The following is a 57,671-nucleotide window of genomic DNA, read 5'->3' on the forward strand; positions in this document are numbered from 1 at the left end:
GCCGTCACGAACGGCGTTCCGGTGCCTGCGTTCGCAAGCGCGCTCGCTTATTTCGACAGCTACCGCACGGAGCGTCTGCCGGCCAATCTGCTTCAAGCGCAGCGCGATTATTTCGGCGCCCATACGTTCAAGCGCGTCGACAAGGAAGGCACGTTCCACTTCAACTGGATGGAAAACAACGTTACGGTATAATTTCGCTTTTCGTATAAACTAAAGCGGCGTTCTACGGAATAAAGCTGTCTCTTAGGTCGAATCATGACCTGATGAGACAGCTTTTTTTGTTCTTTTTGTCATTAATGCCGAAATGCGACCCACACCTCATGCGGATAGGGTGGGAAGGATATCCAAATCGGCGTGCGAAATATAGATCGTTGAAAGCGATAATCACATTGGAATGGAGTGATGGCATGTACAGGCTGCTTGTCGTGGACGACGAAAGATGGGTTCGGCAAGGTCTATGCTTGACGATTGATTGGGCGGCGGAAGGAATAACGCTCATCGGGGAAGCGGAGGACGGCGAGGAGGCGCTGGCGAGGATCGAGGCCGAATCGCCGGATTTGATCATTACCGATATTAAGATGCCGAGGATGGACGGGCTCGATTTGATGGAGGCGGTGAAAAACAGGCCAAATAAGACGTACGTCATCATCATCAGCGGATACAACGATTTTGAATATGCGCAAAAGGCGTTGAAATACGGCGCATACGACTACGTGCTGAAGCCGATCGAAGAAACGGCGCTGCTCGAGGTCGTGCGCAGATGCGTAATCGATCTGGACCGCGAGAAGGCGCGCCGCCGCCAGTTGACGGAGATGTCGGGACGCATCCGCGCAAGCTTGCCGCTCGCCCGGCAGCATTTTCTGGAGATGCTGCTGGGCGGCTACGCCAAGGAGCCGACAAGTGGGCTGGAAGCGAGATGGCATGACCTGAGCTTGACGCTGAAGCCGGATCAATTGATCGTGGCAGCGGTCAAAATTCACGATTGGGGACCAAAATCGGCGGGGGAACAGGATAGGTCCTGGCTTCGCTACGCCCTGGGCAACATCGCGGAAGAAACGATGAACAAGAGACGAGCCGTCGCCTGCATGCTTGACCACCATGCCGATGCGGATCTGGTCGTTATTTTCTCGGCCGATCCGCCCGCTCAACGCCCGGGCAAGGAGCGCGAGCCCGGAATCGCAAGCGAGCTGATGGAGGCGATCGGTGCGGCGAAGCGGTATTTAGGCATCGTCGCCAGCGCCGGCTTCAGCGGGACGGGCAATTTGTCGACGCTGCCGCAGCGATTCCTCGATGCGCTGAGCGCCTGCTATCGCGCTTTCCGCGAAGGCTTCGGCAAAGCGTACGAAGCGGCGAGCCTCCCCGCTGGGACGGGCGAAGCCAACGTCACGATCGTGCCGGACGGCTCGTGGGAAACGAAGCTGTGCCATGCGATGAAGCTCGGGGACACCGGAGCCGTCGCCGAATGGATCGAGCAATTGACGCATCAATTGCAAGCTGCCGGCGATCAGCATTCTCCGCTTCAAATCGCGCGCGGGCTCAGGCAGCTGCTCCATAGCGTAGGAAAGAAATGGGAGGCGGCCCATCCGTACCGTACGGCGCCGGGAATCGATCGGTACAACGATGCCGTACTCGGCAAGGATATTCCGTTCGCGGAGCTTGGCCAGCGGCTGCGGGACGTTCTGCAGCAGTGCGCCGCCGAAGCGCAAGGCTCCGGCCATCGAGCCAGAATCGTCGAGCTCGGCATGCAATTCACCCACCTGCACTATATGGAAGGCATTACGATGAACGACACGGCCGAGCATCTGTACCTCAACCCTTCTTATTTCAGCAAAGTGTTCCATGAGGCGACGGGGGAGACATACAGTAAATACGTGATCCGGCTGCGCATGAACAAGGCGAAGCAGCTGCTCAAGACGTCCAGGCTCAAAGTGTATGAAATCGCCGAGAAGGTCGGGTACGCGGATTTCCGTCATTTCTCCAAAACGTTCAAGGAAATCGAAGGAATGACGCCTGCCCAGTACCGCGATCTTGGCGTCTGAAGCGATATCGGAGGCTCATTCGAAAGGAGGCAAGAAACCGGATGATTACGTCGAAATGGCGGTTCGTCGGCGTCAAAATGTTCGTCGTTTATTTTGTCAGCATGACGGTTTCCATCATGATCATGGGGTATCTCTCGTATCATAAGGCGCAGGAAATTATCCAGCTGAACGCAGGCAGGGTCGCCCTCCAAACGGTCCAGCAGGCGAACAAGCGGCTCGAGATGATTCTGGAGGAATACGAGAACCGGTCCTTCTACATTTTCACCTACAAGGATTTGCAGGACGGGATACTCGGCGGATTCAGGGACAATTACGAAAGAACGAAGAACACCGAACAAATCAACAAGTTTCTGTCCAGCTTCGCGAATATCAAGAACGATACGGCCAACGTCTTCGTATTCGGGGAACGTACGGCCTCCTACCACTATTCGCTCACGAGCAGCCCGACGTTCACGATGATGTCCCCGGCCGAGGAAGGCCAGCGCGGGCAAGCGTGGTATAAACAAATCAAAGAAGCGGACGGAAAGCCGGTCTGGTTCGGCATAAGGCCGTCCTTCATGCCGGGCAAGCACGCTTCCGGCGAGAAACGGCCCGTGTTCTGTTACGGGCGGGCGCTCAAGGATATTTGGGGCAACGGCGAGATGATCGGCGTCCTGCTGGTGGAGATCGATCCGGGCGAAATCCAGCAAATTTTGTCGGAGGTGGATTTTCAGGCGCAGGGGAGGTCGATTATCGTTGACCGCTACAACAACGTCGTGGCGGAAGCCGGCGAAGGTAGCATCGCGCATGTCTTCCCGCTGCGACTATCCGGCACCGAGCTTAACGGGATTCGAAACGCAAGGCTGTACGGCGAGAAGACGGTCGTCGTCTATGAACGAATGGCGATCGCCGGCTGGAAGCTGATCGGCATGGCGCCCGCGCGGGAATTGGTAAAGGATTCCGACGAAATCCGGGTGTATACGTTCTATGTTGCCGTATGCTTCACGATCGTGGCCGTTGTGCTGGCTTTGGTTATCGCCCGGCAAATGCACCGCCCGGTCCAGATGCTGCTGCAATCGATGCGAAGGGCGAAGGAAGGCGATTTCGAAACGCAGATCGCGAGCCGGCGCAAGGACGAATTCGGCATTTTGTTCGACAGCTTCAACCTGATGGTTACGAGGATCAAAAGCCTGATCAACGAGCTGTACGTCCAGAGGCTTCTGAAAAAGGAAAACCAATTGAAGATGCTGGCTTCCCAGATCAATGCCCATTTTATATACAACACGCTCGATTCGATCCATTGGATTTCCCGCATCTACAAGGTTGACGATATAAGCACGATGATCTTCGGCCTGTCCAATTATTTGAGGATCAGCTTAAGCGAGGGAAGGGATACGGTTACGGTAAGAGAGGCGGCCCTGCTGGTCGAGAGCTATCTCTCGGTCCAGAAGGTTCGTTATCAAGACAAATTCGAAGCGAGCATGGAGGTGGATGACGAGCTGCTGGACAAGCAAGTATTGAAATTCGTCTATCAGCCGCTTGTCGAAAACGCGATTTACCACGGCATCGAGAACAAGAAGGGGAAGGGGCGGCTTGCGATCCGGTGGGCGAGGAAGGGCGATCTCCTCTCCTTCGAGGTCGAGGACGACGGCGTCGGCATAGCGCCCGAGAGGCTGAGGCAAATCAAGGAAGCGCTGGAGAACGACGATTTTACGGAAGAGGAGCATTTCGCGCTCAAAAACATCAATAGCCAGATCAAGCTTGCGTACGGCGAGCAGTACGGCTTGGAGCTGGAAAGCGGCCCCGGCGGAGGAACGAAGGTCACCTTGGTATTTCCTTTCGCATAAGCGGCTTTGCGCGAACGAACCAAAAAAACACACGAAAAACAAAAGTAATCTCCTTACGCCCTATTCATGTAAACGTATACAATTTACCTAGCTCGAGATAAACGCCGCATTACTCATTCGATGAACAGGGAGGCTAAAGCATGAAAAAAAACGCGAGTCTGTCTTGGAAGGGAACGGAACGGGCCAGGAAACGGACGACGATGTTTCTCGTCCTCGCCTTAACGGTCGTCTTCGTCCTGGCGGGTTGCAGCAGCAAGGGTGCCACGACCGGGAGCGAGGGGACCAATGAAACGGACGGCTCCGCGTCCGGACCGAACGATCAGGTGACGATCGATTTCTGGTTCCCGTGGGGCGGAGACTATCAGAAGGAATTCAAACAGTACGTCGTCGATGAATTCGAGAAAAAATTTCCGAATATCAAAGTGAAGATGACGTTCGTGGAAGCGTCCGGACAGACGCAGTCGTCGGATAAGCTGCTGACCGCGATCGCAGGAGGCAATCCGCCGGACGTCGCCTTGTTCGACCGCTTCCTGATCGGCTCTTGGGCCGCCAAAGACTCCTTGACCGACTTGACGCCGTACGTTGAGAGCGGCGGGGTGTCGCCGGACGATTATTACAAAAGCGTCTGGGACGAAGCCGTATATAAGGACAAAGTGTACGCCCTTCCTTGGGGCACCGATAACCGGGCGATGTATTACAACAAAACGCTCATGAAAAAAGCGGGCCTCGACCCGAATAACCCACCGAAAACGATGGCCGAATTGGATCAAATGGCGGAAGCGATGTTCGTCAAGGGCAAGAACGGCAAATACGACGAGATCGGTCTCATCCCGTGGATGAACCAAGGCTATTTATATACGCAGGCATGGAACTGGGGCGGCGCTTGGGAGAAGGACGGCGAGCTGACGCCTAACAACCCGCAGAACGTCAAGGCGCTGGATTGGATGGCCGGCTACGCGAAAAAATACGATATCGAGAACTTGACGAGCTTCTCGACCGCCATCGGCCAGACGGGTATGAACGCATTCTGGACGGGGAAAGTCGGCTTCGTGTTCGACGGCAACTGGGTATTGAACGATCTCAGCAAATATAAGCCCGAATTCGAATGGGGCGTGGCGCCGATGCCGGCGGCCGAAGGCTACCCGTCGATTACGTGGGCCGGCGGCTGGTCGTACGTCATTCCGAAGGGCGCCAAGCATGCGGACGAAGCGTGGGAGTTCGTCAAATTCGTCGCCCACAAGGAAGGCACGCTGCTGTGGAGCAAGCGCCCGACCGCGGGCAACGACATTACGGTGCTGCCTTCGGTTAACGAGGAGCTGAAGCTGGCGGACAATCCGAACCTGAAAATTTTCCTCGACATGATGCCGAGCGCCTTCACGAGACCGGTTACGCCGGTAGGCTCGTTCCTCTGGAACGAAACGATGCGCGTGCAGGATTTGGCCATTAACGGCAAGGGCGAAGCCCAGCAGCTGCTGGACGAGGTCAAGAAGAACGTGGATGCCGAGCTCGCCAAGCTCGGGCAATAGCAAGCTCTTTTCTAGCCGGCTTGCGGAGGGGAGAGGGGAGGAATCGTCCTCTCTCCAACCCCATCAATGGAGGAGGAGATTGCCTTGCTTCAGGCAAAGAAATCGAAGTTCGAACGGAAAATGCTATTGTACGGCGTACTTTTTACCGCGCCTTGGATACTCGGGCTATTGTTGTTCCATGCCTATCCGCTCATCATGTCGATCTATTACAGCTTTACCACCTACAGCATCCTGGACCCCGGGCAGTGGGTCGGGCTCGAGAATTATCAAACGTTGTTCAAGGACGATATTTTTTGGATAAGCATTTACAACACGCTTTTTTTTACGTTCTTTTTCGTCCCGATCAGCTTGATGTTCGGCATCGGGCTGGCTCTGATCCTGAATGTAAAAATCCGGGGCCAAGGCTTCTACCGGACGATGTTCTTCATGCCGAGCCTCGTGCCGCCGATCGCGACGACGATCATTTGGCTGTGGCTGCTTAACCCGCAGTTCGGGCTTGTCAACCATTGGCTGGAGCAAATCGGCATTCCGGGTCCGGCTTGGCTCGGCAGCGAGCATTGGTCGAAGCCTTCGCTCATCCTGATGAGCCTGTGGGGCGTCGGACAATCCATCGTCATTTATTTGGCGGGCCTGCAGGATATTCCCCAGGATTATTACGATGCGGCGGAAGTCGACGGCGCCAGCCTGCTCCGGCGGCTCCGGCACATTACGCTGCCGCTGCTGACGCCGGTCATCTTCTTCAATCTGATCATGGGAACGATCGGGGCGCTGCAAAACTTCGTGCTTCCTTACACGTTGTCGAACGGTCAAGGAACGCCTGCCAACTCGATGATGTTCTACGTCATGTATTTGTATACGAACGGGTTCGGTTATTTGAAAATGGGCTATGCGTCCGCCATGGCCTGGATTCTTTTCCTGATCGTCGTGCTGCTGACCGCATTGATTTTCATTTCGCAGAAACGATGGGTCTATTATCAAGGGAAAGATTAGGAGGCGTAACCGATGAAATCGCTGCAATCCGTAAAGCGTATCCAGCATGCGTGCGCGCACGCTTTTCTGATCGGGGCCGGTCTGTTCTTCCTGCTGCCGTTCGTATGGATGCTGTCCACCTCGCTCAAGCCGGATAACGAATTGTTCCTGTGGCCGCCGAAATGGATTCCGGGTATGCTGATGTGGAGCAACTATCCCGATTCGGTCAATTACGTGCCATTCTTCCAGTATCTAGGCAATACGCTGACGATCTCCTTATTGGCGACGCTCGGGGTGCTGGCGGCTTGTCCGCTCGTGGCGTACGGCATCGCGCGCATTCCGTGGAAGGGGGCGAAGCCGCTCTTCGCGCTGACGCTGGCCGTCATGATGGTTCCGTACCAGGTGACGATGATCCCGATCTTCATTCTGTTCAAAAATTTCGGCTGGGTCGGGACGTCCATCCCGCTGTGGCTGCCGGCCTTCTTCGGGGCGCCGTTCTATATTTTCCTGCTGCGCCAGTTCTTCATGGGGCTGCCGAAGGAATTGGAGGACGCGGCGCGGATCGACGGGGCGTCGGAGCTGCGCATCTACTGGGGAATTATGCTGCCGCTGTGCAAGCCCGCTCTGCTGACGATCGCGCTGTTCCAGTTCATGGGCAGCTGGACGGACTATCAAGGACCATTGATCTATTTGTCCGACGAGAGCAAATATACGATCATGCTGGGGCTTCAGGCGTTCAAAACCCAGCACGGGGCCGAGTGGCAAATGCTGATGGCCGCTTCTGTCCTCGTCACTTTTCCGATCATCGTGCTGTACTTTCTCGTTCAAAAATCGTTCATTCAAGGCATTACGTTCTCGGGGATCAAGTAAATTTACGCGACGGCTCCTAACGTTTACGAGCGAAAAAAGCCTAACCCCTGTCAAACGGCAGGCGTTAGGCTTTTCCGATTGTCACTATTGCGAATTAATATTTGTTCAACAGGGAGCGCACGCCATGGACGATTAAGGCAGCGGAGAATACGGTCACGGTCAGGATGCCTACCGCGTCAAATAGAGGCTCAAGGCTAGGAAGCACTTTCGAAACCGGGACGTAAATGAGGCCAAAACCGCCAATGACGCCGCCTAGATAGTTCGCAAACTTAGTCATCTCGTGTCACCTCCTTCGGCGATAATAATATAGTTTATGCATGAAAGATTAGTAGGGTTATAGACAAATGAACGCGCAAAAAAGAAAAGCATCGGGTTGAAATTCGGATACGGGTATGTTACGATACGAACTAAATCAAGGATTGGGGTTGAAAGGGATAATGTAAGATTTCTTGCTTACCGTATCGAACGATAAAACATCACGAGCAAGCGAATCGGTTCGCTCGTTTTATTGTTTGCGCAAGCAAGAAAGTTACTTTATTCTTTTCCACTCAAACGGATATAACCAAATCGGACTCTGACCGCGGAGCTCGGTTTGTTATCGTATTTATTTGAGCTACAAGAAAGTAACTTTCTTGCGGCTCTTTTTTATTTCCAAGCGGGAGGGATGCTTTATGTCATTAATTAATGTGACGAACCTGACGTTCGCATACGACGGCAGCTACAATAACATATTCGAGGACGTCAGCTTTCAGATCGATACGGATTGGAAGCTCGGCTTCACGGGGCGCAACGGGAGAGGGAAAACGACGTTCCTGAACTTGCTGCTCGGCAAATACGAATATAGCGGAACGATATCGGCGAAAGTCGGCTTCGACTATTTTCCGTTCCAAGTAACGGACAAAGAAAAATTAACGTACGAGATCATCGAAGAAGTCTATCCGGATTACGAGCATTGGCAATTGGTGCGGGAGCTAACCTTGCTCAAGGTTTCGGAGGATGCGCTGTACCGGCCGTTCGTGTCCTTGTCGAACGGGGAACAGACGAAGGTGCTGCTGGCAACGCTGTTCCTGAAGGAAAACAACTTTCTGCTAATCGACGAACCGACAAACCATCTGGATCTGCACGCTCGAAAGCTAGTCAGCGATTATTTGCGGAACAAAAGCGGGTTCATCCTGGTATCCCACGACCGGTCGTTTCTCGATAACTGCGTCGATCACATCCTGGCGATCAATAAGACCACTATCGAAATTCAGCAGGGCAACTTCTCCGCCTGGTGGGAGAACAAGAAGAGGCAGGACGACTTCGAGCTGGCCGAGAACGAGAAGCTGCGAAAGGACATGAGACGATTGTCGGAAGCGGCCAAACGAACGAGCGGCTGGTCCGATGAAGTGGAGAAGTCGAAAAACGGAACGAGGAATTCCGGTTCCAAAGTCGACAAAGGATATGTCGGCCACAAGGCCGCCAAAATGATGAAACGCTCGAAATCGATCGAGCAGAGGCAGCTGGCCGCCGCCGACGAGAGGGGGAAGCTTCTGAAGAACGTCGAAACGGCCGACAGCCTGAAGATCTCGCAGACGGCCTATCATAAGAGCAGGCTGGTCGAGCTTGATCGCGTATCGATCTTCTACGGCGAGAAGGAGGCATGCCGCGACGTCAGCTTTACGATCGAGCGGGGCGAGCGGATCGCGCTCTCCGGCCGCAACGGCTCCGGCAAATCGAGCATACTGAAGCTGATTTGCGGCGAAGACTTGGCCTATACGGGCAATTTCAGAATCGGCAGCCAGCTTCGAATATCGTACGTTTCGCAGGACACCTCGCATTTGCAAGGCAACCTGACGGACTACGCCAGAGCGAACGGGATCGACGAGAGCCTGTTTAAATCGATATTGAGAAAGCTTGATTTTGCCAGAGTCCAATTCGAAAAGGATATTTCGTCCTTCAGCGGCGGCCAGAAGAAGAAGGTGCTGATCGCCAAAAGCTTGTGCGAGAACGTTCATCTGCATGTTTGGGACGAACCGCTCAACTTTATCGACGTCATTTCGCGCATGCAAATCGAAGAGCTTCTGCTGGAGCATGAGCCGACGATTCTCTTCGTGGAGCACGACAGCGAATTTTGCGACAATATCGCGACGAAGATCATCGAGCTGTAACGCAAGCGCGCAAGCGATGAGAACGACTGGCGGTACAGGGTATTTCTCCCTCTCTCGATACCGCGGAAACAAGCAAGGCTATCGCCTTCCGGGTCAAGTGTACAGGTCATTCCGCCTTTCCGTGAATACAATATGATGTATTCAAAAACAGGAAGGGGAAATTGAACTTGAAACGCAATTACTATAATAACATGGGCAATGTAGGCGGCAGCATGGCCAATATGGGACACATGGGGAATGTAGCCGGCATGGCCAACATGGGGCCGATGGGGAATGTAGCCGGCATGGCCAACATGGGGCCGATGGGCAACGTGGCCGGCGCGTCCGACGCCGAGTTTTGCCCCGATTGTCCGACGCAGACGGTCTTCGATCCGCCGGTTACGCTGTTCGAGGACGTCTATCATCCACAGCTCGTCAACGTCGTTCAAAACATCGAAACGGTGAAGAAGCACCATTGCTGCCCCGTCTACAAGCATCATTACACGCACTCGGAGAAAAACGTCATGGTTTCGAGCGTGAATCGCAGAAAGCGGGCCAAAACTTCTTCCCGCAAGCGTTCGAAAAAATAGGCTATACATGAAATCCTTTGCAACAAGGAGCAGATTGCCGCTGGGACGGCAGCTGCTCTTTTTTTTATGAAGCTGTTCGTTCTAAAGTTCTCTCCCAAAGGACCCTATATTCAGCAATCTTGCCACTTAGCTTAATGACAACAAGGAGCAGCTGCCGCGGCAAACTGCTCCTTCCATCGTTCAACTAACTGAATAAAAACATCAAGTTCTGCCCAAGAACGGCTCCCCTTACCTGCAAGTCCTAGCTCAGCTCTTTATCCGATCCGGTGGTAATAACTCCAGGACGCTTTCTTTTACGTAACCACTTCATCAAAAGAATTCCGATTCCGTTTACGAGTAATAGACCGAATAAGGTGTTACCAAGAGGCGCCCACCCGTTTTCCCCAGTAAATAACAGAGAAATGGCGACTTTGCCTATCATGGTAATATTGATAATAATCAAGCCTATTTTTAAAGAATGCTTCCAGAACGCCATGCCGATAGAAAAGACGAATACCATCATAAACGCAAGTGTCAGGATCGCTGTACCGGGATTGCTCAGAAGCTTTTTTTCAAATTCCAAAACTGCCTGCATCTGCGGATCAATCGTTTCCGGGGCTGGAAACCAGACCATGCTGCTCATCATGAGCACAAAGGTGATCACGACGCCCTTCCAACTGCGCTTATATGCAAAGTAGGCCAAGATAACGAGGAAGAGAGGGCGAATATACCAGCTTAACGGATTTAAATGCCGTTCAAAAGCCCAATCCAAAACATTTATTTCCATGACTATCACTCCTCATTTGATCTTAGAATTGACGTTAGACTGCTGGCGACAGCGCGATACATGACATCTTTAATTTGCGGATAGAAGGTTTCGTCAAAGTCTTGCCGGTGCACTTCAATCAACATGGCGGCCCGAAGCACACCGACAATAACCTCAGGAGCCATATCCGTCATCTGACCTGCTTGTTGCTGCTCGCTGACATATTTCATGAGCGGCATAACGTTTCGCTGAAGCTTCCTTCCGATAAATTCGGAGGTCACTCTGCGGCGAACCAATTCCATCTCCTCGGGATGAGCGATGAGCCTTTTCGTGAGCGGATTGGAGGACAACTCATGTCCCATTTGCCGTAAATAAGCGATGATGGCATTATAAGTGCCTGAAGCTTGCTCGACGGCGGTCCATACCCGTTCTTCCATTTCAATGGATTCCAGCTCCAACAGATCCAGATACAAGGTCTCCTTGGAATCGAAGAAGGAATAGAAGGTACTCTTCGCGATTCCCGCTGCCTGTGTCAATTGCTCCAGAGACGTTTTTTTCAGGCCTTGGGTTGTGAACAGCTGCTTTCCTGCCTGGACTAACAGATCATGAAGCTGATCTTTTTCTGAGGTTGAGAATTGAGGCACTAGATGAATACACCACCTTTATACACATAAAAACAATTTGTTTATTTGTTTTTATGATACGCCAAAGATGTTACAGCGTCAATGGGGAATTAGAACATTTTTGATTTTACGTCATTCTGCTGGCGAGTCTCTTTTTGTGGACGAAAGCGGAGAGGACGCGAGATTCGGCACCGTATTTTTTAAACCATTAGCCTGATCCCGGAAACGGAAAACAGCGACAGCCATGGACGGGAAGAAGTCCTGGTCTGTCGCTGTTTTATTGGACAGGATAACGCTGGTTTAATCGATATGCTTTGTTTATCTCATCAAATAATGACGAAGTTTATTCAATAGTTTCGCATCGACCTCGAAATCATAGTCGGTCTCCAAGCTTTCGATTAATCTTTCGGCTAATGCCAATGCATGGGCATAGGCGCGCGCCAATTCCTCCTTTTGCAGCCTGGCGGTTATTAAACAATAATCGCGATAGTTTTCCGCATTCAGATCGTTTTCTAAATTTTTCGTGTAATTCAGCCACCGATCCGCCTTCCGCTCCTTCACGCGCAGCAATTGCAAACTATGCTTTTGCACTTGGGTCAGTACATCTAAAGAGCGAGCCATTTCTCCTCTTCTTAACACGTTAACGCCCATTAACCAAGCATTCACGAAATTATTGAAAGCAAAATTCACGTTCTCGGACGTCATTCGCTCCGGTCCGCGGCCGCCTAAAAAATCCAGACGAGGCTTCAGCATTCCCGTCGTGTCGTAAATAAACATGGATTCCGTATCGGGAAATACGCCGGTAGGCTTGAAGGTCTTGATTACATCGATTTCGGATGCAGGCAAAAAATGGAACTCGCCTCGAATCAAATTAGAAAAAACGACAACCTCGGTGCCATACTCATTTCGAAACATCAAATCGTAAGAAGCGATTTCGGCGATCCAACGTCTTGAGCGAAAGGCTTCAAATTCATTGTCCTTAATAAATAGATAAAACTCGACGTCGGCGTATTGATCTCCCTCGCCCTTAGTGAAAGAACCATACATCATGCATGAAGCCACATCGGAATCATGTTCGCACTTCTCTTTGACCGACTGGATCAATTGTTCCTGTAATAACATTCGAAAAACCCCTTTATCTGAATAATCGCTTGGATTCAGGGCGCTCTTCAACGACCGGATAACAGGCGCAGCACATAACCATGCTCCTTTCATGAACCTGTAGGCATAATAACAGATCGATTGGCCGTTTACAATAATCCTTCCTTCACTTTTTTTGCCGGCGTTCCGCCTTGGCCCTTCGGATTCGAAGTTCGTTCAAGTAGCGGGTCTCTATTCCGATTTGCGTACGCCATACATAAAAAAAGACAACCGTGCGGAAGTTTTGCCATACCCGCGTCCAACTCCGAAATCTATAATAGGCTAACACCGTCATGAATGAGGAGGGAATGTCAGTGATACGCATGACCTATCAATTCGCTTCATCGCGCCATAAATGGAAGTTTATGCGCAAATATTGGCCGCTTTACGCGTTGTCGCTTCCGGGCATTATTTATTTCGTTATTTTCCGCTATGTCCCGCTGTTCGGATCGGTCATCGCGTTCCAGAACTACAATATTTTCAAGGGAATCGGAGGCAGCGCTTGGGTAGGTCTCGACCACTTCAAGCGCATGTTCGAATACGCGGAATTCGTTCCGATCTTGAAAAATACGATACTGATCGGCCTCTACGATCTATGCTTCGCGTTCCCCGTGCCGATCGTGCTCGCGCTATTGCTGAACGAGCTGCGCATTATGGCTTACAAGCGCATCGTGCAGACGGTCGTCTACATGCCGCATTTTCTGTCGTGGGTTATCGTCGGGGGGATCGTGGTCGGCGTTCTTTCGCCGTCGACCGGCATCGTCAACCATGTCCTGTCGCTGCTTGGCGTCGATCCGATTTATTTTCTCGGGGAGAACGGCTACATCCGGTCCATATTGGTCGGATCGGGCATCTGGAAGGACAGCGGCTGGGGGACGATCATTTATTTGGCCGCGATCGCGGGCATCAACCCCGATTTGTACGAAGCGGCACAGATGGACGGCGCGAGCCGGCTTAGGCAAGTAAGCTCGATTACGATACCTAGCATTTTGCCGACGATCGTTATTCTATTTCTGCTGCAGATCGGAAACTTTCTGGATTTCGGTTTTGAAAGGGTTTTCGTATTTCTTAATCCGCTCAACAGCGAGAACGGGGAAATTATCGACACGTACGTATACCGGGCGGGGCTTGTCGACCGTCAGTACAGCTATACGACGGCCATCGGTTTGTTCAAATCGGTCGTCGGCCTAGCGCTTATCGTGATCGGCAATAAATTAAGCAAAAAAGCGACGGGCGAAGGGTTGTACTAGCGCTAATGGAGAAACGGGGTGTAAATCGCTATGATCATGACTAGAGGGCAGAGATGGTTTAACGTGTGCAATATCGTTTTTCTCGGCGTTATCGGACTTAGCATGGTGCTGCCGCTGATCCATATCGTCGCGCAATCGTTCAGCGATGCGGTCGCCATCAACGCGGGCGATGTCAGCTTGTGGCCCGTCGGGTTCACTCTCGCAAGCTATAAGCTCATTTTGAGCGATCCTTCCATATGGGCCGGATTTCGAAACAGCGTATTTTTTACCGCAGCCGGAACGCTGATCAACCTGCTCATGACATCGATGCTCGCTTACCCGCTGTCGCGGGCGGAGTATTTGTACCGGAAAGCCGTGCTTGTTTTCGTATTATTCACGCTGGTCTTCAGCGCGCCGCTCATTCCGAACTACTTGCTGGTGAAGCAGCTGGGCTTGCTGGATACGCCTTGGGCGCTATTGCTTCCGATGGCGATAAGCGCCTATAATTTGTTCATTATGCGCTCGTTTTTCGTCAACATTCCGAATGAATTGATCGACTCGGCCAAAATCGACGGCTGCGGAGAGTTTCGGACGTTCTGGAAAATCGTGCTGCCGCTGTCGAAGCCCGCGCTGGCGACGATGGGCATTATTTATGCGGTCGCGCATTGGAACCGGTATTCGGAAGCGGTATTTTATTTAAGCGACCGGACGTGGATTCCGCTTCAGGTCCGCTTGCGGGAAATCGTGTTCACGGATCAATACGGTCAATCGGACGTGACGTCCGAGCTGCTTACCCTGGTGTCGCCGGAGGGGGTCAAAATGGCGGTGATCGTCGTCGCGACGCTCCCGATCATGCTGGTCTACCCGTTCCTGCAGAAGCATTTTATCCAGGGCATGCTGGTCGGTTCGGTTAAATCTTAGAAAAATACAAGCAAGCTTAAATTACGACATACAGCAAATGGATGATCGTCCTTATAATAGCATTAACATCTAGTAAACGCTTACAAAACAACTTAATGGGGAAGCGGGGTTGTCGGATGAAGAAGGTTTGGGGGATGGGATTGTCATTGGTGCTCGCGGCAGGCTTGATGACGGGATGCGCGGGCAGTAATCCGGAGGAGCAAAAGCCGGCGAACGAGCAGAATAGCGGCGAAGGAAACGGGAAGGCAAACAACGGAGGAACGCCAGCGGAGGAAGCCGCGAAGGAGCCGACGAAATTTTCGTTTCTGCTCCCGACGACGGTAAGCTCGGGCTATCATACCCGGATTCCGGATTTGAATAAGGATAAATGGGTGCTGAAGCTGGAGGCATTGACGAATACCGATCTGGACGTCAAAGTTATGGAGGACGCGAAATACGGCGTCATGTTCGCGAGCAATGACATTCCGGACGTCGTCGGCAGCATCGGCGGGCCGGGAAGCAAATCGATGTCGGGCTCGGTAGAGAGCGGCGTATTTATGCCGCTGGACGATTTGCTCAAGGAACATGCGCCGAACCTGATGAGCGCTGTTCCGAAGGCGGCATGGGAGACGGTATCGTACGAAGGCCAAATATACGGCATTCCGGAGTTTCTGAAGAGCCCTTCGCGACGCGCCACGTACATTCGTACCGATCTGCTGGAGAAGACGGGCCTGAAACCGCCGACGACCGTCGATGAATTTCTCGAAGTGCTGCGCGCCTTCAAGAAGCTCGGCGTAGAGACTCCCTATCAAATGCGCGAAAACTTCAAATATGCGGACATCGTTCTCGGAGCGTACGACGTCCTTCCGTACAAAGACCAGTTCGAGCTGGTCGACGGCCAGGTCGTGCCGAAGTTTTTCGATGCCGAGAACATGCAGAAGGCGCTTCAGGTGTACAAAACGATGTATGACGAAGGGCTTATTCCGAAGGAATTCGCCACCATTTCCTCGACCGACTTCACGAAGAGCATCGAAGCCGGCAAGCCGGGCATGTGGTCGCAGAACGCGTCGGGCTTGCCGGGCTACCGTACGACCGTGAAGGCTGCCGTCCCGGAAGCGGCGGTTGACATCATTCCTTCCCCGAAGGGCCCGGAAGGCAAGGGCGGCTACTTCTTGTATTCGCCCGTCGTGCGTACCTTCTATATTAACAGCAACGTCGACAAGGACAGAGCGATCGAAATCGTGAAGTTTTTCGATTGGATGATTTCCGAGGAAGCGGAACGGTTCTTCTCGGTCGGTATCGAGGGAGATACGTACACGCTCGATGCCGGCGGCGCGATCTCGTATAAATTCCCGGCGACCAAGGAAGAGCAGGAGGAAGAAAGCTGGCGGAGCGGCACGATGTGGGCCGTTCACGATGCGACGTACAACCGGCTCAGATTGGCTTTGAACGAGGACGGCAAGGCGACGCTCGAAGCCTTCGACAACGTTCTGTCCCAGGAAGGCTTGCCGGGCATCGGCTTCTATCCGGAGCTGAACGCCTTCAGCAAATATCCGGACCTGGCCGCGCCGCAGCCGGATGTTGGCCCTAAGCTGATCATCGATCATATGGTCAAAATGATTTACGGCAAAGAGCCGATTTCCGATTGGCCGAAGGTCATCGAAGAGTACAAAGCGAAAGGCGGCGACGAGATCATTAAGGAAGCGACGGAGCGCTGGAACGACAAGTCGGGGGCCGTCATGATCGAACACGAGAATTGAACGGATCCGTCAAGAGGCTGTTTCGCAAGGGTTGCCGCCTTTGCGGAACGGCCGCTTTATTATCCATTCGTACGGCAAGTCCATTGATGAAACCGCTCTCGCGCGGTAAGATGGAGGATAAGCGGTCAGCGAAACACAATACGAAAGTCGGGAGGACGGTCCATGCATCTATTAGTGGTCGACGACGAGCCGGTCATTCGCAAAGGCATATCCAGAATGGCGGAGCAGTATGTGCCGGCTTTCGATAAGGTGACATTAGCCGAGAACGGGCAAGCCGCGCTTGAGCGGATCCGGGCCATGGAGCCCGACATCGTGCTTACCGACATCCGAATGCCGAGGATGGACGGTCTGGAGCTTTGCCGGATTTTGCAAGAGGAATATCCGCATATTAAGACGGTCGTCATTTCGGGCTATAGCGATTTCGGCTATGCGCAGAAGTGCGTCGATTACGGCGTAAAGCATTATTTGTTGAAACCGGTTACAAAGCTGGATGTGCATGAAGTACTCGCCCGCTTGGCAAGCAAGAAGCCGGCCGGCTATATGGCGCCTTCCCGATTCGTGGAGTGGATCGATCGGATGGAGCAGCATATTTGGTCGCTTCAAACCGACGAGCTGGCGACAATGAGCGGCGATTGGCGCGAATACTGTCTCTCGGCCAATCTATCGCTGGCGCAATTGAAGGAGCTGCTTCACGATTGCGGCGAAATGCTGCTGAAGCGGTTTCAGGCCCGAAACTTTGCGCCGCGGCCGAACCGCTATTATTTGGGAGCCGGAAGCGTAAAGGAGGCGGTCGACGCTTTCGAACAAGAGCTTTGCGGCATTCGCGACGAATTGGCTTCGATGCGCGGCGGCAATTTCCGGGATCCGATGGAAGAGGCCAAAGCTTATATCGACGGCAGGCTGTCGGAGGAAATCACGCTGGAGCAAGTGGCTTCGATGGTCGGCCTTACGCCGACGTACTTCAGCTCGCTGTTCAAAAAGATGACGAACGAGACGTTCGTCAAATACCGGATTCAAAAGCGGATCGACCGCTCGAAGGAGCTGCTCGCCGTGCCGCATTACCGCATTATCGATATCGCTTCGGAGGTCGGCTACGACGATTATCCGCATTTTACGAAAACGTTCAAGAAGCTCGTCGGCGTGACGCCGTCCGAATTTCGGGCAGCGCTGGGAATCAAATGAAATTCCGCAGCCTTTACGCGAAGCTGACGTTTCAATTCCTCGTCATCATCGGTCTGACGCTGAGCGGCGTGGGCATCTCCTACACGACCTCGTCGCGGGAGCTGGACGAATTGGCGGAGAAGCAGATGGAGCAGGTCGTCCGCAATGCCGTGCATCATACGGATCTTTATTTGAAGGATTACGAGAGGTCCATGGTGTCGCTGCTGACCTTGCGTTACGTGATGGAGTTTATGGATCTTCCGGCCGACCGGGAAGCCTACGATTATTACTACTACCGGAAGATGATTCGCGAGGTTGTAGCCGACCCTCTATTCATCCGCAACCCGAAGATCGCCGACATCTATATGATCAGCGATGAAGGGAACGCGGTCTACTATTACAATGAAACGGACGAGCAGTCTTTCACCAAAGAGGACATCCGTAAGCATCGGGACTTTTTGATGAGCAATACGAGTCCTCAAGGCCATTTGAGCATTTTGAAAAACAGCATTATTCCGGGCGAGCAAAATCAAATGGTCACGCTGGTCCGCCGCATCAGGGGATACAGTTCCTCCGAATTAAGCGGCCTGCTCGCGATCGAGCTTCGCTCGGCCGATTTGTCCGCCTTGTGGAAAGGCGTCGATTTGGGCAAATTCGGCTACCTGTTCATAGCCGATGCAAACGGGAATATCGTCTATCATCCGGACGAGGCCAAGGTAGGATCCGAGCTTTCGGCACCGGTAAGGGACAAGCTGGAGAAAGCCGGAAACGGCGCTTTCTTCGACGACGGCGACGGCGAGAATCGGATGTATATGGCAAGCACGTCGGATTATTCGCGCTGGAAGCTGATCGTATCGATGCCGGTTGACGAAGTCCGGAAGCCGGTTACGAACATCCGCAACGCGACGCTGACCGTCGGGCTTTTTACGCTGCTTATTGCCATCTTGCTCGCTTACCGTTTCAGCAGGTCGATCAATAGGCCGATCCAGACGCTCAAATCGGCGATGCGCCTGACGGAGAGAGGCAATTGGCAGCCGATTCCGCTGCCGAAGCACCGGGACGAGATGGCCGAGCTGATGCTGCGTTATAATCATATGGTCAAACGGTTGTCCGATGCGGTGGACAAGGTGGTCCAGGTGGAGCTGAGCAATCAGGAAATCCGACTCGAACGCCAGCGCGCCGAATTCCAGTCGCTTCAACTGCAAATTAACCCGCATTTTATGTACAATACGCTCGAGACGATCGTCTGTTATGCCGCCGTGCAGGATTCCGATGAAATCTCCGAGATCGTCCAGTCGCTCGCCTACATGCTGAGGTATTCCGTACAGACGAATCTGGAGAAAATTACGCTGGCGAATGAATTGAAGCATGTCATGTACTATATGAAAGTGATGCAGCACCGGATTAGCCGGGCATTCGAGATCGAGGTGGCCGTAAGGCCGGACGATTTGCTGCATGCGATGGTTCGGCTGACGCTCCAGCCGATCGTGGAGAACGTATTCCAGCACGCGTTCCCCGAAGGGGTGGAGGATTACCATCAGATTCGGATCGACGCCGGCGAAACGAACGGCATCTTCTGGGTCAGCGTCGAGGACAACGGCTGCGGCATGCCTGCCGAACGGCTGGCGGAGCTGCGGCGGAAGCTTGAGGCAAATCGGCTCGCGGACGACGAGCGGCAGGATGAAACCGGGCATAAAAGCGGCATCGGGATGCTCAATGTGCACCGCCGCATCCAAATGGTTTTCGGCGACGGGTTCGGGATTCGCATTGCGAGCGAGGAGCATCTGGGCACGAAAGTTACGATGCTGATGCCGCAAGGACGCCGGGTGTCGGGAAAATAGGATGAGCTTGCGGAAAGCTTAGGAAAACACAGTCCGATCTCAAGAAACGACAAGCGAGGAAGCGCACTTCGGCGGTATGATGAAGGCATCGAAGCCGATAACGGGCAAGGATAAGGAGATGTAGTCGATGAGCCTGATTGAAAACCGTATGACGAAAGCCGAGTTCGCTTCCCGCGTCATGGCGATGCCCGTATTCGATACGCATACCCACCTGGTCGGCGATCGGTTGGCCGCGAGCGATTTCTGGGAAATCGCGCATTACTTCTGGCTGTTCCGGGAGCTGCAGGCCGCAGGCTACCCGGCAGATGCCGACAAGCTTCCGGAAGAGGAGCGGATTTCCGCGTTTCTGGACGCTTATCGCGCCACGCGAAGCACGCTGATGAATATCGGATTTACCGCCATCCTGCGCGAGCTGTACGGCATTGAAATCCGCGATGCCGCATCGGTCCGTGAAGCGGTCGCCGCGGTCAAGCGATCCGGCGCCGATGAAGACTGGGCGCAGCGGACGGCCGACCGGCTCCAAATCCGCCGCTTCGCCGTCAATCATCCGGCGCATGCCGCCTTTCGGGGCATGCGGGACGATGCCGTCCTTATCCCGCGGATCGACGGCAAGCTGGGCCCCTGGATCGATCGGGTCGCCCAATCGGCCGATCCCGCGCGCGAATTGTCGCAAACGCTGGACGAAATCGAGGCGATGCTGCGAGGCTTCGCCGATGCCGGCTTGCCCGGCATCATGACGACGCTGCCCAGGTATGAATCGTTAGCGGGCATACGAAGCGAAATCGGGCAGAACAGCAGCCGCGACGATATTATGAAGGAGCTGCTGCACGGCATATGCTCCGCCGCGGAGCGGCACGGGCTGCTCGTTCAGCTATTCCTCGGCGTGGAACGGTCGTGGTGCGGGACCGCGTTACCGGCGAACGACACCGCCAGATTATTGAAGCTTTCCGCCTTATTCGAAACGTACCGCTGCCGCTTCGAGCTCGTTCTCGCTTCGGAGCTGAACAATCTCGATGCCGTTCAGGCGGCCTGGAACTTCCCGAACGTTCATGTCGGCGGCATGTGGTGGTTCAACTTCCGCGCAAGCACCTATCGGGACAGCATGCAGTATCGCCTCGAGGCGCTGCCTGCCGGCAGCAGCTCCATTGTCGTATCCGACGCTCGCTGCATGGAATGGAGCTTCGGGAAAATATGGCTCGTCAAGAAGCTGCTCGCCGAGTTTCTATGGGAGCGGTTGGAATCGGGATGGATCGACCTGGAGACGGCGATGCATACCGCCGAGGAATGGCTCTACGAAAGCGCGGCCAGACGATACGGCGCGAGCCGCATAAGCCGTATGGCCGATAATGGGGAAAGAAGAGGGTGATCGGCAATGCCAGACGCGACATTCAGCAAGTTGGCGGGAAGAATGCTTCCGGCTCCCAGAAGCGGCGGCTTTCGCATGGAAGGGTATTGGGTATGGTGCGGTTCGGTCGTCCAAGGCGAGGACGGCCGCTTCCATCTCTTCGCGTCCAGATGGCCGAAGAGCTTGCCGATGCATCCGGGCTGGCTCGTCGGTTCGGAAATCGTGCGGGCGGTATCCGACTCGCCGGAAGGACCGTATCGATTTCAAGAGATCGTCCTTCCGGCCAGAGGGGCGGAATATTGGGACGGCCGGAGCACGCACAATCCGCATATCGTCAAGCATAAAGGCATCTATCTGCTCTATTACATGGGCACGACCCATCCGCTTCGGGAGCCGGTTGCCGGCGACGGCTTCGGGCTTGAAGATCCGCGCTGCATCGTTGCCCGCTCGAACAAGCGGGTCGGTCTGGCGGTTGCGGACAGCGTGTTCGGTCCTTGGCGCAGAAGCGACGCTCCGCTGCTGCCAGCAAGGCCGGGAGGTTACGACAGCTATTTGACGTCGAATCCGGCGCCATGCGTGAAGGCGGACGATTCCGTGCTCCTTCTCTATAAGGCGCGCCGTTACGAAGGCAACGAGCATGGCCGAATGACGATCGGGGCTGCCGCGGCATCGCATTGGAGCGGACCGTACGAGCCGGTATCGGAGGAGCCGGTGTTTCCCCCGGAACGGTTCCATATCGAGGATCCGTTCATTTGGCCGACAGGAGACGGTTACGCGATGATCGCCAAAGATATGGATGGCACGATTTGCGGCGAAAAGCACGGGGGGATGTTGGCCGTTTCCGCGGACGGCTTGCGCTGGAAGCCGGTGCCGGAGACGAAGGCGTATTCGCGTACGGTTCGCTGGGACGACGGAACGGTGCAGACGATGGGAAGCCTCGAGAGGCCGTTCTTGTTGTTTCAGGACGGGAAGCCCACGCATCTGTTCGCGGCGGCGGCCGACGGTCCGGGAGGGTTCCGGCATGCCGAACAGACATGGAACATCGTTATTCCTCTGGCAGACAAGCCGGTATGAAACGGGCATCAGAGAAGGGGGAACTTGTTATGTTGGCGATAACGCGGATTAGTCAGTCGGCGTTCGATCAGGGGCTGCCGGCAGCGGATCGGAGGGACGGGCGATGGCGGAATTGACATGGACGGAAACGGCTCCGGGGGTGTGGAAGGCGGTAATCGGATTTCCGGACGGACTGACGCCCCTGTCCTTGATCGGCGCCGCCCCGCGGACGGAGGCGCTGGCCCAAATGGTGCCGGCTCGCCTGCCTTTCGGGCTGGACCTCGTTTCCGTAACGGAAGCAGGAGGCGGTCGGCTCATGCTTGCGCTGCCGCTTGAGGACGAGGAGAAGCTTTACGGAACCGGGCTTCAGTTCATGCGGATGAACCAGCGCGGCCGCACCCGTTATTTGCGCGTGAACAGCGATCCAAAGCAGGACACGGGAGAGACGCATGCACCCGTCCCTTTCTACGTCAGCGACCGCGGCTATGGCGTCCTGATCGATACGGCGCGCGCGGTCACGATGCATTTGGGCTCGACGATGCGGCTTGCGGAGACGCGCAAGGAGGATGCGCTGGACCGGAACCGCGATTCCGGCTGGCGGGCGACGCTTCGATCGGAGCGCGCGGAAATCCGGATCCCCGAAGAAGGCGCCGGCATCTATTTGTTCGGAGGGCCTGCGCTTGGCGACGCGGTTCGGAGATATAACTTGTTCTGCGGAGGCGGCGCGCTTCCTCCGAAATGGGGACTTGGCTTCTGGCACCGCGTACCGGCCATGTACAGCGCGGAGGAAGCGATCGCGGAAGCGCGGGAATATCGAAAACGCGACTTTCCTTGCGACGTTATCGGACTCGAGCCGGGCTGGCACAGCCGCAGCTATCCGGTTACGTACGAGTGGGACGCGGAACGGTTCCCGGATCCGAAGCGGTTCGTGGACGAGATGACGGACGACGGCTTCCGCGTCAATCTATGGGAGCATCCTTACGTGTCGCCGGAAAGCCCGATTTACGATTCGTTAAAGCCGTTATCCGGAGATTATACGGTCTGGGGCGGCCTTGCCCCCGATTATTCGCTGAACGCAGCCAGGGAAATATACGAGCGCCAGCATTCGGCGCAGCATATCGGAATCGGCGTATCCGGCTATAAGCTGGACGAATGCGACGGCAGCGAGCTGACGAACAACGCCTGGATGTTCCCGGCGCATGCGAGCTTCCCATCCGGGCTGGACGGGGAGCGGATGCGGCAGCTTTACGGGCTTATGTTTCAAAAAATGACGACGGATCTTTTCCGGTCGGGCAACCGGCGGACGTACGGCCTCGCGCGGGCCTCGAACGCGGCGGCGTCCTCGCTCCCCTGCGTGCTGTATTCCGATTTGTACGATCATAAGCAGTTCATTAGGGCGCTGTGCAACAGCTCGTTCAGCGGGCTGCTCTGGTCGCCGGAAGTGCGGCGCGCGCGGAGCGCCGAGGACTGGGTCAGAAGAATGCAGACGGTCTGCTTCTCTCCGCTGGCCATGCTTAACGCCTGGGGGGACGGCACGAAGCCATGGTCGTTCCCGGAGGCGGCTCCTATCATTCGCCATTACATCAAGCTGAGAATGCGGCTACAGCCCTATTTGTATACCGCTTTCGCCCGCTACCGGGAAGAGGGGATCCCTCCATTCCGCGCGATGCCTTTTGCAATATCGCCGGACGAATTCGCTTCCGCCGAGAAGCGCCGACTGTCGCTGCCGGCGCTGAACACGACGGACGGCGCGTACGGGAAGCGATCGGAGCCGCAATGGGACGATCAATATATGATCGGAGATGCGATGCTGGTAGCTCCTTTGGTCGAAGGGGAAGTGGAGAGGGAGGTATTGCTGCCGGCCGGCTCCTGGATCGGATTGGAAAGCGGCGAGCGTTACGAAGGCGGCGGCGTGATCCGGGTACGCGCGGGAATCGATACGATACCGGTATTCGTTCGGGACGGAGCGGTCATCCCGATGACCGCGGCATTGCCGCATGCGCTAAGGCCGGGCGAACAGGCTCCGCTCGAGCTTGTTCATTTCGGAACCAAGGAAGGCGAGGGATGGGTGTACGACGACGACGGCGAGACGCTGGATTACGAACGCGGCGCATGCGGATGGTGGAAGGCAGCCGTCAGAAAGACCGCCGAAGGCGGTTATGAAGGCGAGTTTACGGGCCCGGGCGGGCTGCCGGCTTCCTACAGCGGCGTGAAGTGGCGTTTTGCCGAACTGGGGCTGAACGACGATGGCGATGAATAGGTATAGGGCGGCCTCCCCTCGCGCGCAAGGAACGATAAAGCGAAGATTGTGGTACAAAGCGCCCGCGTCGACCTGGGAGGAAGCGCTGCCGATCGGCAACGGACGTCTGGGCGGGATGATTTTCGGCGGCGTTGCCAAGGAAACGATCATGCTCAATGAGGATTCGCTTTGGCACGGAGGGCCGATTGAAGGCGATAACGCGGAGGGGCTGGCCTACGTCCCGGAAATCCGCAAGCTGCTGCGGGAGGGAAAGCAAAGGGATGCCGAGCATCTGGCGCGAATGGGGCTGACATCATCCCCGAAGTACATGCATCCTTACCAGCCTTTGGGCGTATTGCAGCTGTGGATGAAGGAGCATGAAGGCGAGTTCGGCGGATACGAGCGCGAGCTCGATATTAGCGAAGCCGTCGCGCGAGTCCGTTATGCATGCGGTCAATCGGCATACGAGCGCGAATACTTCAGCAGCGCCGTCGACGGCGTGATGGCCGTACGACTGCAAGCGGACGTTCCCGGCGGGATTACGGCCGCGATCCATCTGATGCGGCGTCCGTTCGACGAAGGATCGGCCGGCGACGGCGCGCATTCGGATACGGTTACGATGCAGGGGCAATGCGGTCCGGACGGCGTCCGGTACGCGGCCGCGGTTCGGGCGATGGCCGAGGGGGAACGCGCGCGCGTAAAGGTTATCGGAGATTTCCTCTCCGTCGAAGAGGCGGACGCGGTTACGCTGCTGCTGGCCTCCGGCACCTCCTTCCGGCATGACGATCCGGAGAAAAGCTGCCTGGAGCAGCTGCAAGCCGCCGGCCGTTATCGCTATGCTGAGCTGAAGGAAAGGCATGTGCGCGACTATTCCGCCTATTACGACCGGGTAGAGCTCGAGCTGCGCGGCGGCGATGACGAACGGGCTCAATCGAACGCCGAGGAGCTGCCGACCGATGAACGATTGCGCAAGCTCGGAGAAGGCGGACAGGATCCCGGACTGTTCGCGCTATTTTATCAATTCGGACGGTATTTGCTGCTGTCCTGCTCCAGGCCGGGTACGCTTGCCGCCAATTTGCAGGGGATATGGAACGCCAGCTTCACCCCGCCATGGGAATCGAAATATACGATCAATATCAATACGCAAATGAATTATTGGCCGGCCGAAGCAGGCGGATTGCCGGAATGCCATGAACCGCTGTTCGATCTCGTCGATCGCATGCTGGAGCCGGGCAGACGCACCGCCAGGTCCGTATACGGCTGCCGAGGCTTCGTCGCCCACCATAATACGAATCTTTGGGGCAATACGCATGTCGAGGGCGTGCTGCTCACCTGCTCGATCTGGCCGATGGGCGCGGCATGGCTGTGCCTGCATTTATGGGATCATTATCGTTTTGGGCTTGACGATTCGTTCTTGCGGGAGCGCGCTTATCCGCTGCTGAAGGAAGCTTCGTTGTTCTTCCTGGATTACATGGATTCGGACGGCGGCGGGAGGCTTGTGACGGGGCCGTCGCTCTCGCCGGAGAACCGATTTATATTGCCGAACGGAGAGACCGGCACGCTATGCATGGGTCCGTCCATGGACAGCCAAATCGTGCATGCGCTGTGGAGCGCTTGCATCGAAGCCGCGCGCATCGTTGCGGTGCCCGGCGGCGACGGGGCGGATGACGCGGCTTTGCGCCGGGAGCTGGAAGCGGCGCTACGCAAGCTGCCTGAGCCGGAGATCGGCAAGCACGGACAAATCAAGGAATGGCTGGAGGATTGGGAGGAAGCGGACCCCGGGCATCGGCATATTTCGCAGCTGTTCGCCCTTCATCCGGGCGAGCAGATTCATGCGCGGCGAACGCCGGAGCTGGTGGAGGCGGCGAGAAGAACGATCGGGCGCAGACTGGCCGGCGGCGGCGGCCATACCGGCTGGAGCCGGGCCTGGATCGTGAACTTCTGGGCCCGGCTGGAGGAAGGCGGCGAAGCTTACGGGCATCTCCGCCGGCTGCTGACGCATTCCACCTACCCGAATCTGTTCGACGCGCATCCCCCGTTTCAAATCGACGGCAATTTCGGAGGGGCAGCCGGCATTTCGGAGATGCTTCTGCAATCGCACGGCGGCGAACTTGTGCTGCTGCCGGCGCTGCCGCCCGAGTGGAGCGGCGGCAAGGCGGCGGGCTTGCGGGCAAGAGGCGCCTTAACGGTCGATTTGGAATGGGGGGACGGCAGATTGAAGGAAGCCCGCATATCGGCGAAGAAACGAGTCGATTGCCGGCTGCGGTGTAGGTCGGTCGGCGCCTTCGTCATTACGGCGGGCGACCTGACGATCGCGGAATGCACCGGAACGGCAATGGCGGAATTTCAATTGGAAGCCGGCCAGACCTATCGCGTCAACCCTATTGCGTAACCGGCCACGATTGACGCACGCGAGGCATTCGGATGAACAGGGGAGGAGAACGATGATGAAGGAACTTGTCCTATTGCAACCACGAGAATTGGAGCAATGGTGGGAGAAGATACAGGCGAAGACGGACCGGCTGATCGGCGAAATAGGCGATCGGTCCCCTCATGTATCGGCTTCCGGGCTGTATGACGACATGCGGATCGACTGGTGGACGTCCGGTTTCTGGCCGGGGATGCTTTGGGTGCTCCACGGCGCGACGGGCACGGAGAAGTATCGGGATGCGGCTTGGGATTGGGATTCGCGGATCGAGCAATGTTTCGTCAGAGAAAACAATCTGCACCACGACGTCGGCTTTCAGTTTGCGCTGACGGCGGTTATCAAGCATAAGCTTACCTCCGACGGCGATGCCCGTCGACGCGCGCTGGCCGCGGCCAATTTTCTCGCCGGTCGGTTCAACCTGCAGGGCCGGTTCCTTCGCGCCTGGAATCAGGATAAGACCGGATGGGCGATCATCGACTCGATGATGAACCTATCGCTGCTGTTCTGGGCATCCGAGGAGACAGCCGATCCGCGGTTTCGCCAGATCGCGTGCGCGCACGCGGATACGGTGCTCCGGCATTTTATCCGCGAAGACGGCTCGGTCCATCATATCGTCTCCTTCGATCCGGATACGGGCGAAGCTGCCGACTTTTTGGGCGGACAAGGATACGCGCCGCATTCCTCCTGGAGCAGAGGGCAGGCATGGGCGCTGTACGGTATGGCGCGCGCGAGCCGTCATTCCGGGAACATCCGCTATCTTCGCGCGGCTCAGCGGGTGGCGCATTATTTTCTGAGCTGCCTTCCGGAGGACGGCGTGCCGCACTGGGACTTCCGCGCGCCGGATCCGGGAAGCCAGCCCCGCGACAGTTCGGCCGCGAGCTGCGCCGCCTCCGGCTTGCTGGAAATCGCCGACGCGCTTCCGGAGACGGAAGGCCGGATGTATCGGCAAGCGGCCGAACGGATGTTGAAATCGTTAAGCGTCAAGTATGCCACTCTGGATGAACCGGATTACCAAGGATTGCTTCGCGAAGGGACCGGCAATAAACCGGCCGAGCAGAACGTTAACGTATCGTTGATTTACGGGGATTATTTTTATGTCGAGGCGATCGCGAAGCTGCTCGGATGGTCGCAGCGGATATTTTGATCGCTTCCAAAGTCAAAGAGGACAATCTTAAAGAGAAGAATGGAATTCGTTGCGAATCCCGTTCTTCTTTTTTTTGTAATCGGCCGTCCGTACCGGTCGATCAAATCGTAAATCCGGCCCATGCGATTGGGACTGCCCGAATCTAGCAAATTCAGGTATAATAGTAGACCTACACATCCTAAGAATATTAAAGGAGACTTCTATGAAAAAAATTGTATACCTGACAATTTTGATCTGCGGGTTGATTTGTATTTCCGGATATGTGCCATTCCGGGCGGAAGCAAGCGGCAGTTATACGGCCAAAGTATACACCGGTTCCTTGAATGTCCGCAGCGAGCCTTCCCTTGAAGCGTCGATCGTAGGCGGTTTGAAGAAAGGCGAGACGGTCACCGTTACGGATGAAGAGTACGGCTGGCTGCGCGTCAAGTCGGACCGGGTATCCGGCTGGGCGGCCGGTTATTATTTGAAGAAGGTCGACGGCCGCGTCGTTACGGCCTCGGCATCCGATCAAGATGACGGCGTGCAAGACCGTTCGGATGACACGCGGGCGACCGTACTGGCGGATACGCTCCGGATCAGGTCCGGCGCCGGATTGGACCATGAAATCGTCGGATTCCTGACCAAGGGAGACGCCGTTACGATAATAGACAACCGGGCAGGATGGGCCCGGATTCAGATTGCGGACGGGCAATCCGGGTGGATATCGGAACGTTATATCGAGAAGGGCGAAAAACATACGCCGGCGGTTTCTTTGGGAAATTCGAAAAGCCTTAAGGGGAAAGTCATCGTCATCGACCCCGGTCACGGCGGAGACGATCCCGGCATGATCGGAACGACCTATGAAACAATCGAGAAAAAAATCAATTTGAGCACCTCCTTCTACCTCGAGGATGAGCTTCGAAGCCGCGGAGCGAGCGTCCTCATGACCAGAACGGAGGACGAGAAGCCCGAGCTCCACGACAGGGTCGAAAGAAGCGAATCCGCCGGTGCGGACGCTTTCGTCAGCATCCATTACAATTCTTCGGAGAAGAATACGTCCGGCATTCTTACCTTCTATTATTCGGATACGAAAGATCGGCCGCTCGCCCGCGCGATCGAAAACCGGCTTGCGGACGGCATCGGCCTCAAGAGCAACGGGATTTCTTACGGCAACCTTCACGTGTTGCGGGAAAACGATACGGCATCCGCGCTCGTAGAGCTCGGTTTCCTGTCCAATGCAAAAGACGAATCCGTCGTCCGGCGCTCCGAGTATCAGAAGAAAGCGGCCGAAGCGATCGCGAACGGGCTGGAGGATTATTTCAGCAAGTAACCAAGAAAAGTCCGGCGCACGTAAATAATAAGAGAATAAATTTACACGAAGAAACGGCAGCCCGATGACGGGCTGCCGTTTCTCCGTTTAAGGGCAGCGCTGATCGGGGCAGGCTGCGAACTTCAACATAGAGTTGCATTGATCCTAGAAGGGAGACTTTCGCCGCTCCTCTCAGAGCAGCTTGGTCATAAATACGCTGTTGGGATCTTCCTTATAATCGGCAAATGGCTCGCATGTTCGGAAGCCAAAATCGGCATACAGGCTTCTGGCTGGCGCGAACGCGTCCATGGAGCCTGTCTCCAGACTGAGCCGGTCGTAGCCTCTCCGTACGCCCTCCCCAATGATATGCGCAAGCATCTGTCGAGCCACGCCTTTTCGCAAATGGGCAGCGGCGGTCCGCATCGATTTAATTTCCCCATGCCCGAGATCCAGCTCCTTAAGCGCTCCGATTCCGGCCAGCCGGTCCTGCTCCCATGCGCTCCAAAACGTAATTTCAGGCGCTTTCAAGCCGTCCAGATTCAAGGCGTGGATGCTTTCGGGCGGGGAATGAAGCGTCATCCCGTTAAGATGCTCCGCAATTAAAGCGATCACTTGGGCGTCTGTCAAATCGTCCCGTTTAATGGTCAAGTTCATCATTCATCACTCCGTAGTCTTGATCGAATGGATCGTTACTGCCCTATTATGCATCATTCTGCCAGAGGAAAAAAGGGTAAATGGTTGGCCTTGTTTTCACCTTTTAAGGGCAAGGCGGCTCCAACTATAGTAATATGAGGTTAGGAGGTTCTACTACATAGGGGGAAAGGCAGGCGGCGGTTCATGGGAAATCATGTTGAGACGATAGCGCAAAGGGTCGAGTCGGCCGAGACAAACACGCTTTTTTCCCGATTAAGCGGCATGATGAGCAAGGAAGGGAATCCCGAGCAGGTGTATATCGAGCGTTTCGGGAATGCCCATGCATTCATGGTTAAGGGAATTCCCGATCCGTATTTCAATTCGGTTAGAGGAGTATCGTCTGAAGATATCGATCAGCTGGATAGGATCATCGAGTTTTATCGGGACCATAACGTTCCATGCCGATTCGATATGCCTCCTTTTGCGAGTGCCGAATTATTGTTGAAACTAGCCGAACGGGGCTATTATCAATACGGCTTCCATTCTTCGATGTGCGGTTCCTTGCCCCGGGCGGAGCAATTGATTCATCAAATTGACGAAGCCGTGAGCGTAAGGAAGATTCGCGGCAGCGAGTTTTCCCTGTATGGCGAAATCTACGTAAAAGCGTTTAACATGCCCGAGTTTTTGGCAACTGCCGTATCTCAAAACAACCTTGTCCTTGAGAAAATACCGGGTTGGCATTTCTTTCTCGCCAGCTATCGTAACGTTCCTGCTGCTGTCGCAGCCTTATACGTTCAGGATGGAGCCGGCTCGCTCGCCGCGGCGGCGACTCTCCCGGATTTTCGGGGCAAAGGATGCCATTCCGCCTTGCTGGCGGCTCGAATAAAGGAAGCAATAGACCATCATTGCGATCTAATCGTCGGCCAAGCAAGATTCGGATCGATTAGTCAAGGGAATATGGAGCGCTATGGGTTGAAAATGGCCTACACCAAATCCATTTGGAAAGAATTGCCGAAATAGAGCTTACACAAAGTTCGTCTTCCGCGAAAACAAGAAAAAGCAGCCTATAAAAGGCTGCTCACATCTCTTCCTATATTAATCGGAACCATCAATCCGTTTGTCATTCCGCAGTCCGAATGCGGCAATCAGGGCGATTATCACTGTAATCGTAGTGACCAGGAACGCATCGGAATAACCGACCGCATGAAGCTGGTACAACGGATTTAACGGTACGCCGGCATCTTGGCGGGAATGAAGAAAAGCACCTACGATGCCGGCTCCCGTTCCTGCTCCCAGATACAGCGCGCCTTGGAATAATCCCATTCCCGCTCCAACCTGATCTTGCTCAAGCGCTCCTACCGCGGCATTATTGGCAGGCGAATGAAGGAGCGCGAACGCGATCCCGACACCCATGACTCCAATGGAAACGAGCAGCGGAGACGCGCCTGCGGCGAAGGACGACAAATGCAAGGTGGATATCCCCATCACGGCCAAGCCCGCGAGGATAAGCGATCTGGACCCGATACGATCCGAGATCCGGCCGATCCATGGCGAAAGCAGCGCGACAGCCATACCGCCCGGCAATAGAGCGAGTCCCGCTTGACCGGGAGCGAGACCGTTGACTTCCACAAGGAGTAACGGAACGAAGACGAGAACCGCAAAATAGGCAAACATGGAGAAAAAAGCGACAACGACCGCATTCACGTACCATTTGTTTTTGAACAAAATAGGCGGCACGAACGGCGTCTTTGCTTTGCGGATACGCCATATGAATCCGATTAGAACGAACACGGCTCCGAGTAAACCCCCAAGCGCGGAAAACGAGTCAAAACCCGCGGCCTCGCCTTGCGTTACCCCAAACAGCAAAAGTCCGGCCGCAAGACCGAGCAGAGCACCGCCGAGCAGATCGAATTGCCGTTCGTTCTCGTCTTCTATCGCCGGTTTAATGATCGGCAGCGCATGGAAGGATCCGACTACAATAAATAGCGACAGGATGAAAGTAATCCGGAATAGGGAAGACCATCCCCAAATCTGACCGACAACGCCGCCGAAGATCGGCCCGAAAGCCGTTCCGATTCCGATACACCCCGCAACCAAGCCTAATGCCGTCCCGCGTTTCCCTTCGGCAAATACTTTGGAGATCGTTACAATGGAAAGGACAGGTATGGCGGACATTCCCGCCCCTTGAACCATCCGGCCGAATACTAACCAGGGAAGGCTGGCAGACTGAGCGCAGATCAAACTTCCGAGCGACAATAGGGAAGCGGCAAAGACGAACATTGTCCGGAGTTCATAAAAATCCGACAGACGCCCATATAGAGGGACACCAATCGCAAGAAAAAGCGCCACTCCGCTTACGACCCAGCTTACTTGCGACTTCGAAGCCGAGAGCGACTCGCCGATCAGCCCAAGAACGGGATTCACCATATCCACCGTAATGGCAGCCAACAGGGATGACAGGACGAGCACGAGCATCAACAACTTCGTGGATGTTTGTCGTTGTTTAAACGTTTTTGGATTCGATTTTGTTTTCATTCGGATAAGCCTCCTAAAATCGTTATGGCTGATTATTTTAGGAGGCTTGATCGACTGCTTTGTTGGTCAAGAGGTTCACCCTTTCAGGTCGTATAGTCGTATAGCGTCTCGTGTTGACTATTCCCTAATAAACGAATGCGTGCCTAGAAGGCGAACCTCCAAATCAGCCAGCAAATAAGAGCGGACGCCCAGGAAACGGAACCGAATACGAGGACGATTTTATTCTCGCTCCAGCCATACTTCAGACTGAAATGATAATGAATCGGGGCCATCTTGAAAAGGCGAAGTTTCATGCGTTTATAGTACCATACTTGAAGGATGACCGAAAATTTCTCCGCCAAGTAGACCGAAAATAAAATCGGGATCAATAGCTCCACCTTCTCGATGATCGCCAACATGGAGAGCGAGCCGCCGATCGCCAGCGATCCCGTATCTCCCATAAAAGCTCTGGCGGGATAAATATTGTAGAAAAATAAGCCGAGCAGGCAGCCGATCATAACGAGCGAGAAGGTTTGCACTTCCTGCTTGTCCGAGATGACGAAGAAAAAACAGTAAGTCGGGATGGCAACATGGATCAATAGCCCGTCCAGTCCGTCCGTGAAATTGATCGCATTCGCCGATCCGACTACGAACAGCAGCATGATCGCCATGTAGGCGTAAACGGGCAGACGCACCTGGAAACCGTGAAGCAGCGTAATTTCGCTCGTCAGCGAGAATGAATGCAGCAATACGAATAGCAGGATAGCGGTGAATACGAATTGAAACACCAGCTTCGTCCGACCGGATATACCGGCTGGATCTTGCCACGCCGCTTTTTTGAAATCATCCATAAATCCGACGGCGCTGAATAATAGAAACGTCGCGCATAAGAAGATCATGAGCGGCGCGGGATAAAATTGCAGGGACGTTACGACGCCGATAAGCAAAATAAGCCCGGCCATCAACGGCGTCCCTCGTTTGGCCTGATGGTCAGGAGGCAGCTCGGAGCGGATGGGCTGCGTGAGCTTCAGGCTGCGCAGCGCCCAAATGAGCAGCGGCGTCAAAACCGTCACAAGCACAAACGAAAGTCCGGATATCCCCAACATGCCGACCATGCGGAAAGCACCTCTTCCTCTTCCTATAATGAAATGACTCAAACGCTTCTCATCCCCAACTATACACAAGCTTTATGTCTGTTTATAGTGAAGGTTTGTCTCATTTTTTTTCTTATTTTCGGCAGCGGCCGTCCTCGGAAATAGGGATTGACTATCCAGGATTTAACTGATAAGGTATCTGGCAAAATCGATTAGATCGTCCGCGTTCGGCCGCGGCCAGATCATTTGGCGCGACGAGAAGACGGGCGTGCTGTGCGGCGGAACCGAATCGAGAACGGACGGCTCCATTGCGTCTTGGTAGATTGCATCGCATGACGATCCCGTCCCGAAAGCAGCGATTAAAGGGGGAAACGATGAAGGTCGACAAGCAAATCCGAATATTTGAAAAACAAGCTGTCCGATACGACAAAAAAAGAGAACGATTCGAGCTTGGCGAATACCGCAGGCGCCTCCTGCATACGGCAAGAGGAAAAGTTTTGGAGCTGGGAGCGGGAGCCGGAAGCAATCTGCCTTATTACGATCCCGATGTTGCGTTAACGGCGGTCGATTTCAGTCCGTCGATGCTTGAAAAGGCAAAGGCCGCAAACGAACGAATTTATGGCTTGCATGCGGATTTTATCCAGAACGATGTCGATCGTCTGTCTTGGACTAAGCCGGAATTCGATACGGTCGTTTCCACCTTGTCGTTATGCGCTTACCGGGATCCGCTGAACGTGCTCCGCAAGATGAGCGAGTGGTGCAAGCCCGGCGGACAAGTATTGCTGATGGAACACGGAATCAGTTCCAACAAAGCGATTGCCATCGCCCAGAAAGCGCTTGATCCTCTCTTCTGCCGGTTTGTCGGCTGTCATCAAAACCGGGATATTCTTGGTCTAATAACCGCTTCCCCGTTGCAGATCGAAAGAGCGGAGCACTACATGTCCGGGATGCTGCACTTGCTTTGGTGTCGCGCACCGGGCCGTTTCCCCGGCTGATCAACAGAAAATATGTAACCGGAAGCAAACTTTTTTCTCTTTTTCCAAACCCGTTACGCCTTTATGATTAGAAAATGATAAGGCGCGGGGGGGAAGAGATCAACATGACGAAACGGATCGTACAACTGCTGCATTTTGGCTATCATCAGGCGATGAGCTGCCTGTTTCCCGTTGCAATCTTCGGAACTTTGGCTCTCTCGAGCATGATACAGATGCCGTTCCTTCATCGATACGATGCCATTCTGCTTATTTTGCTCGGCGTGCAATACCTCATGTACCGCAGCGGCTTGGAGACGCGGGACGAAATCAAAGTCATCTGCGTGTTTCATGTTATCGGACTGGTCCTGGAGGTTTATAAGGTTCGGATGGGGTCATGGTCATACCCCGAGCCCGGGTATACGAAGCTGCTCGGCGTCCCGCTCTACAGCGGCTTTATGTATGCGAGCGTGGCAAGCTTTATGTGCCAAATATGGCGGAGACTGCGGATGGACATGACAGGATGGCCCGGGCTTATTCCTTCGATGCTGCTCGGAGGAGCCATCTATTTCAATTTTTTCACGCATCATTTTATTCCCGATTTTCGTTGGTGGCTGACGGCACTCGTCTTTATCGTTTTTTGGAAAACGCGGATTATCTACCGGGTACGGTCCGTAACCTATCGGATGCCGTTAACGCTCGCGTTTGTCCTTGTCGGTTTTTTCATCTGGCTGGCCGAAAATATCGCCACTTTTTTTGGCGCGTGGAAATATCCCGACCAGCATCAAACCTGGCAGCTGGTCAGCTTCGGCAAGATCAGCTCGTGGTTCCTTCTCGCGATCATTAGCGTCATTATCGTTGCGCAGCTTAAACATGTCAAAGCGGGAAGAAAGTTGACATCCCCGAAGAACGGATGGGAATGAATCCGAATCATGCCTCCATATCTGTGGAAACTTCGCCGGAGACGGTAACGGAGGAACGATTGGCTATTCTGAAGGAACGTCAGGCGGACCGCATCAGCATGGGGATTCAAAGCTTCGTGGAGGCGGAAGCAAGCGCGATATACCGCCCGCAAAAGCCGGCTGAGGCTGAGAAAGCGCTTATGAATCTGGATCTATATCGGCTTTGTTCATATGCCGGAGCTCCGAATGGAAGAGATTTACGGGGATCGCGTCCTGGAGCGGATCGCAACGCGATTGGAATGAAGGAGCATGGAGCTGAGGGTTCGTTTATGCCGGAAGGACACCGCTTAAGGTGTCCTTCTTCGTCTATTCATCGTACGACTGCAGACAGATTACGGCTGCCCCCGCGAATTCCGCTTCCGCCATTGCGAAGGAGAATGCCGCTTGTACTGCTTGAACATTTGACTGAAATAATTGACGCTGCCGAAGCCGACGTTGAAGGCGATTTCCGTGACCGGATCGGAGGAATGAAGCAATAGCTGCTCGGCGGCATTGATCCGGAGCAGATTGACGTATTCCACGAACGTTTTGCCGGTTATTTTTTTGAACGTTCTGCAGAAATGGTATTCGCTCAAATTAACGATGCCGGCCGCCTGCTGAACGGTCAGCTTCTCCGGATAATGCCGCTCCACGAACGCGATCAGCTCTTTGAACTTCTCGGTCAATTCCGCGCTTTCCTCACTTGCGGAGCCGGGTGTGCCTTGCAGCTGGTGATGGCGGGATAGATGAACCAGCAGCAAATGAAGCATGGACCGGATCGCCAGCTGAAAGCCCTTTCCCCGCTGCTTGTATTCGGCGATCAACTGCTTGACGATGTCCGCGATGTATGGATAAGAGGCGTCCTTCGCCGGCAGATGAAGGGGAAAGAAGCTTTTTCCGGCAATATACGGATTCGTAATCTGCATGTGATACGAATCGGCCATCGAGCTCCCGGCCAGGGCCGAGTGAAAGACCACCGCATAATATTCCACCGGATGCTCGTCATCCGCAAACCCCGTATGGATCAGCCCCTTATTGACGAACAGCAAATCGCCGGGTTCCGGCTTGACGGTCTCGGAGCCGATATAGAAGGTGGCGTTCCCCCGGATAAAATAAATGATTTCCCAATCGTCATGCCAATGCAGGTGCAGGATCTCCTTGCCCGGCGGAATGATATGGAAGACGTCAAGAGGAAAGCCCGGCTCCCGGTGGGGCACGTCCTGCTTGATCTGATATGGATTGGTCACGTTGCGTCCCTCCGAAAAGCAATATCCCTTAACTTTACAGCAATATTAGATAGAGAACCCGAGCGGGGAAGCACCTATAATTATAGACAATCAGCCGCTGGAATGAAAGCGGTATCTAAAGCGGGAATGGCCAAATCTTAGGCTTACGGGGGGTTATCGCATGGCGTTCGAGGTTGAACCGACAACGGGAGATTCAAGCTGGTATACGCATGACCGGTTCGGCATGTTCATTCATTGGGGGCTGTACTCGCTGGGAGCGAGGCATGAATGGATGAAGGGCCGGGAGTTTTTGACGAACGAGCAGTATGACAAATATTTCAAACGCTTTGACCCGGATTTGTACGATCCCGAGCTGTGGGCTGCCTTGGCGTCCGATGCCGGCATGAAATACTTCGTCGTCACCGCCAAGCATCATGAAGGCTTCTGCCTGTGGGATTCGAAGCTGACCGATTATAAAGCGACGAATACGCCGGCCGGCCGGGACCTGCTGACGCCGATGGTCGAAGCGTTCCGTTCGAAGGGCATCCGAACGGGGCTGTATTATTCCCTGCTCGATTGGCATCATCGGCATTATACGCTCGACGTCAAGCACCCGCTTCGATACAACAAGGAGTTTCTGGAGGATCAAAAGAACCGGGATTGGCAGCAGTACGTCGACTACATGCACGGACAAGCGAGAGAGCTGCTGACCGAGTTCGGCAAAATCGACCTGATGTTCTTCGACTTCTCGATCCCGCCCGAGCAAGGCTTTGCGGGCAAAGGCAAGGAGGATTGGCAGAGCGAGAAGCTCGTCAAGCTCATCCGCGAGCTGCAGCCGCATATTTTGCTGAACGACCGACTGCAGGTGAAGGGGGATATCACGACGCCGGAGCAATATCAGCCGCGCGAGTGGATCCGATTGGACGGCAGACGCGTCGTCTGGGAGGCGTGCCATACGTTCAGCGGCTCCTGGGGCTATTACCGCGACGAGGAATCGTGGAAGAGCGTCGATACCCTCGTGAAAATGCTGATCGACACGGTCAGCAAAGGCGGCAACCTGCTGCTGAACGTCGGACCGACCGGGCGCGGCGAATTCGACGAACGCGCCATCGACCGGCTGAAGGGCATCGGCGAGTGGATGAAACGCCACGGCAGGTCGATCTACGGATGCACGGCGGCGCCCGAAGAGCTTAAGTGTCCGGAAGATTGCCGGTTTACTTACAATCCGGCGAACAACCGGCTCTACCTGCACGTGTACAGCTGGCCGTTCAAGCATATCCATCTGCGCGGATTCTCCGGCAGGGTGGAATACGCGCAGCTGTTGAACGATGCGTCGGAAATCAGAATGGTGCAGGGCGAAGAGACGATGACGATGGAAGCGGGCGCATTCAACGAGGGCAGGTCGCGCGATATTGTGACGCTGCAGCTGCCGGTCAAGAAGCCGAATGTAACGGTGCCGGTCATTGAGCTTTTCTTGAAATCGTAAATGGGAAACGACGGAACGGAAGAGGGGATGAAGAAGATCATGAAACCGAAGCTGGGTTTGCAGGGGCCGGTCGTTGCATGGCAGGATTGCTGGGCTGGGGAAGCGTCCGATCAACTGATGAGGACGGGCACGGGCAGCATCTATCCTTCGCAGGATCCGCTGCCGCCTCCCGGCCAATTCGTCGAGGCAATGCGGGAGCTGGGCGCCGAGTTTTACGTGCATCATATGTTCCCCAGCCTGGCCGGCCAAGCCGAAATGATACGCGATATGGCGATGTACGGCATGGAGGTGTGCCTGGGCAACGAGTACGGCAACATTAACGGACCTTACGTCGAAGGGACGAACCGGTACGACGTGCCGGACGAGGCGCTGCTCGAAGCCGCCCGCAGCGGCATGCTGATCGGGCTGCTGTACGACGAGCCCGAGCATTTGCAAATCAATGCGTCGCAATACCGGAAAGATGCTTATCTGCCGCATTGGGGGGGAACGGAGGGGTGTTCGCTCGCGGAGTCGCAAGCTTCGGTTGGGGCTGCCGTTGCGGCGAGAGTCGGGCATGTGCGGGACGTTCTGGAGAAAGCGGGACTTGATGCGGACGGCGTTCCGCTCGTATCCGAGTTCGTGTTTCCGACGATGTTCCACGCGTTGGCCCGCGCTGGGATGGCCGTCTGCCCGAAAATCATGAAAGAATCGTTCCAGTCGCTGCAGCTGTCCACGGCGCTTGGTGCGGCGCGGCAGTACGGCCGGGCGATGTGGATTTGCGCCGACCTGTGGGGGCCGGATGCAGGACCGTGGTTCACCCGCACCTCCGGCTTCCCGGGCCATTCGCCCGAGGAATACGCTTCGGCTCTGCGAATGGGCTATTACATGGGACCGACCCATCTGTTCACGGAAAACATCGATGTTCTGCTGCGGTACGGGGACGGCCGGTTCCGCAAGACGGAGTTCGGCGACGTGTGGGACGAATTCGCGCGCGGCTTCGTGCCAGAGCATCCGCTGACTTGGTCGCATAGAGATGCCGATCCCGATATCGTCTTCATCCATTCGGACGACAGCAATTACGGACAAAACGCGAGGCTGTTCGGCAACCGCGGACTGGCGGCTCCGGAAGCGACGCAAAGCGTGTTCCACGTCTGGCATCTGCTCAGCCACGGCACGATTCCCGCTCACGGAAGCTGCATGCACATTCCCGGCTACGCCTTTCCCCGCAAGCGGCTGAAGGCCGAGGTGCCGAAGGAGCGGTTTCCGCTCGAGCAGGGCTGGCCGTTCCCGTCCGGAGAGCGGGTACATCCGCTTTATTACCCGGTTAACAATGTGCTCGTCTATGACGAGAAAGTGCGGGAGCGGCAGCTTGGCCGTCCGAAGCTGATTGTCGTGGCGGGCGAGCGGATCGAAGACGAGACGCTTAAGGCGGTTCGCCGCCGGGCGGAAGCGGGAGCGACGGTCGTTATCGCCGGCTGGCTGGCCGAGGGCAATTGGCCGGAAAGCGGGCGGGCGGGGGAAGGGACATGGCTCGTGACCGACAGCTTCTTGACGGACGAACGCGTGATGGAGACGGTGAAGCCGTTCCTCGGCAGCCCCGACTGCTGGATTCAGCGATTCGGCGGCACGGAGGTACGGATGTCCAAGGCGGATGAACGCGGCTTTACGCTCGATTTCGAAATTTCTGGGAGGCGAGGGAAAACGATATGAGCCGATATACGGCAGCATCCGAAATCAGGGAAGGGCTCACGGTCATCGTATTAACCGACGCGGCTGCCGGAGCTGCGGCGGAAATCGTGCCGGAGGCCGGCAACAATCTGTTCCGCTTCGAAAGCGGCGGGCATACGGTCCTTGTGCCGCCTTCAAGCGTCCGTTCGTTAAAGGAGGAGCCGTTCGCGGCTTTCAAATACGGCACACCGATCCTGTTCCCGCCCAACCGGGTGAGAAACGGACGGTTCGCCTTTCGCGGCCGGGAGTACCGCTTGCCCTTGAACGAGCCCCCGGACAATCACCTGCACGGTGAAATTTGCTCCAGAGCCTGGGAGGTCATCGAGTACGGAGCCAGCGATCAGGGAGGAGCTACGGTCACCAGCCGCTTCCATTACGCTCTGCACCCGGAGCTGCTCGCTTATTTTCCTCATCCGATTACGTTTACCGTCACCTACCGCCTGTTCGAGGGGCAGCTGCGGATGGATACGAAAATCCGGAATGACGGCGAGGACGAAGCGCCGTTCGCGTTCGGGCTCCATCCGTACTTCGCGCTTCCGTTCGGAAGCGGGGGGCCGCTGATGCTGAAGGCGCCGGCTGCTGCCGAGTGGCCGGTTACGAACGAAGCGTTCGTGACCGGACTTCCTGCCGATACGCCGTTCAGCGAGGCGCTGCGGGACGGGGCGGACATAGCGGATTATCCGCCGCTTGGCTGCTCGCTGCTGGAGCTGGACGGCGGGGAGGCGGACCCTGTCTGCCGGATCGAAATGCAGGACAGCCGTTATGCGATCGTCTACCGGTTCGACCGCCGGTTCCGGTTTCTCGTCCTCTTCCGTCCCGACTGGGCCGAAGCCTTCTCGCTGGAGCCCTATACGAGCGTCACCGACGCGTTCAATCTTCCCTACGGCGACGAGCTGACGGGCGCCCGCGGCATCGGGCCGGGAGAAGAGCTCCGGTTCCGGGCCAGCCTGGGCGTGGAAGCGTTGTAGCAAGAGGCTTGAGTAATTCGCCACGAAGTGGATTGCCTTAGAAAGGTGAATAAAGAGCGGAGAGGGCCATTTGAATCCGGAAAAGCGTAGCACTCGCTTTTGAAACCCCATTCTTCACCTATCAATGTCCAGGGAAATCGGAAGAATGGGGTTTCAATGCGATTGGAGGATCAAATGGCACGCGCAGCGGAAGGATTCCCCATTTTTACGAAGAAAGCGCAGCATAATTTTCACATTGTGAAGGAGGAATGCCGAATGAGAGCCATTGATTTGAACTTCCCGATCGATCCGCTCATGCCGAAGCGCAAGGATTACCGGATCGGCTGCATCGGTTCGGGCTTCATCATGAGAGATTGCCATCTCGTCGCCTACACGGATGCGGGCTTTCGCCCGTATGCCATCACCTCCAGGACGCCGGGCAATGCCAGGGCAGCCGCGGAGCGGCACGGAATTCCCCTCGTCTATGGAACCTGGGAGGAGCTTATCCGCGATCCGCAAATCGAAATCCTCGACATCGCGGTTCCGCCGGACCGGCAGCTGGAGATCGTTCGCGAAGCCGTCAAGCATGCGCACGTCAAAGGGATTCTGTGCCAGAAGCCGCTGGCGATGAATAGGCGGGAAGCCTGCGAGATCGTGGAGCTGTGCGAGGCGGCCGGCATCAAAATCGGCGTCAACTCCAATATGCGCTACGACCAGTCGATCCGGGCGCTGAAGGCCATCCTGGACAGGGGGTATCTCGGAGAACCGGTGCTCGCGACGATCGAGATGCGTGCGATACCGCACTGGCAGGACTTCCTTCACAAGTATGAGCATCTTGAAATTTTGAACATGGGCATCCACCATATCGACGCCTTCCGTTATTTGTTCGGCGATCCCGAGCGGGTCACCGCGGTCGCGCGCAGGGACCCCCGCACGGCGTTCAAGCATATCGACGGAATTTCCCAATACACGCTCCACTACGCCAGCGAGCTGATGGCAACCAGTCTCGACGATGTGTGGGCTTGGCCGGGCGACGGGACCGAGAAGGATATTTATATCAAGTGGAGGGTCGAAGGGCTGGAGGGCATGGCCCAGGGAACGATCGGCTGGCCGGACTATCCGGCAAGAACGCCAAGCACGCTCGCGTTCACAACCAGGCAGTCGCCCGGACAGTGGCACCGCCCCGCATGGGACCGGGTCTGGTTTCCGGATGCGTTCCAGGGCACGATGGCCCAGCTGCTGCGCGCGGTCGAGGAAGATACGGAGCCCGAAATCGGCGGAAGGGATAATCTGCTGACGATGGCACTGGTCGAAGCGTGCTACAAGTCCATCGCCGAGAGGCGCACGGTCGAGTTTTTTTCCGAAACGGCAAGCCAAATCAAATCCTATACCTTTGAGGGAGACAGTCCGCTATGATTTCTGTCGGCATTTTTAACGGGTATTACCCTTATACGCTTCAGGAGACGATCGCCAAAATTCAAAAAGACGGCTTTTCCTGCGTGCAGCTCGACTTGTCGTTCAAGGATATGGACCTGTCGCCCGGCTCGCTCACCCGCGGCAAAGCCCGTCAAATCCGCGACGCCTTCAGGGACGCCAACCTGCCGGTCGTCTGTATTTCGGGCTATACCAACATCATTCATCCGGATCCAAGGAAGCGGGAGGAAAATGTATCGGGACTGAAGGAGCTGCTGAAGCATGCGCGCGATTTGGGCTCGCCTTACGTCATCAGCGAGACGGGAACGTACAACACGGAAAGCGACTGGGTATGGGATCCGAACAACGGCACCGAGGAAGCTTACGAGGAGGTGTGCAGGCAATTGGAGGAGCTGGCCAAGTTCGCCTACGACCACGGCTCCGTCTTCCTGGTGGAAAACTACGTCAACAACGTCATCGGCTCGGTCGACCGGCTGGCCCGCCTGTTCTCCGACGTCAATCATCCGGGACTCGGCCTGCTGATGGACCCTACCAACTATTTCACGGACAACAACATCAATCACGTCGACGAAGAGCTGAACCGCATCTTCAATACGCTGGGCGACAAAATCAAAATCGCGCATGCGAAGGACTGCAAGCCCGCGGAGGATACGTCGGAGAAGCATGCGTCGATCGACGCGGCCGAATCGCATACGTTCCGCGGAGCCGGAGCCGTCGAGCTCCCTGCGCCCGGCCTTGGCATATTGAATTACGACTTGTATTTGCAGCGCTTGTCGAGGCTACATCCGAATATTCCGATCATCATCGAGCATCTCGACGAGCAGGACATTCCGCGCGCGAAACGGTTTCTCGACGGCAAATTAAAGGCGAACGGCTGTTAGGAGGAGTTCGATATGGCATCAACCGACCGGCGAAAAAGGGATTACAGCATTACCGGACCGGAAAATCAGCGCGCGCAGGAGAGGGGACTTGCGGCGGCGGAATGGTATACGTGCCCGATTCCCCGCCAGCGCATGAAGGAGCTGATGAAGCGAAAGAACGGCCCCGCAATCCGGGATACGCTAATCTGGTTCGGTTCCCTTCTGATTCTAGGATACCTTGCTTACCTGTCCTGGGGGACGTGGTGGGCGGTCCCGGCTTTTCTGGCGTACGGCATTCTCTACGCGACGCCCGGCGATTCCCGCTGGCACGAGTGCGGGCACGGGACGGCGTTCAAGACGCCGTGGATGAACGAGGTCGTCTACCAGATCGCCTCGTTCATGGTTCTGCGCTCGGCAACGCCATGGCGCTGGAGCCATGCGCGCCATCATACGGATACGATCATCGTCGGACGAGATCCGGAGATCATTACGGAGAGGCCTCCGGTTTGGAAAATTCTCCTTATGCAAATTTTCCATCTTTACGGCGGGCCGATCGAGCTGAAGCGGTTCGCGCTGCATACGTTCGGGAAGCTCGAGGAGCAGGAGCGGGACTACATTCCCGCCTCCGAGCACCGCAAGGTGTTCCGCGAAGCACGCATTTACATGCTCATCCTGCTGGCGGTAGTCGCCGCATGTATTTATGCAGGAAGCATTCTGCCGGCCATGTTCGTCTTTTTTCCTTCTTTTTACGGCGGGATCGTCGTCATTACGTTCGGCATTACGCAGCATTTGGGGCTGTATGAGGACGTGCTCGATCACCGCTTGAACACCCGCACCGTTTATATGAATCCGGTACTTCGGTTTCTGTACTGGAACATGAACTATCATGTGGAGCACCATATGTTCCCGATGGTTCCTTACCATGCGCTGCCGAAGCTTCACGAGGAGATGAAGGCCGATTGTCCGGCGGCGCGACGGGGCTTGTTCGCCGCTTTGAAGGAAGTCATTACGGCGCTGCGGAAGCAAAAGCACGATCCCGCTTACGTCGTCGAAAAACCGCTGCCGGCCACGGCGCGCCCTTACGTGCGCGGCGTTCCGCAGCAGCAGGATACCAGCTTAAGGAGTGAGGTGCTATGAGAACCGGAACGTGGATCGAGGCCTGCGCGGCCGATGCGATCGAGGCGGAGGACGTCATCCGATTTGACTTTGAGGATCGGACGTATGCGATATACCGGACGGAGAACGGGGATTATTACGCGACGGACGGGTACTGCACGCACGAGAAAATTCATTTGTCGAACGGGCTCGTAATGGGCAGCGTCATTGAATGTCCGAAGCATAACGGGCGCTTCGACATTCCTACCGGCAAGGCGAAGCGGGCTCCGGTATGCGTCGATTTGAAGACTTACCCGGTGAAGGTGGAAGCGGGCAAAGTGTACATTCAGGCCTAGCTCATACGCGGTCATCCGCGAGGAAGGAAGAAATCGATGAAATACAATGTGTTCGGCCGTACGGGACGGCAGGTGTCTCGGCTTGGCTTCGGCGCCATGGGACTTGGCGGCTCGTTCGGCACCTATGACGAGAAGGAGCTGGTCCGCTCCGTCCTCCACAGCCTGGAGCGAGGCGTGACCTTTATCGATACCGCGCGCAATTATGGGGAGTCGGAGCGGATTCTGGGCCTGGCATTGCGGGAGTGGCGCGGGGAAAAGCCGTTTATTGCCTCCAAAATCCAGTCGAGGGGGCCGGGCAATATCGGCTGGGGCATTCCGATCCCGGTCGAAACGGCGTTTCCGAGAGGCTGGCTGAGGGAAAGCACGGAAATATCGCTCCGGGAGCTCGGCGTCGATACGATCGAATTGATGCAGCTTCACCAGTACTGGCCGCAGTGGGACAGCGAGGATTATTGGATGGAGGAGCTGCTTGAGCTTAAGAAGGAAGGGAAAATCGGAGCCATCGGCATTTCGCTGCCCGATACGCGCCACGATATTGCGCTGCCGATCGTGCAAAGCGGCCTGATCGATTCCGTACAGACGGTGTTTCACATCTTCGACCCGCAGCCGCTCGATTGCCTGATTCCGGCCTGCGTGCGGAACAATGTCGCGGTCATCGCGCGCTGCATTTTGGACGAGGGCGGATTGACGGGGTATTTGAAGGAAGACACGGTGTTCGAAGACGGCGATTTCAGAAAATCGCACTTCGACTATATGCCGCGCAGCGTGTACATCGAGCGAGTCGACCGTCTGCAAGAGGCTTACATTCCCAAGTATGCGGACAGTCTGGCGGAGCTTGCCATCAAATTCGTCCTGCAGCATCCGGGCGTGACGACGGCGATCTCCTCGATGCATGTAACGAAATTCGCCGACGAGAACATTGCCGCCGCCGGCCGCGAGCCGTTGCCGGAGGACGTATTCGAGGATATCCGGCGCCATCACAGATGGGTGAGAAATTTCTATGAGTCCAAATACTGGCTCTAAGACGTTATGGGCGGAGCTGCTGCCTTACGAATTCAAGCAGAGGATGGAGGAGTGTCCGGTCGTCTATTTGCCGCTCGGCCTGTGCGAGCCGCACGGTCAGGTCAGCGCACTCGGCCTGGATACGCTGAAGGCGGAGTGGCTTTGCCGGAAAGCGGCCGAGAGGACCGGCGGCATCGTCGCTCCTTCCATGGGCTACCATATCCATGAGACGGGCTACCATGCCGGCTGGCTGGAGCAGACGGTTGGAGAGCAGCAACCGCCGATGACGTCCATCCCTCCGGACATTATGCTTGCCTTCTTCCTGTATCAATTAAGATCGTTCGCGAACGCGGGCTTCAAAGCGGTCGTCGTCGTCTCCGGGCACAGCGGGGGCAATCAGGAGGATTTGCGCCAGGCGGCCGCCCTATTCATGAAACATGTCCCGGTGACCGTATGGGTGAGAAGCGATCCGGAGCTGGTCGAAGGGCTGTTCGAAGGCGACCATGCCGGCAAATACGAGCTTTCGCAACTGATGTTCATCAGGCCGGATCTGGTCGATCCGGCGGCAAGACGGTACGAGGGGCTTCCGGGCTATGGAGGCCGCCTGGCCATCGGGCACGATGCGCACGAAGCGGATGCGGAGCGGGGAAGGGCGATTTTGGAAGCTTGTCTGACCGGGTTGTGCGCCGAGGTTTCCCGGATCAAGCGGGAAGTCAAGCAAGCCGGGAAAGCCGACGCGGTGTCCCATTCGACGGTGAGAGCGATATGGAGCGAGCTGCTGCAAAGCGCCGACCGCTGGGTGACGGCGAGCCCCTGGTCCGGACAGGAGGCCGTATCCGAACGCTCGATCTGGAAGCCGTACGAATATTACCGGATTCAACGGGAAGGCAACCAAGATTGCGATGCCGATGCTGGAGAGACAGCGAGGCCACATAACAAGGGGGAAGCGGTTCTATGATAACTTACAAGCTTGGCGTCGTTGGCTTGGGCGAAGGCCGAAGCATTATGTCGGCGGCACTCAGCAGCAATCGGTGGGAGCTGGCGAAGGTATGCGATCTCAATCCGTCGCTATGCGAGCAGAGAGCCGAGGAGTTCGGCTTCGGCAATTGGACGACGGATTACGGCGTCCTGCTGAGCGATCCGGCTATCGATGTCATTGCCATCTACACGCCCGACCAGCTGCACCTGACCCATATTACCCAAGCGCTGGAGGCCGGCAAGCACGTCATCTGCACCAAGCCGCTCCTCACATCGCTCGAAGGCTCGAACGAGCTGCTGGAGGCGGTGCGGAAGTCCGGCAAACGCGTATTCGTCGGCCAGAGCTCGCGCTTCTTCGAGCCGATGATCCGTCAGCGCGCGGACTTCGAGAAGGGGCGGCACGGCGACATTCAGACGGTCGAAGCCCATTATATATCGGACAGCCGCTGGTTTTTGGACAAACCGTGGAGCCGTCAGCGCGGCTTCAGCTGGATGTATAATTTTATGATCCATGCCGTCGATCTGGTCCGCTGGTATTTGCCGAACGTTACCGAGGTGACGGGCTACGGGATCGTGAGCGAGACGAGCCGCGGCTACGCCCTCGACACCTGGGATACGATGCGTCTTCTCGTCCGCGACGATCAGGGCCGGATCGGTCAAATTTCCGGCAGCTATACGCTCCCGTCGCTCGGCACCGAGGTCGAGCCCGGCATCGAATGCGTCATTCGGGGAACGAAGGGAACGTCGCGCGCGGAATATTCCAACCTGCGCTACCATACGCATTTTGCCGGGGAAGGCAGGAAGACGCAATCCTTTGAGGAGATGCACGACTACTACTTCCGCTTCGAGGGCAAAAGCCACCATGCCGGCGAATACCAGAACTATATCGAATATTTCGCGGAATGCCTCGATTCGGGCGCCGTACCGCTTCCGGACGCAGACGAGGCGGTGCGCACGCTCGCCTTGATGGCTGCGATCGAGCGCACGATGAAGGAAGGCGGCAAGACGGTCCGCATCGACAATGGCCTGAATTTCGTCATGTAACGGACATGAGAGTCGTTATTTCTAACAAAACGACGGAAATCGAATTCTAACGGACAAGAGGGATGTTATTTCCAATAAATGAAAGGGAATATGGCATATAACGGCCCCATAAGGCTTCTCATGTCCGTTAGGATTTTCAAATGCTGCAATTCGGGAGGATAACGCCTCTGATGTCCGTTAGACCGTCAGCCCCGCGAACTCGGCAATTGCCTTCGTTTACTTCTTGTGGCTTTCGTTCACATAATCCTTGGGCGTGCATCCCGTCATTTGCTTGAAAATCCGGCTGAAATAGAACTGGTCGGGGTAACCGACTCTCTCGCCGACCTCCTTGACGGATAAATGACGGTGATTGGCCAGCAGGTATTTGGCCTCGTTGATGCGAAGCGTCATCAAATAGCGGGAGGGCAGCTCGCCCGTGTGCTTCATGAACAGCTTGCTCAGGTAGGAGGCGTTGAAATTGAAATGACGCGCGATCTGCTCCAGGCTCACGTCCTTCCGAAAATGTTCCCTGAGGTAACGCTGCACGCTGCCGACGATTTCCCCGGTATTCATGCCCGTGCTGTGCATGCCCTGCATGTTCGCTCTGAAGGCGGATTCTTCACTGTCGACAGCTTCTTTCACTCTTAAGAGCACGCGATGCAGCTCGTCAGCGGAAATCGGCTTCAGCAAATAGTCGGTCACGCCGTACTGCATCGCCTGGCGCGCATATTCGAAGTCGGCATAGCCGCTCGTAATGATGTTGCGGACGCGGGGGTGATACAGATGCATGTGCTTGATTAACGCCATGCCGTCCATAACGGGCATCCGGATATCCGTCACCAGTAGATCGGGCTGTCCGGATTGCATGAGCCCGAGCGCCTCCTTCCCGTCCTGGGCGGTACCGACGACGTTGACCGCTTCGCCTAGCTCGTTGATTTTGCGAACCAGATGGTTGCGGATCAAATCCTCGTCCTCCGCGACTAGAATTCTGAGCCGTCTCGTCTCTTCCATCCTGTCGACCTTCCTTCCACGGGGTTATGGGGGGCTAAAAAAGGGCCGCCGATGACGATTGACGCACCTTCCTCCGTCTTGTTCCCGACCCGGAAAACCGCGCCTTCGCCGAACGTCAGCTTCAGCCGGATATAGATGTTGAGCAGTCCCATTCCGTCAAGCTTTAGCATCGGGACGGCGTTCGTCTCGTCGATTTCGCGGATTTTGCCATGCAGCAGGTCCAGGCTTTCCCTGGAGAAGCCGCCGCCGTTGTCGGCGACTTCGATCTGCCAGCCGTCGTCATGCAAGCGGCCGGCGATGCGGATGCGCCAGGGCGGCTCCTGCTGCGTGCCGAATTTCAGAGCGTTCTCGACAAGCGGCTGAACGATGAGCTTCGGACAAGAGAGCGGCAATATCCGCTCATCGATAGCGAGCTCGAACTGCAGCTTTCGACCGTAACGGATCTGATTGATTTCCAGATACTTTTGCGTATGAAGCAGCTCGGCTTCAACGGTCGACGCCGATTCGTCGGAGGAGATGTACCGGAGGAAGCCGGACATGTTCTCCGTCATCGCGACGATTTGCCCGTTCATGTTCTCTTCCGCCATCGCATGGATCGTCGCAAGCGCGTTATACAGAAAATGCGGATTCATCTGCGAATTGAGCGCGACCATCTTGGCCTGCAGCTCCTGCGATTGCGCCAGCAGCAGCTCGTCCATCGATTGCTTCAGCCGCGTGTTCATCTTCAGGAACGACCAGTGCAGCTGATCCAATTCGCTCAGGCCGCTGTTCAGTTCCTTGGAGAGGGCTCTCGCGCTGCCCAAATCCTCGAGCCGCATGTTCCGGACGGCTCGGTGAATCTTCATGATCGGCAGCGTAATCCGCTTGGCGGCCACGAACGACAGGAATATAGCGAACAGCAGGATGACGGCGGCGATAAGCACGGTTCGTTCGGCAAAATCGGCGATGGGGGCAAGCAGCTCGCTCTCGGATACGGCGATCGTCGTATGCCAGCCAGTCACGTCCGAGCGGTAGCTTGCAAGCAGCTCCTTCTCCTTCGTAACCGGATTCACGAACATGCGGAAGGCATCCGGAATCCCGGCGGCGCCGTCGCCAGGCAGGAGGACGTAAGCGGCGCTTTGTTCCGCGTCGTCCTCGAGCGGATAGAAGATGCGGCCGGTGTCGTCGTATACGACGACTTTGGCATGGAAAGGATTCTGCTTGGCGAAATCGGCCGCGCCTTCGAAGATGCGGTTATAGTACTGCTTCACTTCGACGATCCCCATCGGGGCGTTGTACGGGTCGTAGAAAAGCCGATAGAGGGAAATCGAATACTGCTTCTCCCGCGATGAGATAAACCGGGACATTTCCTCGTCGAGGACGGGCGGTCCGATTATTTTTCCGTTCGTATTGTCCATAACGGCCCGGAACCACGGCTTATCCTCCGGGTCGTAGGCGCGCTCGCCATTATCGAAGCCGTTGCCGTACGCGTTATTGTCGAAATCGTAAAGGTAGAGCTGCTCGACCGGTCTGGAAGGTCCGATGGCGGCGGTTAAAATTTCGGACAGCTCCTTGGCGTTTTCGACCTGAATGCCCGCCGGCGGACTTCCCGCCGTGCCTTCCGGCAGCTCGCCGTCCATATCGCTCATATACTTCTTGAAATTGTTTTTGATCAAGTTGGAGTACATCACGTCAAGCGAGACATCGTTCATCTTCGTCATTTCGGAATCGATCCGCTCCTGCATCGATCGGCCCAAGCCGCCGAGCGTATCGGTGGCGCCCGTCCGGAGCAGGCCGGATGCCCACCAATAGAACCAAATGACCAGCACGGCGAAAAAAACGATAATAATCAGGGAATAGGTCATGAACAGAATCGATCGGATCGTTCTGAATTTATTCACTCGCATATCCTCCGGGAGCCGACATAGTTGTATTGTCCGTCCATGGGGGCGATTTGTCAAAAGCTTTTTGAAAGCGCATTCGGTAAAATAAAGACAAAAAACGTATCCGTTTTCTCCATGGAAGATCGACGCTCGGGCTCTTATAATGAGGACACGTGAAAGCGGATTCAATCGAAGGATGAAGAGGAGCGATGTTATGAGAAGACGGTTTTGGATGTTGCTTCTGCTAGTCGTCGTGCTTGCGGGCTGCAGCGGGAACGGCGCCGGCAGCAAGGACGATAACGGAACGCCGACGAATGCCGCGAACGCGGCTAGCGGAGGGGGCGCCGGGGAACCGACCGCCAAACAAAACATTACGCTAACGTATCTCGCAAGCCAAGGCTGGATCTTCGACGCCGAGATGGAGCTCGCCAAAAAATTCGAGGAGCAGACGGGCATCAAGATCGATTACCAGATCATTCCCGCCGACCAATATTTCAACGTGCTGAAAACAAAGCTGAACGCGAAGGAAGGCCCGGACATCTTCGGCGGCCAAAGCGGCAAGAGCGAAATCAGCCTGAACTACAACGTCACGGAAAACGCCGTCGACCTGAGCGACCAGGAATGGACGAAGCGGGAAGACCCGCTTTCCCTGGAGCAGCTGTCCTTGGACGGCAAAGTATACGCGCTAACGATATGGGATACGGGCAACAGCTTCGTGATGGTGTACAACAAGAAAATTTTCGAGAAGCTCGGCCTGACCGTGCCGAAGACGTACGAGGAGCTGAAGCAAGCCTCCTTGAAAATCAAAGAATCGGGCATTACGCCGATCTACGAGCCGATCGCGGACGGCTGGCATCATGTGTTATGGTTTGCCGAGCCCGGCCCGAGGTACGACGAATTGACGCCGGGGCTGTACGACGATCTGAACGCGAACCGAAAGAAATTCGCGGACGATCCTTCGATGCTGACCGCGCTCACCCAAATGAAAGAAATGTACGATCTCGGATTTTTCGGCGACAACACCTTCTCGGATACGGGCGCCGATACGGGCAACAAGCTGGCCGGCGGCGAATACGCGATGTCGCTTTCCGCCCAAAGCGTCGTCGGCGATATCGTGAAGGCAAATCCCGAGATGAAGGAAGAGGACTTCGGCTTCTTCGTCATCCCCCTTGCCGACAATCAATTCTACTACGTCAACCCGGGCGGACCGAGCAAATTCGTCTATTCGAAAGGCAAGCATATCGAAGCGGCGAAGCAGTATTTGGCCTTCCTGGCGCAGCCGGAAAATTTGCAGTATCTGATCGACAACACGCCGTCCTTCACCAACCTGAACTTTCCGGGCCTGAAAGACAAATACAGCGACGCGCAGAAGGAGCTGTTCGCGTCCTATCCGAAGAAAGGGACGGATATTCAAAATATCGTGAACTACGTCAATCCGCAGTGGATGGATATGGGCAAGGACATCGCCGCGATGTTCGCGGGCTCGATGGAGCCTGCCGATATTTTGGCCAACATCGACAAACGCAGGGCGGACATGGCCAAAGTGGCAAAGGATCCGGCCTGGGCCGAGTAATCCGGCGGAGAAACAAAGGAGTGGGGATGCATGCGGCATGAGGAATAAACTCTATCCTTCGTATTTTACGTGGGGCACGCTCGTCTTTTATTCGGTCTTCTTTATCCTGCCGAGCCTGATGGGCTTCTACTACTCGTTCACCGACTGGAACAGCTATTCGGACGAGATCGCCTTTATCGGGCTCGACAACTTCAAGGTGCTGTTCTCGGCCGACGAGCATTACGTCGGCTTCATCGCCAATACGGTCAATTTCACGATATCGACCGTTATCCTGAAGACGGTGCTGGGCCTCGCATTCGCGCTCGCCCTGAACGAAGGCATCCGCATGAAAGGGTTTCACCGGGTCATGCTCTTCATGCCGTCGATCGTGCCGATGCTCGTCGTGGGGCTGATGTTCAAATCGATCTTAAATCCGGCTACCGGCCTGCTCAACGAATCGCTGCGGTTCATCGGGCTGGGTGCATTGGCGCAAAAATGGCTGGTGGACGTAAACTGGGCGTTCAAGTCCATCATCGCCGTCGATACGTGGAAGGGCGTCGGCTACATTATGATCATCCTGCTTGCGGGCCTGCAATCCATCTCCCGAACCTATTACGAAGCGGCGGCAATCGACGGGGCCAGCGCCTGGCACAAATTGAAATACATTACCGTTCCGCTGCTTATGCCGGCGCTGGTCGTAACGACGGTGCTGAACATGCTGCACGGCCTGAAGGTGTTCGAGGTCGTCTACGTGCTCACGAACGGGGGTCCGGGCTATGCGACGGACGTGCTTTACACCGCTATTTTCAAAGAGTTCTCGATGGGGCGTTACGGGGTGGGAACCGCGCTGTCCTCGCTGCTGTTCCTGTTCATGACGGTTGTCGGCTACTTTATTATCCGGTTAATGGCCAGGGAAGGGGCGCATGAGCAATGAAACGAAAGGTTTTGCAGCGCGCGCTGCGAAATGGCTTTGCCTGGGTGCTAAGCATTGTCATGTTCGTGCCGCTCCTGCTCATCCTGGTCAATTCCTTCAAGGACCGCGTCGGGGCGAACGCGATGAGCATGAGTCTGCCGAAGACGCTGCACTGGAGCAACTATACTACGGTTATCGAGGAAGGCAAGCTGGTGCAGTCGTTTGTCAACAGCTTGTTCTATACGACGGCATCGACCGTGCTCGGCATCGCGCTGGCCTCGATAGCCGCTTATATTTTTGCCAGAAACGCGACGAAGCTCAACCGGTTCCTCTATTTCTTCATTATTATGGGCATCGCCATGCCGATCAACTTCGTTACGTTGACCAAAGTGATGCAGGCGACGCAGCTTATCAATACGCAGCTCGGCATCATCGTTCTGCTGGCCGTCATGTCGATCCCGTTCAGCGTCTTTCTCATCTACGGCTTCGTCGGCTCCGTGCCGAGGGAACTGGACGAAGCCGGGATCATGGACGGATGCGCGCCGTTCAGGCTGTTCTGCAGCATCATTTTGCCGCTGCTGACGCCGGTTGTCGTGACGGTCGGCATCTTGAATTTCATGGGCGCTTGGAATGACTTTATCCTGCCGCTCTACTACTTGAACGATACGGCGAAATGGCCGATGACGCTTGCCGTGTACAATTTCTTCGGAAGATTCCAGGTGAACTGGAACCTGGTGTCGGCCGATATCGTGCTGACGACGCTGCCGGTCATCGTCATCTATTTGCTCGGACAGCGGTACATCATCTCGGGCATGACGTCGGGCTCGGTCAAAGGCTAGCTGAGCCGCAGCCGATCCGGCGGCGGGACGAGGCAGGCAAACGCTATTAGCTTACGAAGATAGAAGAACGAATGCCACAGGGAGGTTAAGCATGAAGATGCCTTATGAAGTTCCCGAAGCGAAGAAAATCCGCCTTATCGTCAACACGGATGCGAAGAACGAAGCGGACGACCAGTTCGCGATCGCCCATGCGCTGCTTACGCCTCAGTTCCGTATCGCGGGCTTCATCGCCGCGCACTTCGGCACGGGACGCAGCGCGACGTCGATGGAGGACTCCTTCGAGGAGATCGCAAACGTGCTGCGCATCATGAAGCTGGAAGGGCAGGCGGGCGTATACCGGGGGGCGCCGTCGGCTCTCGCGGATGAAGAGACGCCCGTTCCGTCCGCTGGCTCCGAGCTGATCGTTCGCGAGGCGCTGAAGGACGATCCCGCGCCGCTGTTCGTTATTTTCCTCGGGCCATTGACGGATCTGGCATGCGCGTACTTGCAGGAGCCGCGAATCGCGGACAGGCTGACCGCGGTATGGATCGGCGGCGGCGCGTATCCGGAAGGCGGCGAGGAATTTAATCTGAGAAACGACGTCAAAGCGGCAAACGTCGTATTCCGATCCCCGATTCCGTTATGGCAGGTGCCCAGAAACGTCTACAAGATGGTGCGCGTAAGCTTGGCGGAGCTCGCGGTAAGGGTGCGTCCGCACGGCGATATCGGCCGGTATTTGTACGACCAGTTGGTCGCATTCAATAGGCTGCCGACTCACGGGCCGAGGTGGCCGAAGGGCGAAACGTGGCAGCTGGGCGACTCGCCTGCCGTATCGCTGCTGCTCGACGATCACGAGTTTGAATTCGACCTGACCGATCCTCCGCATATAACGGATGAGCTGCTCTACGCGCCGGGACCTCCGGCGGCGAGGAAAATCAGGGTTTATCGTTCCGTCGACGCCAGATTTACGCTCGAGGACATGTACGCGAAGCTCGAATTGTTCAATCGGGAAGATGGATGCGGAACGAATTAGATCATAAACGTAGGTGCGACAAGAGGCTGATGCCGCCGGAAGGAGGCGTCGGCCGTTTGCGTTTGCGTACGAATATAGCGGTTAGCGGCACGGAAGGGGGGATGACCGATGAAACGGAAATGGACGTTCGGATTAAACGGGAAACGGAAGCTGTTCGGCAAATTTCTATTGTCCTATGTTCTCATACTGCTGATCCCGCTGCTTGTAGGCACGCACGCGTATTACCGGACCGTTCAAGTGGTGCAGGGCGACGCGGCTGAGCTGAACCTGGCCGTGCTGGAGCAGAGCGAAGAGGCGCTTCATCGGCTGCTGACGGAAATCCGCGACATCGTCTCGCTGCTGTCGCTCGATTCGGAGCTGCTGCATGCGATGATTACCGCCGATGCCTCGTGGCCGCCGGAAGCGGTGTACCAGTTCTCCCAGCTGCAGAAGAACGAATTGAACATGCTGTCGACGAACCAGCTCATCTCCGATTTGTTCGTTTATCTGGAGAGAAGCGGAGCCATTCTATCGGCCGACCGAATCGATCGGCTCGAAGCGCATCCGCTGACGATCGGCGGCGTTCCGTTCGGCCGGTGGCTGGAGGACGTTCTGTCCGGCGAGCGGCTGAACCGGTATTTGCCGCTCGAGCGCGTGAATAACGGCAGAACGACGGAGGATTACGTCGCTTATGTCAGCCCGTTGCCCGCAGGCACGAACATGCGGGCCGACGGCGCCGTCGTCATTCTGATCAAGGAGAGCTCGATCGTCCGATTATTTCACCGGCTGCTGGCCGATAACGGATCGTTCGCCTATATTTTGAACGAGAAGGCGGAGATGATCGTATCCGCATCGGCGGGCGGGAAGCGGGTAGAGCCCGTAAACACGGACCCTCAAGCTTCTTCGTTCGTCCGCATCGACGGAACGGAAACGTTCATCAGCTCGGTGCGGTCGCCTGGCAGCGGTTGGATCTACGTAGCCGGGATACCGGCAGACAGCGTATTTGCCAAGGCGCAATATATTAAACGGATCAATTGGACGATTGCCCTGGCCGCGCTGGTCGCCGGTTGCGTGATCGCGTTGTTGCTGGCGTACAGGAACAGCAAGCCGATCGCGGAGCTGCTCGATTCGATCAAAGAATTTGCCGCGGGGGAGACGGGCAAGCGGTCGTCCGCGATGGAGATCATTCATACGGCCGTGCATGAAATTATAACGAACAATAAAAGCATGAGCGTGACCATGAAGCGGCAGCTTCCGCTCCTGCAATCCGCCTTCCTCGAGCGGATGCTGAAGAGCGGGTTCAACCGTGAAAGCGATATGCGCGACCATCTGGATCAGGCGGGAATCGACCTTATCGAGGATAACGCGGCGGCTGCCGTTATCCGGATTCATCATGCCGGGTATATGCCGGAGGAAGAGCTGACGGCGAACAAAGCGGAAATGAATCGTGTGCTGCTGCAAGAGCTGGGTGAGGGCTGCTTCGTCCACGATTTGAAAGGCGAGAAGCTGGCGGTCGTCCTCTCCTTCCGCGGAGACGCGGAGGAGCGTTTCAATGAACGGATCGGGAAGCTTCGGCTGCTGCAAGCGAGGTTTCTTGACGGTTACTCCTTGATGACCTCGATCGGCGTCGGACGGGTATACGGCAGGCTGCTGGACGTGTGGCGTTCTTATAACGAGGCGGAGCAAGCGCTTGAGCATGAGGATCCGGACGTCTCCCAGCGGCTGGCAAGGTATGACTGCATCAGCCGGCATTCCAGCCACTATTATTACCCGCCGGACCTGGAGCTGAAGCTGATGCACGCGGTAAGGACCGGGGACGGCGAGGAGCTAAGCCGTCTGCTGGAGCATATCGAAACGCAAAACAGCCAAATCCGGCAGCTTAGCCCATGGCGCAGAAAGCAGCTGATCGCGGAAATGCGGGGCACGCTTCAAAAAATCGGCGGCCTGATCGAATATTTGCCTGTGGACGCCGGGCCGCGGTCGGAATGGCCGAGCGGGCCGGAGACGGACGGGGAGGAGTACGGCTACTCGGACATCGTGCGGCAATTAATCGCCATATGCGACCGGATCGGACGGCAGAAAACATCGAAGTATCAGGAAATGCTCGAGAGCATGAAGGCTTATATAGCGGCAAATTACGCCGACAGCAGCCTCAGCCTCAGCATGCTTGCAGACGATTACAAGCAGTCGGAGAGCTTCGTCTCCACCTTTCTGAAGGAGCGGCTCGGCATGACCTTCTCCGAATACCTGGAACGGCTGCGGCTCGACGAAGCCTGCCGGCTGCTGAAGGAAACGGAGCTGCCGATCGGGGACATCGCGCTGCGGGTCGGCTACAACAGCGATAAATCGTTCCGCCGAGCTTTCAAGCGAGCGCTCGGGATTCAACCCACCTCCTACCGGAACGAAAGAATGGCGTGCTCCGAATAAAAGGCGTGCTTCGCCCGAAAAACCGTTGTCGATCAACGGATTTCGCGCTTCCGAAAGGAAGGTGTGCTTGCGAAGAACTGTTCCTTTACCAGGTCCGGCGAGCCGTTGTATCGTTGTTGCGAGAGCGCTGCCATTCTTGAACGGTCCGGCATCGTCGGCCAAGCGGCAGGCGCCGATCGAGATTTCGCCGAGGGAGGTTCGCCTATGAGGGACGCGGCGGCCGGACGTGCCGGAACAATCGCGGGAATACGGCGGAAAGCCAAAAAACAAAAGGTGCTGCTGCTGCTTCTCGTTCCTGCAATCGCTTACTTTCTTGTATTCCATTACGTTCCGGTCTATGGCATCCTAATCGCATTCAAAGATTTCCGCATGCAGGAAGGCCAAGGCTTTCTGGCTTCGGTGCTGCATGCTCCGATGGCCGGCGCTTACGGCTTGGATCATTTTAAGTCCTTTATCAACGGCCCGTACTTTGCGACGCTGCTGAGGAACACCTTTTTGCTCGGCCTGTACTCGCTGCTGTTCGGCTTCCCGGTTCCGATCCTGTTTGCCTTGCTGCTGAACGAAATACGAAAGAAGTATTACAAAAGCTTTGTCCAAACGATCAGCTATTTGCCTTACTTTTTGTCCGTCGTGGCCGTGATCGGGATGATGAAAATGGTGTTGTCCCCAAGCACCGGCGTCGTTAACCTCCTTCTGACCAGGCTAGGCTTGGAGCCGATCTATTTTTTCGCCGACGCAAGCTGGTTCCGCTTCCTATTCGTCAGCTCGGGCATCTGGACGTCGATGGGCATGGGGGCCGTCATTTATTTGGCGGCGCTGTCGAAGGTGGATGCCGAGCAGTATGAATCGGCCGTCATCGACGGCGCATCCCGGCTTCGCCAAATGTGGCATATTACGCTGCCGGCAATCAAGCCGGTCGTCGTCATCACCCTCATACTCAATATGTCGGGCGTGCTAAGCGTTG

At 55.8% G+C, this 57,671-nt stretch carries 47 protein-coding genes and 2 pseudogenes (1 of these 49 running past the window's edge); 39 read left to right on the top strand and 10 right to left on the bottom strand.

Annotated elements, in window-relative coordinates:
- The 6 genes and pseudogenes from IDH41_RS25515 to IDH41_RS25540 form a co-directional block, all read left to right on the top strand.
- Positions 1–192 (top strand): annotated as a pseudogene (locus IDH41_RS25515) (NADP-dependent phosphogluconate dehydrogenase); the annotation flags it as partial.
- Between the two features lie 215 nt (positions 193–407).
- Positions 408–2,039: a response regulator transcription factor gene (locus IDH41_RS25520; protein WP_190866204.1), complete on the top strand. Its 1,632-nt coding sequence runs from the start codon at positions 408–410 to the stop codon at positions 2,037–2,039.
- 41 nt (positions 2,040–2,080) lie between these two features.
- Entirely contained in the window at positions 2,081–3,865 is a 1,785-nt protein-coding gene (locus IDH41_RS25525; protein WP_190866206.1) for a cache domain-containing sensor histidine kinase, read from the top strand.
- A gap of 140 nt (positions 3,866–4,005) precedes the next feature.
- Positions 4,006–5,391: an ABC transporter substrate-binding protein gene (locus IDH41_RS25530; RefSeq protein WP_190866208.1), complete on the top strand. Its 1,386-nt coding sequence runs from the start codon at positions 4,006–4,008 to the stop codon at positions 5,389–5,391.
- A gap of 84 nt (positions 5,392–5,475) precedes the next feature.
- Positions 5,476–6,381 carry a carbohydrate ABC transporter permease gene (locus IDH41_RS25535; RefSeq protein WP_317890816.1) on the top strand — a complete coding sequence of 302 codons (906 nt, stop codon included), beginning with the start codon at positions 5,476–5,478 and terminating at the stop codon, positions 6,379–6,381.
- Positions 6,382–6,393: 12 nt separating this feature from the next.
- A complete protein-coding gene (locus IDH41_RS25540) occupies positions 6,394–7,230 on the top strand; it encodes a carbohydrate ABC transporter permease (RefSeq protein WP_190866212.1) in 837 nt (278 codons plus the stop codon).
- Between the two features lie 94 nt (positions 7,231–7,324).
- On the opposite strand, the gene IDH41_RS25545 is transcribed toward IDH41_RS25540, so the two are convergent.
- Complete coding sequence (locus tag IDH41_RS25545; RefSeq protein WP_190866214.1) at positions 7,325–7,507, bottom strand: hypothetical protein; 183 nt, start codon at positions 7,505–7,507, stop codon at positions 7,325–7,327.
- Positions 7,508–7,901: 394 nt separating this feature from the next.
- Between IDH41_RS25545 and IDH41_RS25550 the strand changes: the two genes are divergently transcribed.
- Positions 7,902–9,380, top strand: coding sequence for an Lsa family ABC-F type ribosomal protection protein (locus IDH41_RS25550; RefSeq protein WP_190866216.1), 1,479 nt, complete (start codon positions 7,902–7,904; stop codon positions 9,378–9,380).
- Positions 9,381–9,547: 167 nt separating this feature from the next.
- Complete coding sequence (locus IDH41_RS25555; RefSeq protein WP_190866218.1) at positions 9,548–9,949, top strand: hypothetical protein; 402 nt, start codon at positions 9,548–9,550, stop codon at positions 9,947–9,949.
- A 241-nt stretch (positions 9,950–10,190) separates the two neighbouring features.
- Here IDH41_RS25555 and IDH41_RS25560 read toward each other — a convergent pair whose 3' ends face one another.
- The 3 genes from IDH41_RS25560 to IDH41_RS25570 form a co-directional block, all read right to left on the bottom strand.
- Positions 10,191–10,715: a hypothetical protein gene (locus IDH41_RS25560; protein ID WP_190866220.1), complete on the bottom strand. Its 525-nt coding sequence runs from the start codon at positions 10,713–10,715 to the stop codon at positions 10,191–10,193.
- 5 nt (positions 10,716–10,720) lie between these two features.
- Complete coding sequence (locus tag IDH41_RS25565; protein ID WP_190866222.1) at positions 10,721–11,338, bottom strand: TetR/AcrR family transcriptional regulator; 618 nt, start codon at positions 11,336–11,338, stop codon at positions 10,721–10,723.
- A gap of 297 nt (positions 11,339–11,635) precedes the next feature.
- Positions 11,636–12,439: a nucleotidyltransferase gene (locus IDH41_RS25570; protein WP_190866224.1), complete on the bottom strand. Its 804-nt coding sequence runs from the start codon at positions 12,437–12,439 to the stop codon at positions 11,636–11,638.
- Between the two features lie 341 nt (positions 12,440–12,780).
- On the opposite strand from IDH41_RS25570, the gene IDH41_RS25575 reads away from it, so the two are divergent.
- From IDH41_RS25575 to IDH41_RS25625, 11 genes are all read left to right on the top strand, one after another.
- The gene (locus tag IDH41_RS25575; RefSeq protein ID WP_223830070.1) at positions 12,781–13,707 is read left to right on the top strand and encodes an ABC transporter permease; all 927 of its coding nucleotides are present in this window, start codon (positions 12,781–12,783) and stop codon (positions 13,705–13,707) included.
- A 30-nt stretch (positions 13,708–13,737) separates the two neighbouring features.
- Positions 13,738–14,607, top strand: a complete 870-nt coding sequence (locus tag IDH41_RS25580) for a carbohydrate ABC transporter permease (RefSeq protein ID WP_190866228.1) — start codon at positions 13,738–13,740, stop codon at positions 14,605–14,607.
- Positions 14,608–14,741: 134 nt separating this feature from the next.
- Entirely contained in the window at positions 14,742–16,346 is a 1,605-nt protein-coding gene (locus IDH41_RS25585) for an extracellular solute-binding protein (protein ID WP_397328580.1), read from the top strand.
- 162 nt (positions 16,347–16,508) lie between these two features.
- Complete coding sequence (locus tag IDH41_RS25590; RefSeq protein WP_190866232.1) at positions 16,509–17,528, top strand: response regulator transcription factor; 1,020 nt, start codon at positions 16,509–16,511, stop codon at positions 17,526–17,528.
- A complete protein-coding gene (locus IDH41_RS25595; protein WP_190866234.1) occupies positions 17,525–19,348 on the top strand; it encodes a cache domain-containing sensor histidine kinase in 1,824 nt (607 codons plus the stop codon). The genes IDH41_RS25590 and IDH41_RS25595 overlap by 4 nt, the downstream gene beginning before the upstream one ends.
- A gap of 127 nt (positions 19,349–19,475) precedes the next feature.
- Positions 19,476–20,714: a glucuronate isomerase gene (locus IDH41_RS25600; RefSeq protein WP_190866236.1), complete on the top strand. Its 1,239-nt coding sequence runs from the start codon at positions 19,476–19,478 to the stop codon at positions 20,712–20,714.
- 6 nt (positions 20,715–20,720) lie between these two features.
- A complete protein-coding gene (locus tag IDH41_RS25605) occupies positions 20,721–21,767 on the top strand; it encodes a glycoside hydrolase family protein (protein WP_223830063.1) in 1,047 nt (348 codons plus the stop codon).
- A 103-nt stretch (positions 21,768–21,870) separates the two neighbouring features.
- The gene (locus IDH41_RS25610; RefSeq protein WP_190866238.1) at positions 21,871–24,006 is read left to right on the top strand and encodes a glycoside hydrolase family 31 protein; all 2,136 of its coding nucleotides are present in this window, start codon (positions 21,871–21,873) and stop codon (positions 24,004–24,006) included.
- Positions 23,993–26,377, top strand: a complete 2,385-nt coding sequence (locus tag IDH41_RS25615) for a glycoside hydrolase family 95 protein (protein ID WP_223830064.1) — start codon at positions 23,993–23,995, stop codon at positions 26,375–26,377. The genes IDH41_RS25610 and IDH41_RS25615 overlap by 14 nt, the downstream gene beginning before the upstream one ends.
- 52 nt (positions 26,378–26,429) lie before the next feature.
- Positions 26,430–27,557, top strand: a complete 1,128-nt coding sequence (locus IDH41_RS25620; protein ID WP_223830065.1) for a glycoside hydrolase family 88 protein — start codon at positions 26,430–26,432, stop codon at positions 27,555–27,557.
- A 202-nt stretch (positions 27,558–27,759) separates the two neighbouring features.
- The gene (locus IDH41_RS25625) at positions 27,760–28,866 is read left to right on the top strand and encodes an N-acetylmuramoyl-L-alanine amidase (protein WP_190866240.1); all 1,107 of its coding nucleotides are present in this window, start codon (positions 27,760–27,762) and stop codon (positions 28,864–28,866) included.
- Positions 28,867–29,037: 171 nt separating this feature from the next.
- On the opposite strand, the gene IDH41_RS25630 is transcribed toward IDH41_RS25625, so the two are convergent.
- Positions 29,038–29,493, bottom strand: a complete 456-nt coding sequence (locus IDH41_RS25630) for a GNAT family N-acetyltransferase (protein WP_190866320.1) — start codon at positions 29,491–29,493, stop codon at positions 29,038–29,040.
- 189 nt (positions 29,494–29,682) lie between these two features.
- Between IDH41_RS25630 and IDH41_RS25635 the strand changes: the two genes are divergently transcribed.
- The gene (locus tag IDH41_RS25635) at positions 29,683–30,498 is read left to right on the top strand and encodes a GNAT family N-acetyltransferase (protein ID WP_190866242.1); all 816 of its coding nucleotides are present in this window, start codon (positions 29,683–29,685) and stop codon (positions 30,496–30,498) included.
- A 75-nt stretch (positions 30,499–30,573) separates the two neighbouring features.
- On the opposite strand, the gene IDH41_RS25640 is transcribed toward IDH41_RS25635, so the two are convergent.
- Entirely contained in the window at positions 30,574–32,019 is a 1,446-nt protein-coding gene (locus IDH41_RS25640; RefSeq protein ID WP_397328592.1) for an MFS transporter, read from the bottom strand.
- A 137-nt stretch (positions 32,020–32,156) separates the two neighbouring features.
- A complete protein-coding gene (gene mraY / locus IDH41_RS25645; protein WP_190866246.1) occupies positions 32,157–33,107 on the bottom strand; it encodes a phospho-N-acetylmuramoyl-pentapeptide-transferase in 951 nt (316 codons plus the stop codon).
- A gap of 353 nt (positions 33,108–33,460) precedes the next feature.
- Here mraY and IDH41_RS25650 point away from each other — a divergent pair, with 353 nt between their 5' ends.
- From IDH41_RS25650 to IDH41_RS31560, 3 genes and pseudogenes are all read left to right on the top strand, one after another.
- Positions 33,461–34,081, top strand: coding sequence for a class I SAM-dependent methyltransferase (locus tag IDH41_RS25650; protein ID WP_190866248.1), 621 nt, complete (start codon positions 33,461–33,463; stop codon positions 34,079–34,081).
- Positions 34,082–34,185: 104 nt separating this feature from the next.
- The gene (locus tag IDH41_RS25655) at positions 34,186–34,980 is read left to right on the top strand and encodes a DUF817 domain-containing protein (RefSeq protein WP_190866250.1); all 795 of its coding nucleotides are present in this window, start codon (positions 34,186–34,188) and stop codon (positions 34,978–34,980) included.
- A pseudogene (locus IDH41_RS31560) lies at positions 34,956–35,180 on the top strand (STM4012 family radical SAM protein); the annotation flags it as partial. The gene IDH41_RS25655 and the pseudogene IDH41_RS31560, both read left to right, overlap by 25 nt.
- A gap of 171 nt (positions 35,181–35,351) precedes the next feature.
- Here the strand turns inward: IDH41_RS31560 and IDH41_RS32035 are convergent.
- Entirely contained in the window at positions 35,352–36,245 is an 894-nt protein-coding gene (locus tag IDH41_RS32035; RefSeq protein ID WP_190866251.1) for an AraC family transcriptional regulator, read from the bottom strand.
- Between the two features lie 160 nt (positions 36,246–36,405).
- Between IDH41_RS32035 and IDH41_RS25665 the strand changes: the two genes are divergently transcribed.
- From IDH41_RS25665 to IDH41_RS25710, 10 genes are all read left to right on the top strand, one after another.
- Positions 36,406–37,710 carry an alpha-L-fucosidase gene (locus IDH41_RS25665; RefSeq protein ID WP_190866253.1) on the top strand — a complete coding sequence of 435 codons (1,305 nt, stop codon included), beginning with the start codon at positions 36,406–36,408 and terminating at the stop codon, positions 37,708–37,710.
- A 39-nt stretch (positions 37,711–37,749) separates the two neighbouring features.
- Entirely contained in the window at positions 37,750–39,399 is a 1,650-nt protein-coding gene (locus IDH41_RS25670; RefSeq protein WP_223830066.1) for a hypothetical protein, read from the top strand.
- The gene (locus IDH41_RS25675) at positions 39,396–40,385 is read left to right on the top strand and encodes an aldose 1-epimerase (RefSeq protein ID WP_190866257.1); all 990 of its coding nucleotides are present in this window, start codon (positions 39,396–39,398) and stop codon (positions 40,383–40,385) included. The genes IDH41_RS25670 and IDH41_RS25675 overlap by 4 nt, the downstream gene beginning before the upstream one ends.
- Before the next feature lie 255 nt (positions 40,386–40,640).
- Positions 40,641–41,780, top strand: a complete 1,140-nt coding sequence (locus IDH41_RS25680; RefSeq protein ID WP_190866259.1) for a Gfo/Idh/MocA family protein — start codon at positions 40,641–40,643, stop codon at positions 41,778–41,780.
- Entirely contained in the window at positions 41,777–42,679 is a 903-nt protein-coding gene (locus IDH41_RS25685) for a sugar phosphate isomerase/epimerase family protein (protein ID WP_190866261.1), read from the top strand. Before IDH41_RS25680 ends, IDH41_RS25685 begins: the two co-directional genes overlap by 4 nt.
- 12 nt (positions 42,680–42,691) lie before the next feature.
- Complete coding sequence (locus IDH41_RS25690) at positions 42,692–43,795, top strand: fatty acid desaturase family protein (RefSeq protein WP_190866263.1); 1,104 nt, start codon at positions 42,692–42,694, stop codon at positions 43,793–43,795.
- Entirely contained in the window at positions 43,792–44,109 is a 318-nt protein-coding gene (locus tag IDH41_RS25695; RefSeq protein WP_190866265.1) for a MocE family 2Fe-2S type ferredoxin, read from the top strand. The genes IDH41_RS25690 and IDH41_RS25695 overlap by 4 nt, the downstream gene beginning before the upstream one ends.
- Before the next feature lie 36 nt (positions 44,110–44,145).
- On the top strand, positions 44,146–45,132 hold the full coding sequence (locus IDH41_RS25700; RefSeq protein WP_190866267.1) for an aldo/keto reductase: 987 nt from the start codon (positions 44,146–44,148) through the stop codon (positions 45,130–45,132).
- Positions 45,110–46,069, top strand: coding sequence for a creatininase family protein (locus tag IDH41_RS25705; RefSeq protein ID WP_190866269.1), 960 nt, complete (start codon positions 45,110–45,112; stop codon positions 46,067–46,069). The genes IDH41_RS25700 and IDH41_RS25705 overlap by 23 nt, the downstream gene beginning before the upstream one ends.
- Positions 46,066–47,133: a Gfo/Idh/MocA family protein gene (locus IDH41_RS25710; RefSeq protein ID WP_190866271.1), complete on the top strand. Its 1,068-nt coding sequence runs from the start codon at positions 46,066–46,068 to the stop codon at positions 47,131–47,133. The genes IDH41_RS25705 and IDH41_RS25710 overlap by 4 nt, the downstream gene beginning before the upstream one ends.
- 216 nt (positions 47,134–47,349) lie before the next feature.
- Here the strand turns inward: IDH41_RS25710 and IDH41_RS25715 are convergent, their stop codons facing one another.
- Both IDH41_RS25715 and IDH41_RS32040 read right to left on the bottom strand, forming a co-directional pair.
- Entirely contained in the window at positions 47,350–48,123 is a 774-nt protein-coding gene (locus IDH41_RS25715) for a response regulator transcription factor (protein WP_190866273.1), read from the bottom strand.
- The gene (locus IDH41_RS32040; protein ID WP_190866275.1) at positions 48,093–50,003 is read right to left on the bottom strand and encodes a sensor histidine kinase; all 1,911 of its coding nucleotides are present in this window, start codon (positions 50,001–50,003) and stop codon (positions 48,093–48,095) included. Before IDH41_RS32040 ends, IDH41_RS25715 begins: the two co-directional genes overlap by 31 nt.
- Positions 50,004–50,199: 196 nt before the next feature.
- Between IDH41_RS32040 and IDH41_RS25725 the strand changes: the two genes are divergently transcribed.
- The 6 genes from IDH41_RS25725 to IDH41_RS25750 form a co-directional block, all read left to right on the top strand.
- Positions 50,200–51,558, top strand: coding sequence for an ABC transporter substrate-binding protein (locus tag IDH41_RS25725; protein WP_190866276.1), 1,359 nt, complete (start codon positions 50,200–50,202; stop codon positions 51,556–51,558).
- Positions 51,559–51,595: 37 nt separating this feature from the next.
- On the top strand, positions 51,596–52,471 hold the full coding sequence (locus IDH41_RS25730) for a carbohydrate ABC transporter permease (protein WP_190866278.1): 876 nt from the start codon (positions 51,596–51,598) through the stop codon (positions 52,469–52,471).
- Entirely contained in the window at positions 52,468–53,289 is an 822-nt protein-coding gene (locus IDH41_RS25735; RefSeq protein WP_190866280.1) for a carbohydrate ABC transporter permease, read from the top strand. The genes IDH41_RS25730 and IDH41_RS25735 overlap by 4 nt, the downstream gene beginning before the upstream one ends.
- Positions 53,290–53,380: 91 nt before the next feature.
- On the top strand, positions 53,381–54,301 hold the full coding sequence (locus IDH41_RS25740; protein ID WP_223830067.1) for a nucleoside hydrolase: 921 nt from the start codon (positions 53,381–53,383) through the stop codon (positions 54,299–54,301).
- Between the two features lie 108 nt (positions 54,302–54,409).
- Entirely contained in the window at positions 54,410–56,707 is a 2,298-nt protein-coding gene (locus IDH41_RS25745) for a helix-turn-helix domain-containing protein (protein WP_190866282.1), read from the top strand.
- A 204-nt stretch (positions 56,708–56,911) separates the two neighbouring features.
- Positions 56,912–57,671, top strand: partial view of an ABC transporter permease gene (locus tag IDH41_RS25750; RefSeq protein WP_190866284.1) — the 5' portion only. 206 nt of this gene lie beyond the right edge of the window; 760 of the gene's 966 nt are visible here — the first part of the coding sequence; its start codon is at positions 56,912–56,914; the stop codon falls past the right edge of the window.

The organism is Paenibacillus arenilitoris (genome assembly GCF_014705655.1).
GTDB classification, from domain to species: domain Bacteria; phylum Bacillota; class Bacilli; order Paenibacillales; family Paenibacillaceae; genus Pristimantibacillus; species Pristimantibacillus arenilitoris.

Excerpts from the sequence above, each read along its gene's own strand:
- IDH41_RS25520 (WP_190866204.1), top strand. The coding sequence starts at position 408 with ATGTACAGGCTGCTTGTCGTGGACGACGAAAGATGGGTTCGGCAAGGT.
- IDH41_RS25525 (WP_190866206.1), top strand. The coding sequence starts at position 2,081 with ATGATTACGTCGAAATGGCGGTTCGTCGGCGTCAAAATGTTCGTCGTT.
- IDH41_RS25530 (WP_190866208.1), top strand. The coding sequence starts at position 4,006 with ATGAAAAAAAACGCGAGTCTGTCTTGGAAGGGAACGGAACGGGCCAGG.
- IDH41_RS25540 (WP_190866212.1), top strand. The coding sequence starts at position 6,394 with ATGAAATCGCTGCAATCCGTAAAGCGTATCCAGCATGCGTGCGCGCAC.
- IDH41_RS25545 (WP_190866214.1), bottom strand. The coding sequence starts at position 7,507 with ATGACTAAGTTTGCGAACTATCTAGGCGGCGTCATTGGCGGTTTTGGC.
- IDH41_RS25550 (WP_190866216.1), top strand. The coding sequence starts at position 7,902 with ATGTCATTAATTAATGTGACGAACCTGACGTTCGCATACGACGGCAGC.
- IDH41_RS25560 (WP_190866220.1), bottom strand. The coding sequence starts at position 10,715 with ATGGAAATAAATGTTTTGGATTGGGCTTTTGAACGGCATTTAAATCCG.
- IDH41_RS25570 (WP_190866224.1), bottom strand. The coding sequence starts at position 12,439 with ATGTTATTACAGGAACAATTGATCCAGTCGGTCAAAGAGAAGTGCGAA.
- IDH41_RS25575 (WP_223830070.1), top strand. The coding sequence starts at position 12,781 with ATGACCTATCAATTCGCTTCATCGCGCCATAAATGGAAGTTTATGCGC.
- IDH41_RS25580 (WP_190866228.1), top strand. The coding sequence starts at position 13,738 with ATGATCATGACTAGAGGGCAGAGATGGTTTAACGTGTGCAATATCGTT.
- IDH41_RS25585 (WP_397328580.1), top strand. The coding sequence starts at position 14,742 with ATGGGATTGTCATTGGTGCTCGCGGCAGGCTTGATGACGGGATGCGCG.
- IDH41_RS25590 (WP_190866232.1), top strand. The coding sequence starts at position 16,509 with ATGCATCTATTAGTGGTCGACGACGAGCCGGTCATTCGCAAAGGCATA.
- IDH41_RS25595 (WP_190866234.1), top strand. The coding sequence starts at position 17,525 with ATGAAATTCCGCAGCCTTTACGCGAAGCTGACGTTTCAATTCCTCGTC.
- IDH41_RS25600 (WP_190866236.1), top strand. The coding sequence starts at position 19,476 with ATGAGCCTGATTGAAAACCGTATGACGAAAGCCGAGTTCGCTTCCCGC.
- IDH41_RS25605 (WP_223830063.1), top strand. The coding sequence starts at position 20,721 with ATGCCAGACGCGACATTCAGCAAGTTGGCGGGAAGAATGCTTCCGGCT.
- IDH41_RS25610 (WP_190866238.1), top strand. The coding sequence starts at position 21,871 with ATGGCGGAATTGACATGGACGGAAACGGCTCCGGGGGTGTGGAAGGCG.
- IDH41_RS25615 (WP_223830064.1), top strand. The coding sequence starts at position 23,993 with ATGGCGATGAATAGGTATAGGGCGGCCTCCCCTCGCGCGCAAGGAACG.
- IDH41_RS25620 (WP_223830065.1), top strand. The coding sequence starts at position 26,430 with ATGATGAAGGAACTTGTCCTATTGCAACCACGAGAATTGGAGCAATGG.
- IDH41_RS25625 (WP_190866240.1), top strand. The coding sequence starts at position 27,760 with ATGAAAAAAATTGTATACCTGACAATTTTGATCTGCGGGTTGATTTGT.
- IDH41_RS25635 (WP_190866242.1), top strand. The coding sequence starts at position 29,683 with ATGGGAAATCATGTTGAGACGATAGCGCAAAGGGTCGAGTCGGCCGAG.
- mraY (WP_190866246.1), bottom strand. The coding sequence starts at position 33,107 with ATGGTCGGCATGTTGGGGATATCCGGACTTTCGTTTGTGCTTGTGACG.
- IDH41_RS25650 (WP_190866248.1), top strand. The coding sequence starts at position 33,461 with ATGAAGGTCGACAAGCAAATCCGAATATTTGAAAAACAAGCTGTCCGA.
- IDH41_RS25655 (WP_190866250.1), top strand. The coding sequence starts at position 34,186 with ATGACGAAACGGATCGTACAACTGCTGCATTTTGGCTATCATCAGGCG.
- IDH41_RS25665 (WP_190866253.1), top strand. The coding sequence starts at position 36,406 with ATGGCGTTCGAGGTTGAACCGACAACGGGAGATTCAAGCTGGTATACG.
- IDH41_RS25670 (WP_223830066.1), top strand. The coding sequence starts at position 37,750 with ATGAAACCGAAGCTGGGTTTGCAGGGGCCGGTCGTTGCATGGCAGGAT.
- IDH41_RS25675 (WP_190866257.1), top strand. The coding sequence starts at position 39,396 with ATGAGCCGATATACGGCAGCATCCGAAATCAGGGAAGGGCTCACGGTC.
- IDH41_RS25680 (WP_190866259.1), top strand. The coding sequence starts at position 40,641 with ATGAGAGCCATTGATTTGAACTTCCCGATCGATCCGCTCATGCCGAAG.
- IDH41_RS25685 (WP_190866261.1), top strand. The coding sequence starts at position 41,777 with ATGATTTCTGTCGGCATTTTTAACGGGTATTACCCTTATACGCTTCAG.
- IDH41_RS25690 (WP_190866263.1), top strand. The coding sequence starts at position 42,692 with ATGGCATCAACCGACCGGCGAAAAAGGGATTACAGCATTACCGGACCG.
- IDH41_RS25695 (WP_190866265.1), top strand. The coding sequence starts at position 43,792 with ATGAGAACCGGAACGTGGATCGAGGCCTGCGCGGCCGATGCGATCGAG.
- IDH41_RS25700 (WP_190866267.1), top strand. The coding sequence starts at position 44,146 with ATGAAATACAATGTGTTCGGCCGTACGGGACGGCAGGTGTCTCGGCTT.
- IDH41_RS25705 (WP_190866269.1), top strand. The coding sequence starts at position 45,110 with ATGAGTCCAAATACTGGCTCTAAGACGTTATGGGCGGAGCTGCTGCCT.
- IDH41_RS25710 (WP_190866271.1), top strand. The coding sequence starts at position 46,066 with ATGATAACTTACAAGCTTGGCGTCGTTGGCTTGGGCGAAGGCCGAAGC.
- IDH41_RS25715 (WP_190866273.1), bottom strand. The coding sequence starts at position 48,123 with ATGGAAGAGACGAGACGGCTCAGAATTCTAGTCGCGGAGGACGAGGAT.
- IDH41_RS25725 (WP_190866276.1), top strand. The coding sequence starts at position 50,200 with ATGAGAAGACGGTTTTGGATGTTGCTTCTGCTAGTCGTCGTGCTTGCG.
- IDH41_RS25730 (WP_190866278.1), top strand. The coding sequence starts at position 51,596 with ATGAGGAATAAACTCTATCCTTCGTATTTTACGTGGGGCACGCTCGTC.
- IDH41_RS25735 (WP_190866280.1), top strand. The coding sequence starts at position 52,468 with ATGAAACGAAAGGTTTTGCAGCGCGCGCTGCGAAATGGCTTTGCCTGG.
- IDH41_RS25740 (WP_223830067.1), top strand. The coding sequence starts at position 53,381 with ATGAAGATGCCTTATGAAGTTCCCGAAGCGAAGAAAATCCGCCTTATC.
- IDH41_RS25745 (WP_190866282.1), top strand. The coding sequence starts at position 54,410 with ATGAAACGGAAATGGACGTTCGGATTAAACGGGAAACGGAAGCTGTTC.